General features: G+C 41.2%; 47 protein-coding genes (2 of these 47 running past the window's edge). 29 read left to right on the forward strand and 18 right to left on the reverse strand.

The window, feature by feature from the left end; translation table 11 throughout:
- Window positions 1-441 carry the 3' portion of a L,D-transpeptidase gene (locus N6B01_RS10305; protein WP_262078630.1) on the forward strand. The gene continues 180 nt to the left of window position 1, outside the view, so only the last 441 of its 621 coding nucleotides appear in the window; its start codon lies off the left edge, out of view; the stop codon is at window positions 439-441.
- Window positions 442-823: 382 nt separating this feature from the next.
- On the forward strand, window positions 824-1429 hold the full coding sequence (recR, locus tag N6B01_RS10310; RefSeq protein WP_262078631.1) for a recombination mediator RecR: 606 nt from the start codon (window positions 824-826) through the stop codon (window positions 1427-1429).
- Window positions 1430-1519: 90 nt separating this feature from the next.
- Here the strand turns inward: recR and N6B01_RS10315 are convergent, their stop codons facing one another.
- On the reverse strand, window positions 1520-3589 hold the full coding sequence (locus N6B01_RS10315; protein ID WP_262078632.1) for a TonB-dependent receptor domain-containing protein: 2070 nt from the start codon (window positions 3587-3589) through the stop codon (window positions 1520-1522).
- Window positions 3590-4254: 665 nt separating this feature from the next.
- On the opposite strand from N6B01_RS10315, the gene N6B01_RS10320 reads away from it, so the two are divergent.
- A complete protein-coding gene (locus N6B01_RS10320) occupies window positions 4255-5088 on the forward strand; it encodes an aldo/keto reductase (RefSeq protein WP_262078633.1) in 834 nt (277 codons plus the stop codon).
- 99 nt (window positions 5089-5187) lie between these two features.
- Here N6B01_RS10320 and N6B01_RS10325 read toward each other — a convergent pair whose 3' ends face one another.
- The 4 genes from N6B01_RS10325 to ileS all read right to left on the reverse strand — a co-directional run bounded on the left by N6B01_RS10325 (window position 5188) and on the right by ileS (window position 14861).
- Complete coding sequence (locus N6B01_RS10325) at window positions 5188-6648, reverse strand: sensor histidine kinase (RefSeq protein WP_262078634.1); 1461 nt, start codon at window positions 6646-6648, stop codon at window positions 5188-5190.
- 686 nt (window positions 6649-7334) lie between these two features.
- Window positions 7335-10289: a hypothetical protein gene (locus N6B01_RS10330; RefSeq protein WP_262078635.1), complete on the reverse strand. Its 2955-nt coding sequence runs from the start codon at window positions 10287-10289 to the stop codon at window positions 7335-7337.
- Window positions 10290-10787: 498 nt separating this feature from the next.
- Entirely contained in the window at window positions 10788-11444 is a 657-nt protein-coding gene (locus N6B01_RS10335; protein ID WP_262078636.1) for a hypothetical protein, read from the reverse strand.
- Between the two features lie 495 nt (window positions 11445-11939).
- Complete coding sequence (gene ileS / locus N6B01_RS10340) at window positions 11940-14861, reverse strand: isoleucine--tRNA ligase (protein WP_262078637.1); 2922 nt, start codon at window positions 14859-14861, stop codon at window positions 11940-11942.
- A gap of 521 nt (window positions 14862-15382) precedes the next feature.
- Here ileS and N6B01_RS10345 point away from each other — a divergent pair.
- Entirely contained in the window at window positions 15383-16006 is a 624-nt protein-coding gene (locus N6B01_RS10345) for a hypothetical protein (RefSeq protein WP_262078638.1), read from the forward strand.
- Between the two features lie 79 nt (window positions 16007-16085).
- Here N6B01_RS10345 and N6B01_RS10350 read toward each other — a convergent pair whose 3' ends face one another.
- On the reverse strand, window positions 16086-16694 hold the full coding sequence (locus N6B01_RS10350; RefSeq protein WP_182417693.1) for a YceI family protein: 609 nt from the start codon (window positions 16692-16694) through the stop codon (window positions 16086-16088).
- 855 nt (window positions 16695-17549) lie between these two features.
- Here N6B01_RS10350 and accD point away from each other — a divergent pair.
- On the forward strand, window positions 17550-18455 hold the full coding sequence (accD, locus tag N6B01_RS10355; RefSeq protein WP_182417694.1) for an acetyl-CoA carboxylase, carboxyltransferase subunit beta: 906 nt from the start codon (window positions 17550-17552) through the stop codon (window positions 18453-18455).
- Between the two features lie 105 nt (window positions 18456-18560).
- On the opposite strand, the gene N6B01_RS10360 is transcribed toward accD, so the two are convergent.
- Window positions 18561-19076 carry an SH3 domain-containing protein gene (locus tag N6B01_RS10360; protein WP_182417695.1) on the reverse strand — a complete coding sequence of 172 codons (516 nt, stop codon included), beginning with the start codon at window positions 19074-19076 and terminating at the stop codon, window positions 18561-18563.
- 344 nt (window positions 19077-19420) lie between these two features.
- Between N6B01_RS10360 and N6B01_RS10365 the strand changes: the two genes are divergently transcribed.
- On the forward strand, window positions 19421-20425 hold the full coding sequence (locus N6B01_RS10365; RefSeq protein ID WP_262078639.1) for a 2-hydroxyacid dehydrogenase: 1005 nt from the start codon (window positions 19421-19423) through the stop codon (window positions 20423-20425).
- Window positions 20426-20503: 78 nt separating this feature from the next.
- Here the strand turns inward: N6B01_RS10365 and N6B01_RS10370 are convergent, their stop codons facing one another.
- Complete coding sequence (locus tag N6B01_RS10370) at window positions 20504-21400, reverse strand: LysR family transcriptional regulator (protein WP_262078640.1); 897 nt, start codon at window positions 21398-21400, stop codon at window positions 20504-20506.
- 92 nt (window positions 21401-21492) lie between these two features.
- Between N6B01_RS10370 and N6B01_RS10375 the strand changes: the two genes are divergently transcribed.
- The 4 genes from N6B01_RS10375 (at window position 21493) to N6B01_RS10390 (ending at window position 25816) form a co-directional block, all read left to right on the forward strand.
- Window positions 21493-22560, forward strand: coding sequence for an NADH:flavin oxidoreductase/NADH oxidase (locus tag N6B01_RS10375; RefSeq protein ID WP_262078641.1), 1068 nt, complete (start codon window positions 21493-21495; stop codon window positions 22558-22560).
- Between the two features lie 274 nt (window positions 22561-22834).
- On the forward strand, window positions 22835-24121 hold the full coding sequence (locus N6B01_RS10380; protein WP_262078642.1) for an RsmB/NOP family class I SAM-dependent RNA methyltransferase: 1287 nt from the start codon (window positions 22835-22837) through the stop codon (window positions 24119-24121).
- 14 nt (window positions 24122-24135) lie between these two features.
- Window positions 24136-24753: a 5'-methylthioadenosine/S-adenosylhomocysteine nucleosidase gene (locus tag N6B01_RS10385; protein ID WP_262080646.1), complete on the forward strand. Its 618-nt coding sequence runs from the start codon at window positions 24136-24138 to the stop codon at window positions 24751-24753.
- 49 nt (window positions 24754-24802) lie between these two features.
- Complete coding sequence (locus N6B01_RS10390; protein ID WP_262078643.1) at window positions 24803-25816, forward strand: small ribosomal subunit Rsm22 family protein; 1014 nt, start codon at window positions 24803-24805, stop codon at window positions 25814-25816.
- 181 nt (window positions 25817-25997) lie between these two features.
- On the opposite strand, the gene N6B01_RS10395 is transcribed toward N6B01_RS10390, so the two are convergent.
- The gene (locus N6B01_RS10395) at window positions 25998-26228 is read right to left on the reverse strand and encodes a hypothetical protein (RefSeq protein ID WP_262078644.1); all 231 of its coding nucleotides are present in this window, start codon (window positions 26226-26228) and stop codon (window positions 25998-26000) included.
- A 334-nt stretch (window positions 26229-26562) separates the two neighbouring features.
- Between N6B01_RS10395 and N6B01_RS10400 the strand changes: the two genes are divergently transcribed.
- The 3 genes from N6B01_RS10400 to N6B01_RS10410 all read left to right on the forward strand — a co-directional run bounded on the left by N6B01_RS10400 (window position 26563) and on the right by N6B01_RS10410 (window position 30671).
- Complete coding sequence (locus N6B01_RS10400; RefSeq protein WP_262078645.1) at window positions 26563-29076, forward strand: FtsK/SpoIIIE family DNA translocase; 2514 nt, start codon at window positions 26563-26565, stop codon at window positions 29074-29076.
- A 175-nt stretch (window positions 29077-29251) separates the two neighbouring features.
- Window positions 29252-29899 (forward strand): LolA family protein, encoded by a 648-nt coding sequence (locus N6B01_RS10405; protein ID WP_262078646.1) that lies wholly within the window; start codon window positions 29252-29254, stop codon window positions 29897-29899.
- Window positions 29900-30104: 205 nt separating this feature from the next.
- The gene (locus N6B01_RS10410; RefSeq protein WP_410007264.1) at window positions 30105-30671 is read left to right on the forward strand and encodes a LolA family protein; all 567 of its coding nucleotides are present in this window, start codon (window positions 30105-30107) and stop codon (window positions 30669-30671) included.
- Window positions 30672-30871: 200 nt separating this feature from the next.
- On the opposite strand, the gene N6B01_RS10415 is transcribed toward N6B01_RS10410, so the two are convergent.
- Complete coding sequence (locus tag N6B01_RS10415; protein WP_182417705.1) at window positions 30872-32071, reverse strand: alpha/beta hydrolase; 1200 nt, start codon at window positions 32069-32071, stop codon at window positions 30872-30874.
- A gap of 165 nt (window positions 32072-32236) precedes the next feature.
- Complete coding sequence (pncA, locus tag N6B01_RS10420) at window positions 32237-32845, reverse strand: bifunctional nicotinamidase/pyrazinamidase (protein WP_262078648.1); 609 nt, start codon at window positions 32843-32845, stop codon at window positions 32237-32239.
- 92 nt (window positions 32846-32937) lie between these two features.
- Here pncA and N6B01_RS10425 point away from each other — a divergent pair, with 92 nt between their 5' ends.
- The 4 genes from N6B01_RS10425 (at window position 32938) to N6B01_RS10440 (ending at window position 35902) form a co-directional block, all read left to right on the forward strand.
- Complete coding sequence (locus N6B01_RS10425; protein ID WP_262078649.1) at window positions 32938-33360, forward strand: hypothetical protein; 423 nt, start codon at window positions 32938-32940, stop codon at window positions 33358-33360.
- Window positions 33361-33822: 462 nt separating this feature from the next.
- The gene (locus N6B01_RS10430; protein WP_262078650.1) at window positions 33823-34530 is read left to right on the forward strand and encodes a YMGG-like glycine zipper-containing protein; all 708 of its coding nucleotides are present in this window, start codon (window positions 33823-33825) and stop codon (window positions 34528-34530) included.
- Window positions 34531-34603: 73 nt separating this feature from the next.
- The gene (locus N6B01_RS10435; protein WP_182417709.1) at window positions 34604-34954 is read left to right on the forward strand and encodes a hypothetical protein; all 351 of its coding nucleotides are present in this window, start codon (window positions 34604-34606) and stop codon (window positions 34952-34954) included.
- Between the two features lie 201 nt (window positions 34955-35155).
- Window positions 35156-35902, forward strand: coding sequence for a hypothetical protein (locus N6B01_RS10440; RefSeq protein WP_262078651.1), 747 nt, complete (start codon window positions 35156-35158; stop codon window positions 35900-35902).
- Window positions 35903-35991: 89 nt separating this feature from the next.
- On the opposite strand, the gene N6B01_RS10445 is transcribed toward N6B01_RS10440, so the two are convergent.
- Entirely contained in the window at window positions 35992-36687 is a 696-nt protein-coding gene (locus N6B01_RS10445) for a DUF1013 domain-containing protein (protein ID WP_182417711.1), read from the reverse strand.
- A 269-nt stretch (window positions 36688-36956) separates the two neighbouring features.
- Between N6B01_RS10445 and N6B01_RS10450 the strand changes: the two genes are divergently transcribed.
- From N6B01_RS10450 to rlmH, 9 genes are all read left to right on the forward strand, one after another.
- The gene (locus tag N6B01_RS10450; protein ID WP_262078652.1) at window positions 36957-37466 is read left to right on the forward strand and encodes an MmcB family DNA repair protein; all 510 of its coding nucleotides are present in this window, start codon (window positions 36957-36959) and stop codon (window positions 37464-37466) included.
- Between the two features lie 244 nt (window positions 37467-37710).
- Complete coding sequence (gene metH / locus N6B01_RS10455) at window positions 37711-41460, forward strand: methionine synthase (RefSeq protein ID WP_262078653.1); 3750 nt, start codon at window positions 37711-37713, stop codon at window positions 41458-41460.
- 259 nt (window positions 41461-41719) lie between these two features.
- Window positions 41720-42733, forward strand: a complete 1014-nt coding sequence (gene obgE, locus N6B01_RS10460) for a GTPase ObgE (protein ID WP_182417714.1) — start codon at window positions 41720-41722, stop codon at window positions 42731-42733.
- Between the two features lie 6 nt (window positions 42734-42739).
- A complete protein-coding gene (gene proB, locus N6B01_RS10465; protein WP_262078654.1) occupies window positions 42740-43864 on the forward strand; it encodes a glutamate 5-kinase in 1125 nt (374 codons plus the stop codon).
- A 6-nt stretch (window positions 43865-43870) separates the two neighbouring features.
- On the forward strand, window positions 43871-45154 hold the full coding sequence (locus N6B01_RS10470; protein WP_410007265.1) for a glutamate-5-semialdehyde dehydrogenase: 1284 nt from the start codon (window positions 43871-43873) through the stop codon (window positions 45152-45154).
- Window positions 45155-45183: 29 nt separating this feature from the next.
- Complete coding sequence (locus N6B01_RS10475; RefSeq protein ID WP_262080648.1) at window positions 45184-45762, forward strand: nicotinate-nucleotide adenylyltransferase; 579 nt, start codon at window positions 45184-45186, stop codon at window positions 45760-45762.
- Between the two features lie 198 nt (window positions 45763-45960).
- Window positions 45961-46296 carry a ribosome silencing factor gene (gene rsfS, locus N6B01_RS10480; protein WP_262080650.1) on the forward strand — a complete coding sequence of 112 codons (336 nt, stop codon included), beginning with the start codon at window positions 45961-45963 and terminating at the stop codon, window positions 46294-46296.
- Between the two features lie 339 nt (window positions 46297-46635).
- Entirely contained in the window at window positions 46636-47280 is a 645-nt protein-coding gene (locus N6B01_RS10485; RefSeq protein WP_262078656.1) for a DUF7822 domain-containing protein, read from the forward strand.
- Between the two features lie 173 nt (window positions 47281-47453).
- Window positions 47454-47936 carry a 23S rRNA (pseudouridine(1915)-N(3))-methyltransferase RlmH gene (rlmH, locus tag N6B01_RS10490; protein ID WP_262078657.1) on the forward strand — a complete coding sequence of 161 codons (483 nt, stop codon included), beginning with the start codon at window positions 47454-47456 and terminating at the stop codon, window positions 47934-47936.
- A 697-nt stretch (window positions 47937-48633) separates the two neighbouring features.
- Here rlmH and N6B01_RS10495 read toward each other — a convergent pair.
- The 6 genes from N6B01_RS10495 to exbB all read right to left on the reverse strand — a co-directional run bounded on the left by N6B01_RS10495 (window position 48634) and on the right by exbB (window position 53837).
- On the reverse strand, window positions 48634-49740 hold the full coding sequence (locus N6B01_RS10495; protein WP_262078658.1) for a quinone-dependent dihydroorotate dehydrogenase: 1107 nt from the start codon (window positions 49738-49740) through the stop codon (window positions 48634-48636).
- Between the two features lie 12 nt (window positions 49741-49752).
- Window positions 49753-50082 (reverse strand): DUF952 domain-containing protein, encoded by a 330-nt coding sequence (locus tag N6B01_RS10500; RefSeq protein WP_262078659.1) that lies wholly within the window; start codon window positions 50080-50082, stop codon window positions 49753-49755.
- A gap of 249 nt (window positions 50083-50331) precedes the next feature.
- Complete coding sequence (locus N6B01_RS10505; RefSeq protein WP_262078660.1) at window positions 50332-51249, reverse strand: cell envelope integrity protein TolA; 918 nt, start codon at window positions 51247-51249, stop codon at window positions 50332-50334.
- 264 nt (window positions 51250-51513) lie between these two features.
- Window positions 51514-52083: an energy transducer TonB family protein gene (locus N6B01_RS10510; RefSeq protein ID WP_262078661.1), complete on the reverse strand. Its 570-nt coding sequence runs from the start codon at window positions 52081-52083 to the stop codon at window positions 51514-51516.
- Between the two features lie 85 nt (window positions 52084-52168).
- The gene (exbD, locus tag N6B01_RS10515; protein WP_262078662.1) at window positions 52169-52609 is read right to left on the reverse strand and encodes a TonB system transport protein ExbD; all 441 of its coding nucleotides are present in this window, start codon (window positions 52607-52609) and stop codon (window positions 52169-52171) included.
- A gap of 4 nt (window positions 52610-52613) precedes the next feature.
- Window positions 52614-53837, reverse strand: a complete 1224-nt coding sequence (gene exbB, locus N6B01_RS10520; protein ID WP_262078663.1) for a tonB-system energizer ExbB — start codon at window positions 53835-53837, stop codon at window positions 52614-52616.
- Window positions 53838-54423: 586 nt separating this feature from the next.
- Between exbB and N6B01_RS10525 the strand changes: the two genes are divergently transcribed.
- The 3 genes from N6B01_RS10525 to N6B01_RS10535 all read left to right on the forward strand — a co-directional run.
- Complete coding sequence (locus tag N6B01_RS10525; RefSeq protein ID WP_182417723.1) at window positions 54424-55404, forward strand: ABC transporter ATP-binding protein; 981 nt, start codon at window positions 54424-54426, stop codon at window positions 55402-55404.
- Between the two features lie 112 nt (window positions 55405-55516).
- On the forward strand, window positions 55517-56794 hold the full coding sequence (locus N6B01_RS10530; RefSeq protein WP_262078664.1) for an ABC transporter substrate-binding protein: 1278 nt from the start codon (window positions 55517-55519) through the stop codon (window positions 56792-56794).
- A gap of 94 nt (window positions 56795-56888) precedes the next feature.
- On the forward strand, window positions 56889-57671 hold the 5' portion of the coding sequence (locus N6B01_RS10535; RefSeq protein ID WP_182417725.1) for a carbohydrate ABC transporter permease. The gene runs 108 nt beyond the window's last position; only the first 783 of its 891 coding nucleotides appear in the window; its start codon is at window positions 56889-56891; its stop codon lies off the right edge, out of view.

The following is a 57671-nucleotide window of genomic DNA, read 5'->3' on the forward strand; positions in this document are numbered from 1 at the left end:
GTTAGTTACCCAACCACAGAAAAAGCTGGCACTTTGATCGTTGATACTAAGAGTAAATTTTTATTCCGCGTTATGCCAAATGGCAAAGCCATGCGTTATGGTATCGGCGTTGGACGTGATGGTTTTCGCTGGTCTGGCACTGCTTATATTGGGCAAAAAAAGGAATGGCCAACCTGGACACCACCTGCATCAATGGTACGCCGACAGCCGCAACTAAGACAATATGCTGGCGGTATGAAGCCGGGGCTTAATAATCCACTTGGGGCGCGGGCACTTTATTTATATAAAAATGGGCGCGACACTATTTACCGCTTACATGGCACACCAGAATGGTGGACAATTGGTAGCAATATATCATCAGGTTGTATTCGCTTAAACAATCAGGATGTGATCGACCTTTACAGCCACACTCCAACTGGCACCAAGGTTATTGTACAATAGGCAAATTTTGGTCTTTTATGATAATTTTTTATGATAAAAGACCAAATATTATAACCTTACCAAAGGCTAGCCAATACAAATTATCAACCACTTAGCAAATTTCTGTCTTTGATGCGATGCTTAACAACACTTGATAAAATTAATGCTGCCAATAGCTATAACTGCTTTTCCACCCCCATTATGCTAAATTTATAGCGAACTTATTTTTAAAAAGCCTAAAAACAAGTCTTTATAGATCTTTACGATTTCTTGAAAATTAAACACCCCGATTTATCTTTGCAAAACACGCGATGGATAATTTTAAGTTAATTTTAGCCAAGCGTTCTTGATATGCTTCGCTCCATCCTCTATTTGAGTTACACCTGATGGAGAATAAATATCTATGTCGAAAACAATAGCTGGCCCTGAAATTGAGCGCCTTATCCAATTATTGGCGCGGGTGCCTGGGCTTGGGCCCCGTTCTGCGCGGCGAGCTGCATTGCAATTGGTTAAAAAGAAAGAAGCATTGTTAGCACCGCTTGCAAAAGCGATGCAAGATGCTGCCGATAATGTTAAGGTTTGTTCAGTTTGCGGTAATATTGATACAATAGATCCCTGCTCTATTTGCTGTGACCCAAAACGCGATGACGCTATTTTAATTGTTGTTGAAGATGTATCAGACCTTTGGGCACTGGAGCGAGCTGGTACCATGGCAGTAAAATATCACGTCCTTGGCGGCAGATTATCGCCCCTTGATGGTATTGGTCCCGATCAACTCAATATAAAATCATTGGTGAGCCGCGTTGCACAAGGTAATATAAGGGAAGTTATTTTAGCGGTAAATGCCACAGTAGAAGGCCAAACTACTGCCCATTATATCACAGACCTAATTGAAGAGTTCAACGTCAAGGTAACACGCCTTGCCCACGGTGTCCCTGTGGGTGGTGAGTTAGACTATCTTGATGATGGCACTCTTGCTGCGGCTCTTAAAGCTCGCACTAGCCTATAGTATGATTTTCATCACAAAAGCTTTATCATAAAAATTTATAAGCACTTTATGAGGCGAGCCGATAGTAAATACCGGCTCGCTTTAATATTTTTAAAATTTAGCGGTTAAAGATACAAAATAGCTTCTGCCATTTTCAGCATAATTTGATTCAGCTTTTGGCTGGTTATCAAAAATATTATTAATGCCTGCTCTTACCGTAAAGTTTTTGGTTGGATCATATTTTACCGAGAAATTGGTAATATTATAAGCGGAAACATTTTGCGCTGATAAAGTTTCTGCAATAGTATAATCAACCTGCTTGCCATAAAAATCCATCGATGCGGTCATAGCAAGATTTTCTAGGGCTTGCCATGTTAACTCGGTATGGATTGAATATTCTGGATCTGCTGAAAGCGGCTGACCCGTTTCAAGGTTTTTTGACTCAATAAGATAGGTTGCCGTATTATTCCATGTCCAGTTAGGATGGAAATAAAGGGTAAAATTACCTTCAAGACCTTGCGTTCTTGCTCTATCGACATTCACCTGTTGCACATATTTCGTGCCATTAGGCATGATAAGAGTTGCGACGCGAGCTGAGGTAATCTTATCATCAATCTCATTATAGAAATAGGTAAGCCCGGCATCAAACATGGAATGCATGTAATAGCCGCCGACTTCGAAACTATTGCTTGTTTCAGGCTTCAAATTTGGGTTACCAACCATTTCGCATGGGCCGCCCACAGCACCGCAGCCGCGACCGCGTGATGTTTGCACCCAATGAGGGTTGAGCTGACGTAGATTTGGCGCTTTAAACGCCTGCGCCCAACCTGCCTTCAATGTTAAAGCGTCATTAACATTATAGTTGAAATAGACGCGTGGGCTGGTATGGGTACCAAATTTTTCATGGCGATCAACACGTAAGCCAAGGGTCATTTTCAATGCATCAGTTAAATGAACCTGATCTTCAGCAAAAATAGCAGCCGTCCACATTGTTGTTTCTGGTGAGCCTTTTGTACCAAGCCACGTATTTAACTTGCCGGTGTTTTCATCATCGACCATTTTTTCGTGACGATAATCGCCACCAATAGTCAAATCCTGCTTAAAGCCCATCAGTGTAAGCGGCATTGAAAGCTTACCATCAAGAGTTGCGGTAGTCACGGAAATAGCGGTTGAACCAGTGACTGCACCGGCACGGTTTGTAGTATTATGAAGATTTTTGGCTTCTTCAATTTGTCCCGTAACGGTTGATGTTCCAAAGCCCCAATCCCCAATGTGGCGAATAGAACCGTGAACACGACGAATTTCAGTTTCGCTATTATCGACTTCGTTAGGTTCAAGCCAAGGCTTGTATTTCTGCCTTGCTCCGCCACCTTCAAATTCAAAACGATGATCCTTATTTGGTGTCCAAGTGAAGCGACCATTAAGATCATAATCATCAACGCCGCGTGGCACTTGTAGGCCATCATGGTCATTAGGATTTGCTGGCTTTTGACGACCAATGCTACCAAAACCCATGAAGTCCAACTGGCCGGGAACGATTGCACCACCAATAAAGCCCTTTGCTTTACGAGTTGTGCCTGTGCCGCTGCTTGATGGCGCAATATATTCGGTTGTTAATGAGCCAGTCCATTTACCTTCTGGACGTTTGGTGATGATATTGACAACACCACCCAAGGCATCCGAACCATAAAGGGTTGACATTGGTCCGCGAACAACTTCAATGCGATCAATTGCGTCAATTGGCACCCAATCAAGATCACCATTATAGTGACGCATCGTGGTAAGACCAGCATTAACACGCTTTCCATCAATTAAAATAAGCGTATAGCCTGACCCCATGCCGCGCATACTAATGCCGCGTGTACCATCGCTACCAAAACCGACATTAACGCCCGGTACAGTACGCAAAATCTCAGTAATATCAGGCACTGCACGTTGTTGTAACTGCTCTTGCCCAACAACGGAAACACTAGCAGGCGCATCAACCAAATTTGTAGCCACAGATGTACCAGTAACTACAACCGTATCTAATAGCACAGTATTGCCGTTGCGACTTTGCCCTTCTTCTTCAGTGCTATCTGTTTGCTCGGCTGAAGTTTGAGCAAAAGATTGCGGTACTAACGATAACAGGCTTACCCCTACAATAAGCGCTCCTATCGTTGCTGATAGTTTCGTTTTCATTCCACTCTCCAAATATGATAATCGATGTCATATTAAAAGACTGATGAAATTAATTTTTTTTAATGTCAACAACTGGCAAGGCATAAAATACAGTTATTTAAGCGTCTTTAGACATATTATAAAAACGACAATGAAATATGGTTAAAATTTTATAAATTGAGCTAATATATTTGCAGCTTCAGCCCCCAAATTGTCCTGCATTTTTTCCAACATATAGTCAATCGAATCACAAATTAGGCTGAAAATCGACTATATTTTATATATTGCTATCATTACAGCGCTCTAATTTTCAACCACTGCATATTATGTCATTTTAGTTTTTTCCCGCTTAATAATTAATGAAAAAACAGAATTTTTAAGACATTTTAGCAATTTGACATGTAAAGACTACAATTTTTAAAAATAGCTTATCAAGTTAAATAAAATCGCCATTTTTAATGCAAAACCATCCCCCTTTGATTGACCAACGCCAACACATAAGCTTTTAGGGCAAAAGACCTAGCTTTTAAGTAAAACATAATTTTATGTCTGCTTATAAATAATATATTCATATTTTTAAATATATTTAACAAATAGCCCCCCTAGAAATAGTTGGGAGAGCGGCAATATAAGACGGCTAAAGGTCTTGTGCTAATTTATGCACTAGTTTGTAATTCGAGGTTTTAATGAAAACTGCAACACTACCTAACGGTATTTCTATACCGGCTCTTGGCCAAGGAACATGGGGCATGGGGCAAGGCCGTCTGCCAGCGGGCGAAGAGGCCGATGCTCTACGTCATGGTATTCAAAGGGGCATGACCCTTATCGATACTGCCGAAATGTATGGTGATGGCGGTGCAGAGCAAGTGGTAGGCGAAGCCATGCAAGGGTTTCGTGATGATGTTTTTCTTGTCGACAAGGTATTACCATCCAATGCCTGCCGCCTACGCATACAGCATGCATGTGAGCGTAGTTTACGCAACCTCGATACGGAGTATATAGACCTATATCTGTTACATTGGCGAGGGGCTTTTGCACTGGAAGAGGTCGTTGAGAGTTTTGAAGCCTTGAAAGAACAAGGCAAGATAAAACATTGGGGCGTGAGTAACTTTGATATTGCAGATATGGAAGAACTCCAAAAAATAGCGCCATCAAACTCTATTATTACGGATCAAGTGCTTTACAATCTTTTACGACGTGGGATAGAGTTTGATCTTATGCCTTGGTGTAAAAGCCATGCCATTCCAATCATGGCTTATTCCCCAATTGAGCAAGCGCGTATTTTAAAATATCCACAATTACATCAAATAGCCCAAAAATATCGGGCAACGCCTGCAGCGATTGCACTTGCCTTTGTGTTACGCATTGAAAATATCATTGCTATTCCCAAAGCGTCAGATCCAATCCACATAGATGAGAATCTCATGGCATTAACTATTCATTTGACTGAAGAGGATTTGTTACTATTAGATAAAGTTTTTTCAGCACCGACGTCCAAAACACGCTTAGAAATGCTGTAGAAACTTTTAGAATGCCAGCGTTAAATAAAATAGCTTCATTACTTTAAAATGTGCGGTCACAAAATTTTAAAGCCGCACATGCTAAAAAATTTAAATAGCCTATCTCAAGCGAAAATTTCCACGGGATACTAGTTTCAAATTTTCAAGTTCAAGAATAATCCTTGCTCCGCCATCTGGTTTATTTTCAAATATTGGTTTTGCATCAAATTGCATGCTCAATTTGGAAATGATAAGGTGACCTAAGCCTTTACCACTAAGACTTTTATTTTTAGCCATGTCATCTGGGAAGCCTTTGCCATTATCCTCAACAATGAGCTTCAATGTGCCGTCGTCATGTCCTTTTAATGTAACAGCAATAATTCCTGGTTCTTGAGGTATAAACGCATGCTTGACTGCATTGGTTACCAGCTCACCTGCAATAATTGCCAAAGTTGTCGCATCACGGGCGCTAATACGAAGACTTTCAATATTGGTCTTTATCGTAATCCTTGCCCGCTTCGGTTGCGGTAAAGACAGCTCAATATCATTTATAACTGTTTCAAAAAAATCTTTAGTATCAGCTGTATCCATGTCTTCCGACAGGCGCAACCGCCTATGAGCTGTAGCAATAGTCTGTATATGATCGCGCGCGACTATAAGGGCTGATTTCACCTCATCTTTATTAGATTGATTGATCTGAATGGATAATAAGGACGAAACCGTTGCTAAAGAATTGCCAATGCGGTGACTTGCATCTTGCAATAAAAATTCAACACGCTGGCGCTCTTTTTCAGCATATTGTGTTGCAGTTTCCAACTCATTGGTGCGCTCCTTTACACGCTGCTCCAATAGAGCATTTTTTAATCCCAAACGATTTTGATAATTTTTTAATTGCTTCACGTCACGATTTAACTGCTGATTTACAAAATAAGCTAAAACAAAGGTGGTTATAATTGCGGTTAAAGCGATATAGTTAAGAATTGAGCGTAAAAGTCTAAGTCGATCATAATTGGAAATTAGTAAATGTTCTTCTTGCTCAATGAAATTGACAATCAGCTTAGTAATAGGACCTGTTGTTAATCTTTCTTCTACACGCGGCTTCAAGGCAGCATCAACTTTATTAGGTAGCAGGCGAGTGATAGACATCAATTGTTTTAAATATTCCCGCCTTAACAGAACATTTATAGCAACGTCTTGGTACCATGCCTGCCACACTGCATTGCCTCGGGTAATGCTATTAAGTTGGCCAAGATTAACGTCAATCTCCTCAGTACTATGCGTGAATTTTTTATCATATTCAGGATTTCTTGTTAGGTAATAAGCACGCTCGGCTTCTGTTTGCGCAATAAGATTAAGTAAAAGATGATCGCATAAATGTCTAAGCTCTGTGGTCGATGATACGGCTAAAAGATGGCGATCAATCGCTTTAGACAATGGAAAAACGGCTGCAGCTGCCGCAATGACAAGAAATAATGTCAACGCAATGGCTTTTTGCCTTAACCTATTCGTGGCCGTAGTACTTGGTGCAACCTTTATATCTGGATTGATTGGGGGTAAATTTGATAATGAACTATTGGACATACAATTTCCCCAAATGTAATTATAATAATAATGGTATTATATTTTATAATATTAGTATTTTATTATAAGTAATTCTTTCCTCACTTATATGTAGCGAATATAAAATATTAAAAGGGGTATCTTTTATTTTTTTCATACAATCTATATTGTAAAGTTGAATGATTTTTATCGAATTTTGTATTTTGAAAATATCAAGATCTTCTCGCAGTCACTAAGACGCCTATTAATTTTAGCAAATAATATAAGAATCTTTCGTAATAACGAGAAGAAGAGAAGCAGAGAATGTCAATTTTTAAAGACTCATCGACACATTTATCGGGAAACTTATTTCCTGCAAAATACACAAATGTAGCTGTAATCAACGCGTCCCGAACTCAACCGAGTATATACCAACTCTTCGTTTCCATTCTTGTATATTTTTGCAGTCTATTGGGCTTTGTTCTTAAATAAAATTATGCAGCTAGCGTTTCACTTATTGCATTTTAATTGATAACTCTGCTTCGTATCGTACCATAAAATTGCTGAGACTAATGATTTCGTTATATTTTCAAGGGCAAACAGCTCCTAGAAAAGCACCAATTATATAAAAACAAACAAATAGGCGCTTTATGCATTAAAGCATAAAGCGCCTATTTTGTAGTTTGAGTAATTCAATTAATATACTATCAAATTATTGTTCTGGCATTTTACTGTTCAGGTGGTGCAGATGGAACTGGAACAGAGCTCGGCGTAGGAACATTTGCTGGGGTACTTGGTACCGGCACATTATTTGGCATAGGTGTTGGAACAGGAACTTGATTAACCGCGGGCTGCTCAATTTGTGCTGGTTGGCGTACAGATGGAACGGAAACTGGAGCTGAACCATTTGCTATGTTTCCATTTTGTGCCCACTGACCTTTGGCAATCCAATCATCAATAACCTGTTTAAAGATATTGTCACCAAAATCACCTTTATCAATGACAAACTCACCTACACGACCATTTTCATAAATAACAGGCATGGCAATCCAGCGAAACTGACGCATCACGTCAAGATTAAGATTGCGGTTACTCCCGCTTGCATTTGAAGATACTGCAATAATAAAGAAATTTTGATCAACCTTGACTGGCAACATGCCAGATAATTCCTGCCCTGTTGAATTTTCTGCAGCTTTAAATAAAACTCTTCCAATATCTGCAACAGATCCACCATCAAAATTTTCAGGAACAATGAAAATCATATCGATCAAAAAATCTGCTCTAATTGAAGGATCATCATTGCGGCGAATTGTAATTCTTGCTGACAAGTCCTTTTCAGGAATGATAATATCGCCACGTATTGCAAGCTCATCAGGACCGTTGTCCTTACCCTTATTACGAATAAGCTTCCAATCAACCATACCGGGACTGGCAGTGGCAGGCAAAATTGAAGTTGAACGTTCATAAAACTTTGCCACTGAACTACGTTGAGCAATTGATGTTGCTTGGCTTAATGATGTACCTTCACTGCCTGTGTCAGCGCCTGATTGTGAAAGTCCGGCGGTAACTTCGCGTCCGTCAGGCAATAATCTTGTTGTAATTTTGTCCGGCTCAGAAGCAGTAGGATCGCTTTGTGTCGCCTGATCGGCGGGCTTTGGTGGATGGACAAGTGGGACTTCTCCATTTGAGTCACTCTCCCCTTCCACAGGCGCTATGGTATCAGGTGTTGTTATTCCTGCCTGTGCATTACCATCGACATTTTCGCTTACCGCAGGCTTTGGCTCTACGACTGCACTATTTTTTTGCCCTTCTAAATAAAAATAAACACCAGCTGCCAAAGCTGCAATTATAATGGCAAAAACAAATATAATGATGACAATATGGCTGCGTGTGCGATTTTGCTCACGTCTTGAAGATTGACTGAAGATATCAGAAACAAGGTCAAAATTATCATCCATCTTGCGTATTGATGCATCGCCCTTTTCCAGTGAACGATCATTTGAGGTTAGTAGATCATCATTTAATGATGATGCCACCTTTACCTCTTTAGCTTGGCTGCTAGCATCAACTTTTGTAGCTGAACCGCGCACCAAAGGTGGCATCGGCATGATATCATCAGTTTGACCGCGTGCCACATCTTTGCGGGCACCAGCAATATCACGCTCCGCAGCAATATCAAGATTACCATCGAAAGCTCGATAAGCAGATGGATCAAAATTACTGTTTTCAGTTTTGCGTGGCGAGATGGTTTTAGCACCTTCAATACTCAAACGAGCATCGACTTCAAGTACGGCCTTTTCTTTTGCATCAAGATGTTGTTCACTCGCTTGCCTTGCCAATTCCTCATCGCGCGCTTTTGACTTAGCTTCGATTATTGCAGCTTCTTGGGCTGCCGCATGATCCAATGCTGCCAAACGTGCGCCTTCATCTTCGCTAGCGCTTGCCTCAGCTGCTATCTTTTCTTCTTCCTCAATCTTGGCTTTTTCTTCCGCTTCAAGTCGCGCTTTTTGTGCAATTTCTACCTCTTCTTGTGCAAGACGAAGTTGCTCAGCCTCATATTTTGCGCGTTCTTCTGCTTGTTTTAAAGCTTGCTCTTCAGCAATTCGGCGTTCTTCTTCGCGCTTACGCTCATTTTCTTCAAATTTTGCACGTTCTTCTGCTTGTTTTAAAGCCTGCTCTTCAGCAATTCGGCGTTCTTCTTCGCGCTTACGCTCATTTTCTTCAAATTTTGCGCGTTCTTCCGCCTGCCTTAAAACTTGCTCTTCAGCAATTCGGCGCTCTTCTTCGCGTTTACGCTCATTTTCTTCAAATTTTGCACGTTCTTCCGCCTGCCTTAAAACTTGTTCTTCAGCAATTCGGCGTTCTTCTTCGCGTTTACGCTCATTCTCTTCAAAACGTGCGCGATCCTCAGCTTGCTTTAAGGCTTGCTCTGCAGCAATTCTGCGCTCTTCTTCACGTTGACGCTCATTCTCTTCAAAGCGTGCGCGATCCTCAGCTAGCTTTAAAGCTTGCTCTGCAGCAATACGACGTTCTTCTTCACGTTCACGCTCAATTAGCTCTAATCGTGCTTGCTCGGTTGCTACTGTTTCATCTTTGAAAGTTTCAGTAGCTTCTACGCTATTTTCATTGCTTAAGCGATGTTGATCGGCAATCGGCAATATGAATGTATCAGATAGTGGCTCCACATGAGCAGGTTCGTTAACGCCATCAAGACTATGCTCCTCGGACTTAAAGACCTCAGAACTTTGAGACACCATATCAATGTTTGCATTAACGCTATCATGTGCAGGCAATATGCTTGGCTCAGTCGTTAACTCCTGATCGTTTGTGTCTGTTTCATTAGCTGAATGATCAACGACAACTTCAGAACTATATTGTTGAGTTTTAAGCGTGCCAAGCCGTTGGCTTTCGGCTAAGGTTTCCTCTTGATATTTGTCTTCATCAAAAGAAAAATCCAAAAGCTCATCAAGCCCTTCTTGTGCAAGATAATAAGCCTCAACTTCATCAATTGCACGCTGCAATATTGCACGCTGCTCATCGACAACCTCTTGCGCAAGCGGACTTTCGGAAAGTTTACGCTCAACTGCGGCCTTTGCACGTTCATATATACGCTGCCGCAACTGCGGCGTCATATTACTTTGTGCGTCTATGGTTTTTTTTAAAAGTCCTACAAAGTCTGCCATAAAGCGATAAATCTCTTACATTTAGTACTTGTTTTCATATATATAAGCTTCTAATGCATTTATGGAAGAGTGTGAAGCCGTTTTGTATAAGAATCCGATTAAGGGTTAATAAAACCACATTTTAGCTTAAAAATAACCGCCTATTAGCCATGCATAGCATTGGCGCAATATACTAAATTAGTTAAACAGCTTAATTATGCGAAATTAAATATTATAAACTAGTGTAAATTAAGGTGAGTCGCATTCTACAGCGGCAGCTAATATTTTTTAGTTTTTAATAACACCGGCAATTGTTGACTGTATTTAAAACTTTTAACGTCAAACTCTAAGGCTTAACTGATTTTAAACAAGCTTCTACCCATTTTATTTAATATTTAAAAATATCAAACGCATTTGCTACGATCACAAGCATATTTTATTTTAATTAATTTGGTATATAACAAAAAGCCAACTTGAACTAACAAGCTGGCTTTGAATTCAATCATTATATACTCTAGTTTAAAATGGCCAAATGCTGCTTTTCTTACCTGATTTAGCCTTACGTTCACGCTCTTTTTGCGCTTCGTCAGGACCTTGCTCATTAACTGGTGCGGTGGCAGCAGGTTGGCGATAAGCAATAGGCGGCTCACTTAAATATTTACGCTCTGTTGCGGTGCCGCCGCTAGCTTCTTTTTTACGACGCAAATATTCTTCGCGTTGCTTTTTCGCAACAGCCTGAGTAGGCATTCTATCAGCACGATCAGCAGCAGCATCAATACCAGATGATAAATAACGCTCGGCATTACCTGGAGAACTGGTGATTGGCGATACATAATCAGGATTATTTTGATTAGCTGTCGCCTCAGCACGCAACCGATTGCGTCTTTGTTCAGGTGATTCTGGCCAATCTGGCGAACCTGCACTTGCAACACTTTGCTGAGGGGTTGGCAAATTGGTTTTTGTTGCCTCATTAGGGCGCACAAGTTCAGGTCGTGGCTTTACTTCAATGCCGGAATTTTTATTTGTCCTAAATGAGAAAAGGTTTGAAAAATCATCGACCATTTGTTGGCCGGATGATTTATCCGTACCATAGGTTGGGCCGCTGACACAGCCAGACACACTAATGCTCAATACTAGAGTTCCAGTAATGATAATACCTGTTTTTAGTTTGCTCACCTTAGTCATCATCCTTTTTAGGATCAATCATCTTGGGCCAGTTTTACAACCAATAAAGACGACTATTCATTTTTCAACCAAATAGTTCGCTTCAAACGATCTATTTCTTCAATTATTATATGGCGATAATATAATACCACATTATGCCGATAACGTAACCTATCAAAATTACGGTAATTTTAGCCATGCTAGCAATTATTTACCGATTAAACTACCATTAAATTTTTCAGAAATCTGTAATCAATGGTATTTTAAATTGCTGACAAATAATGCCTACAGTCAATAAATCACAAGCAGGTGTCGCAAATTTAGACAAAAAATGCAAGATTTTAATATGCTTGCATCCTTAGTCCACTTGAATCCTACTATATATCCTTGCATCATGACACATAATCATAAATCAAGAGCATATGATTAAATTTCGCTTAATGCATAATTCAGGCAGCAGCAAGGCAAAAATACGTTGAAAGCGGTTAAACTTTCAACGTACTTAATTTAGTTAGTCAAAAGACCTAATTCTTTTAACTCCCGCAATGCCAATGCATCGCGCCCTGAGACATCTGGATATTCTGGATCACTACCAACATCCTGCGTATAGCGCCATGAACGCGCGCATTTAACGCCCGTTGCTTTTTGTGGCAACACGGCAACATTGGCAACTTCATCCATACTAAATGCGTCACCAGGTGCTGGCGCATTGGTGATCATAATATCACTAGTGATAGCAATTTCGGCCATATCAAGGCCTTCAACTGCTTTCAACAATTCAACATCATTGATATAAACAATTGGTGCAGCTTCAAGCGAAGAACCAATGCGCTTATCAGCACGTTCAAGTTCTAAGGCGCCAGTAATCGCTTTACGCACATGGCGCACTTTACGCCAACGCTCAGAAACTTCATCATTGCGCCACTCTGCCGGTGTTTGTCTAAATTGCTCAATATGCACAGTTTTTGCATTTGGATAATGGGCAAGCCAAGCTTCTTCACAAGTGAATGGCAACATAGGAGCAAGCCAAGTAACAATACGTTCAAAAATATGGCGCACGGTTTGCAAGGCGGCCTTACGGCGAATGGAGGATGGAGCATCGCAATAAAGCGAATCTTTGCGGATATCAAAATAAAATGCCGATAGATCAACAATACAAAAATCAAGCAAAGCACGACTGATGCGTTTAAAATCAAAAGCATTATATTCTGTGCGTACCAATTCGTCTAATTCATAAAGGCGATGAAGCATAAGTTTTTCAAGTTCTGGCAAATCCGCATAAGCAACATCTTCGCCGCTATCATGGGCAAGAGTACCAAGCATCCACCGCATAACATTGCGCAATTTACGATAAGAATCAACACTGGTTTGGAAAGTATTCTTCCCAAGGCGTTGATCTTCCCAATAATCGGTATTCATCACCCAAAGACGCAAAATATCAGCGCCAGATTGTTTGATGATTTCCTGCGGTGCAATAACATTGCCAACCGCTTTTGACATTTTTCGGCCCTTTTCATCCAAGGTAAAACCATGGGTTAGAACGGCATTATAAGGCGCGCGGCCGCGTGTTGCACAACTTTCTAACATTGATGAGTGGAACCAACCGCGATGCTGATCTGAACCTTCAAGATAAAGATCCGCAGGCCATTTAAGGTCAGGACGGTCTTCCAAGGTGAATGTATGAGTGGAACCAGAATCAAACCACACATCTAAAATGTCACTTACCATCTGCCAAGGTTCACCTGCACGGCTACCAAGGAAACGCTCACGCGCACCTTCTTTAAACCAAGCGTCTGCACCTTCTACTTCAAAGGCTTCTAAAATGCGTGAATTCACCGCTTCATCGAGTAATATCTCGCCGTCTTCATTGGCGAAAATAGCAATTGGTACGCCCCATGTACGTTGGCGCGATAACACCCAATCAGGGCGATCTTTCATCATCGCATGCAAGCGATTTTGCCCAGCTTGCGGCACAAAACGTGTTTCCTCAACCGCTTTTAAGGCACGGCTACGCAATGTTGTGCCATCGCCAAGATCTTTGTCCATATAGACAAACCATTGCGGTGTATTGCGATAAATAACCGGCTTTTTGGACCGCCAACTATGGGGATAATCATGAGTGATCCGGCCACGAGCGAAAAGATGATTGCGGGCAATCAACTCATCCATCACAGATTTATTGGCGTCCCCCATTTTACCATTATCATCGATAACACGGGCCGCGCCACCTTCACGATCAGCGCCAAAGCCCGGTGCGTCACTGGTATAAAAACCACCATCATCAACAGGGAAAGGAATACTTGGATCAATGCCAAGACTTTGCAATTTACGGGTTGATGAAAGCCAGATGTCAAAATCTTCACGACCATGGCTTGGCGCCGTATGCACAAAGCCAGTACCTGCATCATCGGTAACGTGATCGCCATCAAGAAGGGGGACAGTAAATTCATAGCCGCCGCCAAAACCTTGCAATGGGTGGAATAGGAGAGTTGCGTCAAGTTCATCACTATTGACATCGCGCAACTTTTTAAAGCTAAGCTTTGCTTTTTCTGCGCAGGCTTGTGCAAGATTATTAGCAAAAATGACTTTTTCACCAACTTGCGGCCCAAAATCATTTTCAGCCGCTACAATCTCATAAAGTCCATAGGCAATTTTTGACGAAAAAGAAACAGCGCGGTTACCTGGAATTGTCCAAGGTGTCGTTGTCCAAATAACAACAAATGCGTCTTTAATATCTTCTGCCTGTGTATCTTTAACTGGAAATTTAACCCAGATAGCATCAGAAACATGGCTATGGTATTCAACTTCAGCTTCAGCCAAAGTTGTGCGTTCAACCACTGACCACATAACTGGCTTTGAGCCGCGATAAAGCTGGCCACTCATAGCAAATTTCATCAATTCGCCGGCAATACGCGCTTCGGCGTGGAAAGCCATAGTCGTATAAGGCTGTTCAAAATCACCGATAACACCAAGGCGCTTAAATTCTTCTGATTGAAGTCCAATCCACTGAGCTGCAAACTCGCGGCATTCTTGACGAAATTCATTGACTGGAACATCGTCTTTATTTTTACCAGCATTGCGGTATTTTTCTTCAATTTTCCATTCAATTGGCAAGCCATGGCAATCCCAACCGGGGACATAATTGGCATTAAAACCACGCATTTGAAAAGAACGGGTAATAACATCTTTCAAAATTTTATTCAGCGCATGGCCGATATGAATATTGCCATTGGCATAAGGAGGGCCATCATGCAAAACATATAGAGGACGGTCCTTTGCTTCTTCGCGCAACACTTTGTAAAGATTCATTTCTTGCCATTTCGCCAAAATCTCTGGCTCACGCTGCGGCAAGCTTGCGCGCATGGGAAAATCTGTTTTTGGCAAAAATAACGTGGTGGAATAATCAATTGTCTGGTTAGTATCAGTCATTGAAAAATCTTTCTGATTGTCTTTTTGACAATATAATTGGAAATAAGCTTATTATATTGAAATGATCAATATAGGCAAATTGGAATTGGCAACAAAGCGCAATAGCGCTGACTTTAATTAATGGTTACCCACCATTAACGGCATAAAATCCCCGGACCTTTCCATGACCTAATTGGTCAGATAAAAGGCCGGGCGACTAATTCGCCCCTCAATTCGTCTGCTACATATTATAAATATATTTTTGCCATAATGTTTCATAAATGCCTTTTACAACGGACTTTATCGAAATAAAACAAAAATTATCTAAAATTATAGAAAAAAGCCATTTCCTTACAGGCTATAGAGAAATGCAAATGATTTTTATATCGTAACGGTATTTAATTTTCACAAAAATCAACTAAAAAGATATTGCAATATAAAGTCATTATTTTATGATTTTGAGATTAGGAAATATCCATTAAACTAATGGTATAGCACATTATTTTACGCCCATATGGTTATTTAAAACAAGGCTGGACTTCATGAAGAAAATTTTGACCAGTGCTTTTGCACTCTTATCTTTAAGCGTATTGAGTAGCGCAAACGCCCAAACAACTCCTCAATCGGCAGTTGAAGCATTAATGCAATGCGACGGCAATTTTTTTAAGGAAATTAAAAATATACCTAGCCTAAAAGGGATAACAAGCCAACTGAATACAACCAATATTGAAGCGAAGGGAAGTTTATCCATACCTTTAAATTATACATCCCCTGAAGGTATAAAAATCAATAAATTCACGATTGATTATTCTGACTTTGATTCGCTTAAGAAGCTTGGAATTTCTGGACCACAAGGCAAATTTTATTATTGGGGATTTGAAACAAAACAATCATTAAAACAGATTATCTCTTTACTCTCTAAAAATAATCAATTGATTCAAGATAGAGGTATTTATATTTATAATCCGATGATAAAAACGGGAAAGAATGGCAAATGGCAGCCAAATAGAGCTGCATTGCATGGAACCATGCCAAAACCAAAAGTTGCTGAAAAAGTGCTTATTATCGAACAAAGTAAAAAAACAAATGTTGTCAGTATTTCTTGCACTTTACAGGGCAATGTCAGCAAACAAGATCTTATTGCAGCCGGACTGCATAAAAAATAAGTTAAAAACAGAATTTTAAGATGCTCATAAAAATCCGCCCTATGCGCCAAAATGGCAAAGCATAGGGCGGATTAAACTATTATTGCTGATGGAATTCGGTTTCAATAACCAAATTTACATCATCGCTAACCATTGGCACCATAGCGCTTAAACCAAATTCAGAGCGCTTGATAACGCCTTTAGCTGAAAAACCAAGAGCTGCCTTTTTAGTCATTGGATGTGGAGTAAGAGCTGTATTAAAAGTAACATCCAAAGTTACAGGCTTGGTTACACCATGGAATGTCAAGTCACCAGTTACTTTACCAGTTTTTTCGCCAGTTACTTCAATCGCAGTTGATTTGAAAGTAATGGTTTTATACTGAGCAACATCAAAGAACTTTTCCCCAGCCAATTCTTCATTAAACTTATTTGGTTCTGACTGGTGATTGGTATCAACCGAAGCTGGATCAACAGTAACTTCAAGAGTTGATTTTGAAACATCTGATGGATCGAGAACAAGGTTACCCTCAATCTTGTCAAAGCGAGCAATATAATTTGAAAGACCAAAGTGTGAAACACTCCAAAGCAAATTAGTGTGGTTTGGATCCAAAGAATAATTGCCTTGTGGAGCCTCAATTGAAGCAGCATGTGCAAAGCTGCTGCTTACAGCAAGTAGAGCAACAGTAGCAAGGGTCTTGATAAGGCGCATGAAAAATTCCTTTTAGTTTATGATAACTTGTCCTTAAAGTATCTCAATAGAACCATTTGTGAAGTGGATAAATCGTAACGACTTGTTTCCATTTCTTTGACAGTGAAGACATATATTTGCGTTGCCAATATTCTGCATAGAAGTATGACCTATAGCATTATTAAACTAGGCGCCAATTATTACCCCGGAAAACGTCTACAGCTAATTGCACAAAAATTGAGCAATTATTATTTTCGATCGAAAATAAATCTAATTCCGCGTTTTATTTAATCAATTTTTGCTGAGTAATTACGCATAATGCCTAAAATCTATAAGCCATGCAAAAATGCATAGCTGCCTTGCTATAGTGTTAGTTGTATTGTGATGAAAAAAAGAGCAATATTCAGAGGTCTCAAGAATTTGTCTCCTCCCATTGCATTTTCTTGAGTGTTCCCCTCTGAAGGTTTTGCCCTAGATGGCACCTTCATAACTTGCCGGACTTTTGTCCGGCTTTTTTTTTGGCTTTTTATCTTATACTTGTTTTGCATTGAATTATTTTTTACTGATGTAAAATCAATGCGCGCCATACTTTGAATACTCATTGTCGATTACAGCCAATATCAAAACCCAACCCATCTAGACTTTTCAAAACATCAAAATTTTTCAACATATAATCTAAGAAGAGAAAAACTAGTATTTTTTGCTTATTGATCAAGATTGTCGTCAAGGCTTTTCATTTTTGCCATTTTGTGTATTTATAAGAAATATTAATATTGCCATTAAGGCATAGAAAATGCCAAAAATCAGCTGATAAGAATTTATTGATCATTTTAGATTAAGTTGCGCAAAAATGATCTGGAAGGAAAGCCTAAAGAGATGAACTGGATTACAAATTTTGTTAGGCCCAAAATTAATTCAATGTTGGGTCGACGTGATATGCCTGAAAACCTATGGATCAAAGATCCTATCAGCGGTGAAATGGTATTCCATAAGGATCTGGTTGAAAACCAATATGTGATTCCCGCTTCTGGTCATCATATGCGTATTCCGGTCAAGGATCGCTTAAAGCATTTTATGGATGATGGCGTTTATGAAACTTTGGAAAACCCCAAGGTTGTGACCGACCCGTTAAAATTTCGCGATGAAAAGCGTTATATTGACCGCCTTAAGGATTATCGTTCCCGCACGGGCATGGATGATGCTATCGTTAATGCACGCGGCACTATTGAAGGTTTGCCAATCATTGCAACCGTTCAGGATTTTTCCTTTATGGGCGGATCTTTAGGTATGGGAGCTGGCGAAGCAATTGTAAAAGCTTTTGAAACAGCCATCGCCGAACATCGCCCACTTGTTCTATTTACGGCATCGGGCGGCGCACGTATGCAAGAAGGTATTTTATCCTTAATGCAGATGCCACGCACCACCGTTGCGATAGAGCGTATGAAAGAAGCAAAACTCCCCTATATTGTGGTATTAACTAACCCAACAACTGGCGGCGTTTCTGCCTCTTATGCAATGCTTGGCGATATCCATATAGCTGAACCAGGTGCAACAATTGGCTTTGCTGGTGCCCGCGTTATTCAGCAAACAATCCGTGAAACTTTGCCTGAAGGCTTCCAAAGCGCTGAATATCTTAAAGACCACGGCATGGTTGATATGGTGGTTTCCCGCCTTGACTTAAAAGAAACCATTGCCCGTCTTTTGCGCTTGATGATGAAAATGCCTGCACCGCAGCCAGTCGAATCAATTATTGATGAAGCTGTCAACCAACCTGCAGCATAATTGCTTAATTTATCCCCCTATCAATATTAATAGGGGGATAGAGAAAAATATATAAGGCACTTTTATTTAAAAATTTTAGTTTTTATCAAAAGCACTTTTATTCCTTTATTTTTTGATTTCTTCACCAGGATACACCCCCCAAAGGTCCATTTGCTTTAAATAGCCACGGTAACCATGGATTTCCATCTCGCACCACATGCCATCGCAAGCACGTACATTGCCTATAACGCCTGATTGCACTTCTGCGACCAAGGCGCCTTCGTTATCAGGTGTTTTTCGCATAACAAATAATTGGTCATCCTTAACCCAAGGCGCAGTCATGGCCGTACGCCTTCCATCAAGCTGCCCACCATTTACCCAGCCTGTTTCACCATTTGCATCACGAATACGGCGCCATTGATCATACTCAGCTATAATTTCAACAGGCAACCCTTTTTTCTTGTAAACCCAGGCAATTTTATATTTATTTGAGTCGGGACCAACACGAACATTGATTTTGTCAAATTTCAAACTAACAAAGCGCGGAATTGGTAATTGGCTATTTTTGCCAAGATTTGTCGGCGCAACTTGCGCGGTTTCGTTTACCACCCCATTATCTTGGCTTTCAGAATCTTGGGCCATAGCCAATTCGCCCCCAGCCAATAGGGTCGCAAATATCAAAAGCGATGTTCTCAAAATAGCAGAAAATTGCACAACCAACCTCATTGTCATTCCAATTAAATTTTTATTGCATTTAAACTGGCAAATGCTAAACATTTGAATAGAATATGCAGTCAGCATATCTCATTATCCGCATAGCTATATGCCAAGCTGGTTAATGAGCAGTCAATAGAATGCAAAATATATGATCTTTGTTTATTGTTAGTTTTTATTAACAGGCATCTTTAAAATATACGGACGTTCTTTTCAACTTAACAGGTTGATTAAATTGTATAATTTTTTAATTTAAACATTTGGGATACGGAATGAGCGATCAAAAAAAGCCACTTGTTGTTTTAACTCGTAAATTACCTGATCCGATTGAGACGCGAATGGGAGAGCTTTTTGACGTCCGTCTTGCGCCAGACCAAGCAATGACTAAAAGCCAATTGATTGAAGCAATAAAAATTGCGGAAATTTTGGTTCCAACGATTCATGATCGCATTGACGCTGAATTAATTACAAAAGCAGGACCACAATTAAAACTTATCGCAAGTTTTGGTAATGGCACTGATCATATTGACGTTGCTGCAGCCACTAGCCGTGGTATTATTGTTACCAATACCCCCAATGTTTTAACGGAAGACACCGCAGATATGACTATGGCACTTATTCTTTCAGTGCCAAGGCGTTTGGTTGAGGGTGCTAATGTTTTAAACAGTAAATCTGGAAATTTTTGGCCCGGTTGGTCACCAAATTGGATGCTAGGCCGGCGAATTTGGGGTAAAAAACTCGGTATAATTGGCATGGGACGCATTGGTACAGCCGTTGCAAGACGCGCACGCGCCTTTGGGCTTTCCATTCATTATCATAATCGCCGTCGCGCCAATAACGCTATTGAAGATGCTTTAGGTGCAACCTATTGGGAAAATCTCGACGAGATGCTCAAAAATATGGATATTGTATCCATCAATTGTCCATCAACACCTGCAACATTCCATTTACTTTCAGCCGAGCGACTTAAAGCAATGCAAAAAAGTGCTTATATTGTTAATACCGCGCGTGGTGAGTTAATTGATGAAGAAGCACTTATCACCGCAATTGAAAATGATCACTTAGCTGGTGCTGGTCTTGATGTATTTGAAAATGAGCCCACCATTAATCCACGCTTGCTTGAGCTTGCCAAAGGTGGTCGGGTGGTTTTACTACCCCATATGGGTTCAGCAACCATTGAAAGCCGGATTGATATGGGCGAAAAAGTCATTATCAATATCCGCGCATTTGTCGATCATCATCGCCCACCAGACCGCATTCTCCCAACCCGCGCTTAACGCCAATTTCAATCAAAACAGGCGATTTGGATATTTGAAAAGCCAGAAAATCACGTTCACTAAAAAACGCATTAGCTATTACGAAAATGACTGTAGCATTAATTGGCGCAGCCATTTTTGTATCTGATCGTGATGATTACGTTCATGCCATGCCATAATTTTTGTATAGCCGCTAATCTCCAAAGGTGGCGGTAGCAATGCTAAATTGGTAAAGCTTTTAGCCAGTCGCTCGGGCGCAACGGTTATAAAATCACTTTTTTGCAAAATACTAGGTAACATTAAAAAGCTGGTTACGGATAATGACACTCGGCGCTTACGACCAATTTTTGCCAATGCTTCATCGCTAACGCCATAAAATTGCCCACCATCATTCGACACCAAAACATGTTCAAGTGAACAAAACTCATCAAGCGTCAATTTTTGTTTGTGCGCCATAGGGTGATCTTTACGCAGCAAACAAACATAACGCTCATGATAAATAATACGACTACGTAATAATGGTGGTGAATTTTTTGGGTCGGTTAAAATAAGATCTAGTTCACCGCGCGCCAACATCGATTGCACATCAACATGGTGGTAAGAAATAAAAGAAAGATTTACCCGTGGTGCAATTTTTTTTAATGCAAGAATAAAGGGAAGCCCAATCACCTGCATATCATTATCATTGGCGGCAATTTTGAAGGTTACATCTAAAAATGCTGGATCAAAAACCACCGGTTGAATGAGCTTATTAATGTCAGACAAAATTTGCTTAACCGGCGCTGCCAAGCTTAAGGCGCGGTCGGTCGGCACGATGCCATGCGAACTTCTCACAAATAATGGGTCATTAAATTTGTCACGCAATCGATTTAACATGCTGCTCACCGCAGGTTGCGTCAGTGATAATTTATTAGCTGCTTTTGTAACATTACACTCTTCTAAAAGTGCATTTAAAGCTTTTAATAAATTAAGATCAAGCGTCTTGATATTATCCATATTTATACCAATTATACAAATCATTTATTTTACTGATAACAGCAGCTGGGATAGGCTTCAAGCAGATTTATTTTTAGTTAGGATTAATTCAAATGGCAAAATTGCGTTATCTCAATACAGCATATAATATTAAAAACCTTGATTTAAAAAACCGCGTTGTTATGCCGCCAATGTGTCAATATCAAGCACAGGATGGAATGCCTAATGAATGGCATCATATTCATTATGCATCGCGCGCTGTTGGCGGTGTTGGACTTATCATTGTTGAAATGACCAATGTTGCCGCCAATGGGCGTATTTCACCTAATTGCCTAGGCTTATGGAATGATGAACAAAGAGATGCATTTAAACCAATTGTTGATGCTGCCCATCAACAAGGCGCAAAAATAGCCATCCAAATTGCCCATGCAGGACGCAAAGCGCTTGGCACAACCAATGTTGTTTCATCTTCAGCCATGATATATGATGGAAGTGCTGACGCAGGGGATGGCAAATGGTCTTATCAAATGCCCCACACATTGAGTATTGATGAAATTGATGAAATAGTGGTAGCATTTCGCAATAGCGTTAAACGCGCTGTTGAAGCTGGCTTTGATGCCATTGAATTGCATGGCGCCCATGGCTATCTCATTCATCAATTCTATTCGCCTAAAATGAATCTTCGCGATGATGAATATGGCAAAGACAAAATGCTATTTGGTGAGCGGGTTATTAAAGCTGCAAAAGAGGTTATGCCGGCTGAAATGCCCCTTTTTGTACGAATATCAGCACAAGAATATGGCGAAAATGGATTTGATGTTGATTATGGATGCCAAGTTGCCAAACGTTTTGTTGCAGCCGGCGCAGATGTTCTTCATGTGAGCGGTGGCGGAGACGGTAAATTAGACCCCAACCATACACCAACTTTTCATGCTGGTTATCAGGTATATCTTGCAGATGCGGTTAAACAAGCAACGGGCGTTCCGGTTATTGCGGTTGGCATGTTAGATGATCCGCAGGTTGCTGATTTTGTGTTAAGTAGCAATGCAGCTGATCTTATTGCGGTCGGCAGAGGCTTATTACGCGATCCCTATTGGCTATTAAACGCCCAATATAATCAAAAAGGTGCAGATTTTAGCCCTATAGATTTCGTGCCAAAATCCTATAATCGCGCTTTTTAATATATTTTTTGAAACCTACGCCTCCATGAATGCCATGAATACTTGACTATATTGTAACAAAAAGCACTTATGGAGGTATTATTTACTCAACCCTTTACACAGCAAAAAGGATATCCATAACCAATTTCTCAGCCCTTGCCCTTATTCCATTTTTTCATTATAGCAAACATGAATAAAAATTATAAACTGCAATGCTTTATAAATGCGTAGTTTGTAAGTCGTAAAGCAGTGATACGAGTAACATCACATCATTGATAAAGGTAGGAATAAAAAAATGCGATTGGGCGGCCGTCTTCAAGCAGCGATTGAAGTTTTAAAAGATATTGAGACACGCAAACGTCCTGCAGCTGACGCATTAAAAGATTGGGGACTTTCCCACCGCTTTGCAGGATCTGGCGACAGGGCTGCAATAGGTAATATCGTTTATGATGCTTTGCGTCGCCGTCTATCCATTGCTTATCGCATGGGCGATAATAGTATTGAAAAATTAGCTTTTGGCGCTTTAATGAGCGAAGGCGGTATGAATTTTGCAACCCTTGATGCTGCATTGCATGATGACCGTTTTGCGCCAGAACAATTGGATGGAGACACACGCAACCATTGGCAAAATGCCAATCTTGCTGATGCTGCCGATTATATACAAGCTGATATTCCACAATGGTCTATAACTTATTTCCGAGACCTATTTGGCGATAGTTGGATTAAAGAGGCCGCGGCCCTTGGCGAGCGCCCGCCACTTGATTTGCGCGTTAATAGTTTAAAATCTAATCGCGAACGCGTGTTGAAAGAGCTAGCAGAAACACATGCTCAGCCAGTTGACTGGTATGATGAAGCAATTCGCATTGCCCCCATTGAAGGACTAGGCCGCCACCCAAATGTGCAAGCTGAACCGGCTTTCCAAAAAGGTTGGTTTGAAGTGCAAGACCTTGGCTCGCAAATTGCAGCTCACTTGGTTGATGCTAACGGCCATGAACAAATTCTTGATTATTGCGCTGGCGCTGGTGGTAAAACCATGGCCCTTGCCGCCCAAATGGATAATCGTGGCCAAATTCACGCATATGACGCGGAAAAAAGCCGTCTTGCGCCAATTTTTGACCGCTTGCGCCGTGCCGGCGTGCGCAATAGCCAAGCCCATGCTAATCTAAAAGAATTAACCCCATTAAAAGGCCAAATGGATTGTGTATTGGTTGATGCACCATGCACAGGTACTGGCACATGGCGCCGCCGACCAGACGCGAAATGGCGCCTTACTGAAACACAGCTAGAACGCCGCGTTGAAGAGCAACGCCAAGTGCTTGATAATGCCCTTGAGTTTGTCAAAGATAATGGCCGCCTTGTTTATATTACTTGCTCACTTTTTGCGCCTGAAAATGATGAGCAAATAACCAGTCTTTTGGCACGTGAACCCAATTTGCAAAAAATCGATATGCAAGACCTATGGCAAAAGCGCATGTCGGCCAAAAGCCCAGCACCACATTTTTCAAAGCATGGTATTGTTTTGTCACCTAAAAGCACGCAGACAGATGGGTTTTATATCAGCGTCCTTGAAAAGAAAGCATAATGGCAATAAAGGCAATTTTAACTGAAAAAGCGGGTAAAAAATTTCTGTTTCTCATGGCAGCTCAAGCTGAATATGGGGAAAAGCTAAAACAGATTTTTACCCCGCTTTTTATAGGTGTTGGGCCAGTTGAAGCGGCCGTAAATACCGCCATTGCATTATCAAACTTAAGCGCACAAAATTGCCTACCCGATTATGTCATTTCTCTTGGCTCTGCCGGCGCACAAAATTTGCATCAAACGGGCGTTTATCAAGTAGCGTCGGTTTCTTGGCGCGATATTGATGCGAGCGCATTTGGCGTTGAAAAAGGCTTAACGCCATTTTTAGACCTGCCAAAAGAAATAGAATTGCCATGCTTTTTAAACAACCTGCCAAAAGCTCGGCTATCAACCGGCGGTAATGTTGTTTCAGGCAGTGCCTATAATGAGATTGATGCAGATATGGTTGACATGGAAACCTATGCAGTATTGCGGGCATGCCAACAATTTAATCTGCCGCTTATTGGTTTGCGCGGTATTTCTGATGGCAAACATGAAATCAACCATATTGACGATTGGCAGCTATATCTCCATATAATTGATGAAAAGCTAGCCAATTGCGTCAATGAATTATTGAATGTGCTTGCAAAAACTTAAGCTATTTCATTTTAAACCATTTCATTTTTAAAATTGAGTTTGAATCCAAATGGAACTACCTGCAGACTTGCGGCAAGCTGGTGAAGAGCTTTTAGCCAATGTTTCAATCAACGAGTTGAGCAATGCCTCAAAACGATTGAGCCAGCGTTATCGTACTGAAACACGCGATGGCCGCATGCATCTTGATAGTTCCATGGCGGCAAAAGCCTATATTGCTGCACGGCTACCGGCAACCTTTGCCGCCACCTATAAGGCGCTTGATGAAGCTTATGCTGTGCTCGGAGATTTTGCTCCTAAAACTATGCTTGACGCGGGCTCTGGACCCGGAACAGTATTTTTTGCGGCGCGCGAAGTTTTTGAAACCCTTGAAAATATAAGCCTTTTTGAGCAAAGTGGTGACATCCAAAAAATTGGCGAGCAATTATGCCAAAAAACCAGCCATACCAATCAAACGGTTACATGGTGCCATGAGGATTTAAGCAAACAAGCAGCTCTTGACGCTCTGCCAATTGCTGACCTTGTCACCTTGGGTTTTGTTCTTGATGAATTGCACGATGAACAGCAAGATAGGTTGATAAGCAGCCTTTGGCAAAAATGTGCAGGTGCATTGGTGATTATTGAACCCGGCACGCCCGCAGGTTGGAAACGCATTTTACGCCAGCGGCAAAACCTTGAAAAGCTTGGTGCCTTTATTGCTGCCCCTTGCGCACATTTAGCCCCCTGCCCTTTAACTCAATTAAATGCAAAAATTGACAGCAAAACCCAAGAGGATTGGTGTCATTTTTCGGTGCGCCTCGCACGCTCAAAACTTCATCGCCTTACCAAGCAAGCAGAAGTCCCTTATGAAGATGAAAAATTTTGCTATCTTGTTGCGTCGCGTTTTGCACCACAACCGATTGAAGCGCGTATTTTAAGCAATCCACAAAAAAGCAGTGGCCGCTTTGCTTTTAAGCTTTGCACTGATAAAGGCAATGTTGAAATACGCCAAATTACGCGCCGTGACGGTGATTTATTTAAACAGGCGCGCCGCCTTGAATGGGGCGATGCCTTAAAGAGCGGTTGATTACATTCAACAATATCGGCTGCGGATTTGATCTTAAAAAACACAATAATTTTTGTGAGACCATCAATAATTATTAATTTATATTCCTAAGGGAACTCATCAGAAAATATAAATTTTCCATTTTTGCGACTTTCTTCTGAAGTATTTATATGGTGCAAAAAAGAAGAAATGACGGTATCGATTAAATATCTACATGCATCATCTTCATTAGCGAATTCTTTAACGTCATATCGATTTCCTCTCTCACTATAAAAACAGCCCAATCTTCTTTCGGTAAATAATTATAAGTGATACAATGACACACTCTATTTCCAAGAGAGTTAAATGCAAAAAGATGGCTAGATAATCCTAATTTCGAAAAATAGTTTTTTGTTCGGGAGATATTTAAAGGTTTTTCTTTTGAAACCATCATTCTTATTTCCTTATTGGCTAATTGTTACGGCGTATGTGTTCAAACCGTTTCACCAAAAAACCATTTAAACGCATTATTTCACGAACAAAAAAACTAAAATTTTCTCGTGAAATCCAATGGATAGATATGGTTGTGCCATTTATTTTACCCCAAAGCCACGAATAATAAAAGATTAAGCTGCATAAAATTATTCGTTGCAAAGGACAATTCTTGTCTTTTCTAATCCAATTTAATTGTTGGTCCGCAACTTTAGGTTAATTTGCCCTTAACTCTCGCTTGCTATAATTTCCAAAATTAAAACCGTTTTAGGTTGGATCGCATTTAGGATTTTAAAATGAGACAAGGGCACTCTGCTTATAATTTACCAGATGAAGACGACTATCAAGCACCACGCTTTAGCCATGTGCTTTTTCGTCAGCTTGGTACATTTTTAGGTCTTGGCCTACTTATTTTAATTGGTCTTGCTGGCACCGCTCTTGCTACTTGGAATTTTGCCGACCCATCATTAAGCTTTGCCAATAATAACCCCGTTACCAACCAGCTTGGTTTTTGGGGCGCAGCCTATGCGGATATTGCCTTGCAGTTTTTTGGCCTTGCAGCTCCGGTTAATTTATTGCCACCATTTTTTTGGGCAATTTTATTACTGATGCAACGCGATATTCCAAAGCCCATAACCCGCATCATTCTATGGGGACTTTCAGGCATTTTCTTTGCAACCGCTATTGCAACTATTCCTCCTATTGCAGGTTGGCCTATGCCAATGGGCCTCGGCGGCGTTGTTGGTGATAAGTTTTTAGGCTTTTTTGACCAATTACTGTCCTTCATGCCCAAAACATTACGCGATATTGTTATTGCTATTGTTTTTACCCCCCTTGCTTTGATAACCGCTGCCTATGCTGGCGCAGTAATTGGGCGCAATAAAGCTAAAAAGCGCCAAAAATTAGCAGAAGTTAAACGATCCAACCGCGTTGAAGATTATGAAGATGCGCCGCGTGCCGGCATCTTTGTGACGATGTTTGGTTTAACCATGCATCTATTCATGCGCGTATCAGCATTTTTTGCACGGATCAAAGCAAAGCGCGCCGAAAAATTTGCCTTAAAAGAACAGCGTAAGCCATCAAACAAGCAAACGGACATACGCACAGCAAGACAAACCACAACATCGAACCAACGTGTTGAGCCAAACTTTAGCCAAGACATTGACGAGCGTGGCGATCATAATGCAATGCCCAACAATAATGAGCGCGTGGCGATAGAAACGCGGCAAAGCCTTACCACAGATCGCAAGCAAGATACAGGTCGGCAAAGTAACATTACCAAAAAAACCACTAGCAATGGCTTTGAATTGCCTCATCAAGAGTTCTTAGCTGAACCAAAAGAAACCTTTAAAGATGCTTCGCTTTCCAAAGATCAATTGGCGCAAAATGCCGAACTTCTTGCCCGCGTTTTAGAAGATTTTGGGGTAAAGGGCGCAATCATTGATGTAAGGCCGGGGCCAGTGGTTACACTTTACGAGTTTGAGCCGGCGCCGGGGGTGAAATCATCACGTATTATCAGCCTTGCCGATGATATTGCTCGCAATATGAGTGCTATATCTGCTCGTATTGCTGTGGTGTCAGGTCGCAATGCTATTGGTATTGAATTACCGAATAAACATCGTGAAACGGTTTATTTGCGTGAAATTTTTGAAACCCGTGATTATCGCGATAGTAAAGCAAAGCTTGGCCTTGCCTTAGGTAAAACGATTGGTGGCAATGCGGTTATTGCAGATCTTGCCAAAATGCCCCATGTGCTCGTTGCAGGTACCACTGGCTCGGGTAAATCTGTCGCTATTAACACCATGATTATGTCACTTCTTTATAAGCATACACCACAAGAATGCCGCCTTATCATGGTAGACCCTAAAATGCTGGAACTGTCAGTCTATGACGGTATTCCGCATTTGTTAACGCCGGTTGTAACCGACCCCAAAAAAGCTGTTGTGGCATTAAAATGGGCGGTGCGCGAAATGGAAGAGCGTTATCGCAACATGTCCAAACTTGGTGTGCGCAATATTGACGGCTTTAATGAGCGTTTGCAAAAGGCAAAAGAAAATGGCGAAAGCCTATCACGCACCGTGCAAACTGGCTTTGATAATAAAACAGGCAAGCCGGTTTTTGAAACCGAACATTTTGATATGACAACCATGCCCTATATTGTGGTTATCATTGACGAAATGGCCGACTTGATGATGGTTGCCGGCAAAGAAATTGAAGGCGCGGTACAACGTTTAGCACAAATGGCACGTGCTGCAGGTATCCATGTAGTTATGGCAACCCAGCGCCCGTCCGTTGATGTTATTACCGGTACGATTAAAGCCAACTTCCCAACCCGCATTTCCTTTTCGGTTACTTCTAAAATTGACAGTCGCACAATACTTGGCGAACAAGGCGCAGAGCAATTATTGGGCCAAGGCGATATGCTGTTTATGATGGGCGGCGGCCGCATTCAACGCGTACATGGACCATTTATCGGCGATCATGAAGTAGAAACCATTGTAAATCACCTTAAAACCCAAGGCACACCAGAATATCTTGATGCTGTCATGGAAGACCAAGGCGATGACGAAAGTGATAATTCAAGCAATAATAGTGGAATGGCCAATAGTGAAGATCCCTATGATCAAGCAGTTGCTATTGTTCTTCGCGATAAGAAAGCCTCAACATCCTACATTCAGCGCCGCCTTGGCATTGGCTACAACCGTGCGGCCTCTATCATTGAACGCATGGAAGAGGAAGGCATTATTAGCCCTGCCAACCATGCCGGCAAACGAGAAATATTGTTAGAAGACGGCAATGAAAATTATTAAAAAGATGATTTCATAAAACACCATAAAGACGGCAATCACACGGTTTTTATGTTTAAATGAAATGGAAAAATCGCGAAGTCAACAGATTTGCGCCATGAAACAGCCATAGCCAATAGTTAGAGTTTTGATTAATTGGCAATATGAGATACTTGCCTTAAAACAATGAGGTAATTCTATGCGTGGTTTCCAACTCATAAAAACAAGTTTAATCGCCGTCTTATTCAGCAGCTTTGCCACATCGCCATTATTGGCGCAAAATAATGCTGCAAACGTAAGCCAAGCAGGTAATAAACAAGCTGCAGCACAAAAAATTGCTGATCATTTTGCTGCCATAACCACAATGACTGGCGATTTCGTTCAATTTAGCCCCAAAGGCGAAATGAGCGAAGGCACATTCTACTTAGAACGCCCCGGAAAAATTCGTTTTGCCTATAAAAATTCCCCAATCCGTGTCATTTCTGATGGCAAGTCAGTAGTCATCAATAATAAAAAATTAGATACTTGGGATCTATATCAGCTTAGCCAAACACCGATGAAACTTCTGCTCGACAGCAAAATAGATTTAAGCGGCGGCAAATTATTAAATTTCGTAAGCGATAAAAATGCATCCACTTTGGAAATTACTGATAAAACCATGGGTGGTGGTAAACTGCGTTTAATATTTGATGCAAAAACCAACGAGCTTAAACAATGGACTATGATAGACCGTCAAAATCTTGAAACCACTGTGCAAATTACCAATTTACGTAGTAATGTACGTTTTGCTGACGGAATGTTTAGAATTAATTATCAAAATATTGCTATGAAAAAACCAGAAAAATAAAATCTAAGCCTAGTTTATAATCGGTTTTGCGATTTTTTTTGACATTGAACATTTGCAAATAGCCAAAGCATTTCATTGCTCAAACTCGACAACACTCAAAAAGGCTTTAGCAAGAATTTAGAGGATGAAGATGAAATTATTGAAAAAATTACGCCTTGCTTTTATTGCTTTGCCATTAGCTTTTAGCGCTGTTTCAATTACGCCAATGCTGGCGCAAGCTCAAAGTCAGCCCAAAAGCCAACAAGTAACAGCCCAAGAAATTGCTAACCACTTTGCTTCAATAAAAACCATGACCGGTGATTTTATTCAAATTGGTCCAAAAGGTGAAATGACCGAAGGCACATTTTACATGGAGCGCCCTGGACAAATCCGCTTCACTTATAAGGGCTCGGATATACGCGTGATTGCTGATGGCAAATCGGTGGTTATTCACAATAAAAAGCTTGATACATGGGATCTTTATCAGCTTAACCAAACGCCAATGAAATTATTGCTTGATAATCAAATTGATTTAAGCGGCGGTAAATTATTAGCATTTTCTACAAATGATAAAGTTGCCGTGATGGAAATTGCCGATAAAACCATGGGCGGCGGCAAGCTAAAGCTAATATTTGACCCCAAAACCTACGAATTAAGACAATGGACCATGATTGATCGACAAAACCAAGAAACAACAGTGCAAATCACAGAATTAAAAACCGGCGTTCGCTTTGCTGATGGCATGTTTAAAATAGATTATCAGCGCATTTCCATGAAGCGAAATAGAAACTAATAAAGCTTAAATATCTTATAATACAAAAGCCTTTGCATTAGATTTGCAAAGGCTTTTTTTTAACTCATTATGCTATCTTTTTTGATTAGAGCGTTTTTGCAAAAAGTGTGAAGCGGTTTTCGGAGAAAAAACGCGGTGCAGAAAATGGATTAGAGCGCCGATCTGATCCAATCAGATCGGCGCTCTAGTTAAATAGCCTATTAATTTGCCACGTTTAAAATACGCGCCGGCGTATAAAGTATCAATGATGCAGCTCCCTGTACAAAAGACCGCGCGCCTTTTATTACCGAATTACCGTCCGCAAGAAATGCTGCATTATCATCATTGTCTTCATCGCCTTTAAGAACCGAATGGGAAAGCGCACCATCTTGCACCAGTGCCATCAGTGTTGGTGATGAAGCAAACACCGCATGCGAGCCACCATCAACATTTGACATGTCAAAAACTGCAATTCCCGCTTTATTTAGCATTGCAATATCCGACCCATCACCAACGCGAGCGTGGCCACCGGTGATTGTTCCTGAAACTGTAAGTGCTTTATCGTTGCTAGAGACTTGAACAGCGGTTGATTTTGGCAATCCATTAATGTCTTTTAGCTGCATTTGAAAAACATCAACATCAATATCAGGTGCGGCAAGCAATAGATTAGAAATACGGTTGATTGGTCCACGTTGCTTTTTAAGCGCAAGAGTACGCAATGCTTCCATAGTCACATAATTACCCATCGAGTGAGCAACAACACTAACCTGCTTAGCATTTGTTTCTGATACTAATTGCAATAATTCAACAAGACCATCACGAGCATAATCGGCGCTGTCTCGATCAAAGACGTAAAGCCCTAAGGCACCACCTGATGGCCATGCATAGTGAACAGTTACAGCATTTAATTGATAATCATAGGCAATTTGCGCGGCTCTAAATGTACTTTCAGCAAAGTTATTATTGTAACCATGAATAAAAACTAGAATTTCTTTATTTTTTTGTGGCAAATTTGCTAAAGCACTATTTAAAGCACTTTTAAAATCTTGCCTATCTTTGTAGGTTTGCATAGAAACGGCAGCAAAATGCTCGCCAGAGTTTGGCTTATTACCATTAGCTTCCACGGCACCTTTTTGGTGGGCTGCAGGTATCCCAACATCAACACGTGCGAAATTTAAATGCGGTGAACGTTTCGAACCAAAAGGCAAATATAAATTATTTTCTTTACCGCGACTTGTAGCAACATAGACCGGCTGAACAGCAATTGGTTTTTTGGGTTGGATAAGTGCAGCTTTAGATGCCGCAATTGACGAAGCTGTCGCCATTTTATCATGCCAAAGAATAGCACGTTCATCGGTGCAGGCACTTAAAACAGCACCAAATACCAGCAATAATAAAAAACGGCTAACAAAAAACTTCATGATTGGTAAATCCATCTATTGAATAAATCAAACGCCAAAGACACAAAAATTTAGACGCTTCTAAGGCAAATGGCCTTAAAATTTCAATATACGTGAAAAGTTGCAATATTAAGAAGGTTTTAAAATCCTAAGGACTGTTGATATATTTATCGCAATATCAACATCCTATATGGTCAATAATAGTTCAACACCATTATTTTGCATTGCTTTAATTGCATGATCAAGCGAGCCATTTAGATCAATAGCACGACAAGCAGTTAAAACTACACTTACCTCAAAACCAGAACGCACACCATCAATTGCTGAATATGCAACACAAAAATCTGTGGCCAAACCGCATAGCAATATTTTTTTTATCTGGCGCTCAGTTAAGTAGCCTGCTAGCCCAGTTGGGGTTTTATGATCATTTTCAAAAAATGCCGAATAGCTATCAATTGCAGAATTGTAGCCTTTGCGCAATAAAAGCTCACTTTTTTGCCAGTGAAGGTCAGGGTGAAAATCGGCACCATAACTGCCTTGAATGCAATGATCTGGCCAAAGCACTTGTTTACCATAGGGCATTTCAATAATTTGGTAAGGGTCGCAGCCATCATGCTGTGACGCAAAACTTGAATGATTGTGAGGATGCCAATCCTGCGTTACAATAATATGATCATGGCAAGCGATAAGCTCATTAACCGGTGCAATAATATCATCGCCTTGGGCAACAGCTAATGCACCACCAGGGCAAAAATCATTTTGTATATCAATAACAATTAATGCCTTGTCACTCATCTATTTTCCCATTTTTAAAATTTAAAAAAAGCTTGTATTTTATGGCCCAATTTATAAGTGTGTTTTATATATTAAAAAAAAGGTAAAACCAAATGCAAAATATTTTGAATTTTATTAAAAAAAATGGAATTTCTGAAAGTTTTGTTACCGGCTTTATTGATGAGACGGATGGAGTAAAAAAATTTCATCCTTATTATTATATTTTTTATATAAAAAGCGGCAATAAACTCTTTAAAGTTTCAATCAATGAAAAAGATCTTTCTATTGTTATTGCTGAAGGAAAAATAGAATGTTGCTTTGATATCGACGAAGATGACGAATTTTGCTTTTCTTCCATCCATGAGCATCTATTTAAATGTGAAGATGCCGTTAGAGTTGACGATATTTATACTAAACGAGAACGTTTTGAAAAATTGGTAATAGAATATTCATATGGTCAAAATTTAAAAGGCATATTAATTGCAGATCCTCTTAATTTTTTCGGCTTCACTTTTCACAATGATGAAGTTCTTTGAAAACCAATAAAGCCTAGCATTGCAAAGCTCTAAGATTATACCAAATCTAGTTTTTTTATATGAAATCAAAATTTATTGTGTAAAGTTAATTATTAGTTAAAAAAGGACTTGTTTTTTACTGCAATATTGTTGTTGATAAACTGCCTTGATTAGAAATACGGCATATTTTGCATGAAACTGGCTGGAAGGGGAATTTTACAGCAGTTTTTGAAATTGCAATTTAAAAGCCAAATGTGGTGAGAGGGATAAGGTTAATTTAAAAAATGCCGGCGGTGGGTTTTTTCATAATCAATTTGAACATATCCAATATTTAGACCAATTGAGCTACTATCCTATAAAGATGGCGACATAAGTTTAAATATAACAGCTATCATTTTAAAATTGGCTTAAAACATATACAGCTCCTGCAATGGCATGAAGCAAGGCAAGTTATAATATAGATCGTCATTACAGGAGAATATAATGTCATTTATTTCCAAGCGGATTGTTGCAGGTCTTTTAGCTGTTTCAGTTTTGGCAAGCGGTTGTACCAATACAACAAGTGCAATTGACCCATCAACGATGACCCCAACGGAAATTGCTTTGCGTCAACAGCAAACTGAACGCACCCGCATTGTACAAGGTGTTGCAACTGGTGCTGTCGTTGGTGCGCTTGCAGGTGCAGCAATTGGTGCAATTGCTGGTGGCGATAGCCGCTCAATCACACGCGGCGCAATTATTGGCGGCGTTGGTGGCGGTGTTATTGGTGGTGCAGATGCAAACCGCGTTAATCAGCAGACCCGCGGCATTGCAGCCGAGCAAAGTGACTTACGCGCGATTATTGCCAATGCTGATAAGAGCATTGCCCATTACAGCAAAATCAATGGGTTGACTGGTCGCCTTATCACTGAAGAAACCGCTCGTCTTGCTAATAGCAAAAAAAGCCTTGCAAGCGGCCAGATGTCAAAAGAAGCCTATCGCAAACAAGTTGAAAGCGCCCGCGGCAATGTCAAGGTTGTTAGCCAATATGTTGATCAGGCAGATCAAGATCTTAATGATTTGAAGCGAGCAACAGCTAATAACAATAATGCTGCCGCTAAGCAACGTGTTGCCCAGTTAACCGCGCAACGCAATCAGCTTAAAAACCAATTGGCTCGTATGCAAACAGCTGTAAGCCGCGCTGATAGCTAATAATTTAACAGCTGCCGATTTGTCGATATTTTCACATATATCGGCAGCTTTTTATTAAAGGATTAAGTAAGAAATGACTGGTTTAAAGAAAAAACTTTTTCCATTGGTTGTCATTGGCATGTTAGGCGCCGTAACAGCCCTTACTGGTTGCCAAAGCTCTTGTACGGGTGACGCTCGTTTTGATGGCTATTATTGTGCACGTTCCAATATTTCAAATGGAACCTATACACAGCAGACCGCCCAATTAAGACAAACTGCGGCAAGCCGTCAAGCTAAGGCAAGCCAATTGCGTCAGCAATATAATCAAGCACAAGCTCGCCTTCGTGCAGCACGAAATAATCGCGCGACACCAGCAGCAGACATTTTACGTCTTGAGCAAGAGGTAAATTCACTACAGCGTGCTCTTAATCAATATGCTGGTTAAGAATAGCAGTTAAGTTTAATTTCTATTATAGAAAAATATCGGCGCTGAGAATATGGGGAAGACAGCAAGCCCCTATTGGCAGCGCCATTTATATTTTTCAGTAGTAGCGCATAATATTTACGCTTTGCGGCAAGCAAAATTTTGCCCCTTTAAAAGCGCATATAATTTGCGGTTAATAATCAATTATATAAGGTAAAAGCTGTGTTTTTTAAAAAGCTAATTTATACCCTTGGTATTATTTCCTGTGGTGTAATCATATCCTCATGCGGCGCTCGTAAAGATTACTCCGTAACCGAAATTACCAATTTTACAAACAGCCAAGCAAGCCGAGCAACTGTTCGCGTATTTGCATATGAGCGAGAATGTTTAGCAGGGAGTATTCGCGTACGACAGTTAATAGACGGAAAAATCGACTATCGCCAATTTACCATTCTCTCTTCAAGCGGTAGACATTATGGTGTTGTGGGCCTTACGGATAAAACAAAGAGAATGGCCACTTTTCCAGATTTTGGCTCAAAAAAAGCTTCTTTAGAAAAATTAAATGCTAAAGACATTATTGATTCATTTACAGTATTAAAGCCGGGGCGCTATGTTATCACCGAAGTAAAATGTTTTACAAACGGTCAACACTCCGAATGGATTGGTGAAACAGAAAAAACATTTTTTGGTACAAAAACTGCAGAGGTCATTAAACCCGTTCTTGGCGCTAATTATTTTGAGCTAAAGGAAAATGAATGGCTAGATCTTGGAAGCATTGAATTAAAGGGGTTTGAAGTTTCTTATCGCCAATATATTGGCATGTCTCTCCCTTATCCAGCCAATGAAAAGCTTAAAGAGATCTTGAATACAAGATTTCCCAACCTTGCAAAAAATATTACCTTTGGAACGGCAAGAGCAATGCCTTTATCTGTTTTAAGTCAACTAGATAATCGAACGACAGGTCACTAATATATAATTATTTTAACAGCTTTTAAAACAAAAGGCTCGGAAGCATTACGCATTCGAGCCTTTTTAAAATAGAAATTTATGATGTCAAATTAGAAAGAATTGTTTTCTTCTTCCTCGTCTTCATCCTTACGCTTCATAGAAGAAAGCTTTGCAAAGATCTTGTCAGCATCAAGCTCTTCTTCTTCATGGCCGCGATCATAGCCATAATTTTCAGTCGCAGATGCTGGCAACAAGGTTTCATCGCGTGGCATATCAGCAGGGCGATTTTTAGCAGCTTTTTCAACTTCAATATCAAGATCAATCTGCGAGCAAAGACCAAGAGTTACAGGGTCACGAGCAACAAGAGTGCCTGAATTCCAGTGGGTACGGGTGCGGATTTGCTCAATAGTTGATTTAGTTGTGCCAATAAGACGTGAAATTTGTGCGTCTTTTAATTCAGGATGGTTTTGCACAAGCCAGAAAATAGCATTTGGACGATCCTGACGCTTTGAAAGCGGTGTATAGCGTGCTGTGCGACGCTTGCTTTCAGGAATACGCACTTTTGGATCAGCTAATTTCAAACGTAAATCAGGATTTTGTTCGGCACGCTTAATGTCATCACGACTTAATTGTCCGGTATTGATTGGATCAAGACCTTTAATGCCTTGCGCGGCTTCACCATCAGCAATTGCTTTTACTTCCAGTGGATGCAATTTGCAAAAAGCAGCAATCTGATCAAAAGATAAAGCAGTATTGTCAACAAGCCATACGGCGGTCGCCTTGGGCATCAGCAGCTGGTTAGCCATAGATATAATCCTTCTGTTCGCCCGCACCGGTTTTGCGGGACGTGGGTAAAAGCCACATTTTTTCCGGGAAATTTGTTATCCTTATATAGTGATTTTTATCTTGCGGCAAGTAGGCAATCAATAAAACCGGCTTGTACCATTAGTTTAGAAAGCATCAATATAAGCTCATAACACCAACCGCTTGAAATTTTATAGCTGTCGTCTTACCTATAAAACATAATATTTATTATAAAAATGCGTTAAATCGGCTTTCAAATCTTTAGAAAATTATGGCAATCATTAATCTTCATAAAAACCATCCACTTGATGACGGGCGACAATCTGAACGCGCACTTTTTGTGCGGCGTGGCGTTATGCGACTATTATTAAGCCTTGGCTTTGCGCCCTTAAGCGAATTATCGCTGGCTGATGGTCGGCGTGCTGACCTTTTAGCGGTGTCATCAAAGGGTGAAATTTGGATTATTGAAGTCAAATCCTCCATTGCTGATTTAAAGGCCGATAATAAATGGCCTGATTATCGGGCATTTTGTGATCGGCTGTTTTTTGCAACCCATAGTGACGTGCCAATGGATTTATTTCCTGAAAATTGTGGATTTATCCTTGCTGATAGTTATGGCGGCCATGTCCTGCGTGAAGCACCAGAGCACAAATTAAATGCTGCACGTCGTAAAGCCGTGATCCAACGGTTTGGTAGAGCTAGCGCCACACGATTAGCACGCGCCGAACTTGATGGATTAATCATTGACCAAAAGCAGCTTGATTGTGAAAATACAGACTGAAAATAAAAACTAGCTAAAGTCTTTGTTTTTTAAGATTTTTATTCCCTTACCTTTTACCACCTCTTTATTGACATAAAGATTTCTTTATGTCATTTAAGTGGAGCGGCAAGGGAGGAGTTTGTCAAAACAATCTTTGTCCGTACCCAAACTGCAAGCTTCGCGCCTTTAAGTTTTAAGCCGAAGATTAAGCAATGAGCCTATTATTTTATAACAATGCGCCGATAACGACCAAGGATCATGTATTATGAGCGAATCTTTCTCTTCACTTTTTGAAAGCAGTAAGGCAGCGGATGATCGCCTTGCAATGCTCAAAAAAGCCGCTAAAGAGCGCATTCTTATCCTTGACGGCGCAATGGGAACACAGATACAAGGTCTAAGCTTTGAGGAAGAACATTTTCGCGGCCACCGCTTTGTAAGTTGTGATTGTTTGCTAAAAGGCAATAATGATCTTTTAACCCTTACCCAGCCAAAAGCCATTGAAGATATTCATTATCGCTATGCCCTTGCTGGCGCAGATATTTTGGAAACCAATACTTTTTCATCAACCTCAATTGCGCAAGCTGATTACGGTATGGAAGCGGAAGTTTACGAGCTTAACCGCGATGGCGCACGCCTTGCTCGACGCGCAGCATTACGCGCGCAAGATTATGATGGCAAAATGCGCTTTGTTGCAGGTGCTATTGGACCAACCAACCGCACTGCATCACTTTCGCCGGATGTTAATAATCCAGGCTATCGCGCTGTCACTTTTGATGATTTACGCATTGCCTATGGCGAGCAGATTAGAGGACTGATCGATGGTGGTTCGGATCTTTTACTTATCGAGACGATTTTTGACACATTAAATGCAAAGGCGGCTGTTTTTGCTGCTGAAGAAGTGTTTCTTGAAAAGAATATCCGTTTGCCGATTATGATTTCAGGTACGATTACCGATTTGTCTGGTCGAACCTTATCTGGGCAAACGCCAACCGCCTTTTGGTATTCACTCGCCCATGCCCAGCCTTTTTCATTTGGGCTAAATTGCGCGCTTGGTGCCCATGCGATGTATCCGCATATAAAAGAATTGTCGCAAGTAGCAGATACGCTTATTTGCGCTTATCCCAATGCTGGTCTTCCCAATGCTTTTGGTGAATATGATGAAAGCCCAGAGGCGATGGCGGAGCAAGTCGCCAATTTTGCAAAGGATGGTCTTATCAATATTATTGGTGGTTGCTGTGGTTCAACGCCTGAACATATTGCCGCTATTGCTGAAAAAGTTAAAGAATTTAAACCAAGACAAATTCCAACAATTGAGCCGCGTTTACGCCTGTCAGGCCTTGAGCCTTTTACTTTAACTGATGATATCCCTTTTGTGAATGTGGGGGAGCGTACCAATGTGACCGGCTCGGCACGGTTTAAAAAGCTTATTACCGCAGGTGATTATAGCGCGGCATTAGAAGTTGCCCGTGCGCAGGTTGAAAATGGTGCGCAAATTATCGACATTAATATGGATGAGGGGCTAATTGATTCTAAAGCCGTTATGCATGAGTTTTTAAATCTGTTAGCAGCTGAACCTGATATTGCCCGCGTGCCGATTATGATCGACTCGTCTAAATGGGAAGTGATTGAAGCAGGCTTAAAATGCGTGCAAGGTAAATCCATCGTCAACTCAATTTCTATGAAAGAGGGCGAGGAAAAATTTATCGAGCAAGCTCGTCTTGCCCGCAGTTATGGCGCCGCCGTTGTTGTTATGGCTTTTGATGAAGTTGGCCAAGCTGATACACGCGAGCGTAAGGTTGAAATTTGTACTCGCGCTTATAATATTTTAACTCAGCAAGTTGGCTTTCCGCCGCAAGATATTATTTTTGACCCCAATATTTTTGCCGTTGCCACTGGTATTGAAGAACATAATAATTATGGTGTCGATTTTATTGAAGCAACCCATGATATTCGTGCCACCTTGCCGCATGTCCATATTTCTGGCGGTGTATCCAATCTTTCTTTCTCATTTCGCGGTAATGAACCGGTGCGTGAAGCCATGCATGCGGTTTTCCTTTATCGCGCCATTGCTGCCGGTATGGATATGGGCATTGTCAATGCTGGCCAATTGGCAGTTTATGATGCCATTGACCCAGATTTGCGCAAGGCTTGTGAAGATGTTGTGCTCAATAGTGATGATGGCGCGACTGAGCGTCTATTAACTCTGGCCGAGAATTATCGCGGCCAAGGTGGGCAAGCAGCTAAAGAAAAAGATATGTCTTGGCGCCAATTGTCGGTTGAAAAGCGGCTTGAACACGCGCTAGTCAACGGTATTTCAGAATTTGTTGAGGCTGACACTGAAGAAGCGCGGCTACAAGCTGAAAAGCCACTTGATGTGATTGAAGGGCCGCTCATGGCGGGTATGAATGTGGTTGGCGATCTTTTTGGCGCTGGCAAAATGTTTTTGCCACAAGTGGTTAAATCTGCCCGCGTGATGAAGCAGGCGGTTGCGGTTTTATTGCCCTATATGGAAGATGATAAATCCGGCAAAACCCGCTCAAGCGCGGGTAAAATTGTTATGGCTACGGTTAAAGGTGACGTGCATGACATTGGCAAAAATATTGTCGGTGTTGTGCTTGCTTGTAATAATTATGAAATTATCGACCTTGGGGTCATGGTGCCGGCAGCTAAAATTTTAGAAACCGCCCGTGAAGTTAAGGCCGATGCCATTGGCCTATCAGGGCTTATCACACCATCGCTTGATGAAATGGTCAATGTTGCCAGTGAGATGGAAAAAGAAGGCTTTGATATTCCATTGCTGATTGGCGGCGCAACCACAAGCCGCGTTCATACAGCGGTAAAAATTCATCCACGTTATCAACGTAGCCAAGCGGTTTATGTGCTTGATGCAAGTCGCGCGGTTGGCGTCGTATCATCACTCTTGTCGCCCGATAGCCGTGACGCAACAATAAGCGATATACGTGAAGAATATGCCAAGGTTGCGAGCGCCCATGAGCGTGGGGAAGCGGCTAAAAAACGCTTACCGCTTGCAGAAGCACGCGCTAACGCTTTTAAGATTGATTGGCAAAATTATTCGCCACCAAAACCAACATTTCTTGGCACCAAGGTTTTTGATGATTGGGATCTTGCTGACCTTGCCCATTATATTGATTGGACACCTTTTTTCCAAAGTTGGGAGTTAAAAGGGCGTTTTCCAGCTATTTTACAAGATGAAAAGCAAGGCGAAACGGCACGCCAACTTTATGATGATGCACGCCATATGTTGGATAAAATTATCAAGGAAAAATGGTTCCACCCAAAAGGGGTTATCGGTTTTTGGCCAGCCAATACAATTGGTGATGATATTGCTTTGTTTACTGATGAAACACGCAATGAACAATTGGCAACCTTTTATACACTTCGCCAGCAATTAAGCCGGCGTGAAAATGTTGCAAATCTTGCCTTGGCTGATTTTGTTGCACCGCAAACTAGTGGCAAAGCTGATTATCTTGGTGGCTTTGTGGTAACTGCTGGTAATGGCGAACAAAGCTTTGCCGAAAATTTTGAACGCGCCAATGATGATTATTCGTCTATTTTAGTGAAAGCTTTGTCGGACCGTTTTGCTGAAAGCTTTGCCGAGCGTATGCATGAAGAAGTGCGCAAAAATTATTGGGGCTATGCAAAGGATGAGGCCTTTACACCAGAGCAATTGGTTGGGGAACCCTATAAAGGAATTCGGCCAGCGCCTGGCTATCCTGCCCAGCCAGACCATACTGAAAAACGAACCTTGTTTGATTTGTTAGATGCCACCAAGACAACAGGGGTGGAGCTTACAGAAAGCTATGCCATGTGGCCAGGATCAAGTGTTTCTGGGCTTTATTTTTCACATCCAGAAAGCTATTATTTTGGCGTTGCCAAAGTTGAGCGTGATCAAGTGGAAGATTATGCTGCGCGCAAAAACATGCCGGTTGGTGAGGTTGAACGTTGGCTTGGGCCCATTTTAAACTATATGCCTAATAAGCTAGATGCGGCTTAATTGAAGTTTTCAATCTATTAAAGCCAAAGTAAGTTATAAAGGGCGCTGTAAAAGTGCCCTTTATTTTTCATCTAAAAAGCAATTTAATTCGAATAGTTGCGCTTTTATGTGGAAAAATGCGCAAAATTCAATTATAGCATTTTATCAATGGCAGATGTTTGCTCCCATCGCTCAAATGCATTCGTCAAACATCTCAAGCATTTTGTTGGTACAAAATTGCTTCATCCTTATTCTCTAAAACTGGTAAACGGCAAAAAGCATGAAATTTCTCGATCAAGCAAAAGTATATATTCGCTCCGGCAATGGTGGCGCTGGTGCGGTCTCTTTCCGCAGGGAGAAGTTTCTTGAATTTGGCGGCCCCGATGGTGGTGATGGCGGACGTGGCGGTGATGTTTGGGCTGAATGTGTTGCAGGTCTTAATACTTTGATTGATTATCGCTTTCAACAGCATTTCAAGGCTAAAACTGGCATGCATGGCATGGGCCGTAACCGCACCGGTGCTAAAGGTGAAGATGTTATTTTAAAAGTACCAGTTGGTACGCAAATTTTTGAAGAAGATGACGAGACCCTAATTTGCGATTTCACTCGTGTTGGCGAGCGTTTTCGCTTAGCAAAAGGCGGCAATGGCGGTTTTGGTAATTTGCATTTTACCACATCTACTAACCGCGCACCAAGGCGTGCCAATCCCGGTCAAGATGCCGAAGAGCGCACCTTATGGTTGCGTTTAAAATTGATTGCTGATGCGGGTCTTGTTGGCTTGCCTAATGCTGGTAAATCAACCTTTTTGTCAAGCGTGACCGCAGCAAAACCCAAAATTGCTGATTATCCTTTTACCACTTTACATCCCGGCCTTGGCGTTGCCCGTATTGATGGCCGTGAATTTGTGATTGCTGATATCCCAGGTCTTATCGAAGGCGCCCATGAAGGCGTTGGCATTGGTGATAAGTTCTTGGGCCATGTCGAGCGTACGCGCGTATTATTGCATCTTGTTTCAGCACGCGAAGAAGATGTTGCCAAAACCTACCGCACCATTCGTGATGAATTGGCAGCCTATGGTAATGGTCTTGATGAAAAGCCAGAAGTTGTTGCGCTGTCGCAAGTTGATATTTTAACCCCTGAAGAACGCGCTGAAAAAATGTCGGAGCTTGCAAAGGCTGTAGGATCTCCCGTCCTTGCCCTATCAGGTGTGACCCGTGAAGGTTTGGAAGGTGCATTGCGCATGTTGATGAAAAACATCGACGAGAGCCGCATTGAGGAAACAAGTGAGGCGTAAAATTTGATGGCGGCGGTCAAACAATCATTAGCAAGCTATAAGCGTATTGTGGTTAAAATTGGCTCTTCCCTTTTGGTTGACCCAAATTCTGGCCTTAAACAAGACTGGCTTGCCGCCATTTGTAATGATATTGCCGCACTCAAAGCCTCTGGCACAGAAATTATGGTTGTTTCCTCTGGCGCTATTGCCTTGGGGCGTACCTTGTTATCTATTCCATCGGGTGCGTTAAAACTGGAAGAAAGTCAAGCTTTTGCGTCGGTTGGGCAGATTGAACTTGCCCGCGCCTATAATGAAGAATTGCAAAAATTCCAGTTGCGCACGGGGCAAATTTTATTAACCCTTGACGATACCGAAGAGCGTCGGCGTTATCTCAATGCACGTGCCACCATGAATACTTTGCTAAAATTGGGCATTGTACCGGTTATCAATGAAAATGACACGGTTGCCACCAGTGAAATCCGCTATGGCGACAATGATCGCCTAGCCGCGCGCGTTGCAACAATGATGGGTGCAGATTTGCTTATTTTGCTATCGGACATTGATGGGCTTTATACTGCACCGCCGCATTTGGATAAAAATGCTAAATTATTACCAGTGATTGATGCCATTACCCCAGATATTGAGGCTATGGCAGGCGTTGCGGCATCGGAATTATCACGCGGCGGCATGAAAACTAAGCTTGATGCTGGTAAGATTGCCACGAGCGCTGGCACGGCAATGATTATCACATCAGGCAAGCGGCTTCATCCACTTAAAGCTTTGGATGAGGGTATTCCTTATAGCCTCTTTAAACCATCAGAGCGCCCAGTCAATGCGTGGAAAACATGGATAGCCGGTCAGATTGAACCAATGGGTATTTTACAGGTTGATGAAGGCGCAGTGCGCGCCTTGCTTGCTGGCAAATCACTTTTACCCGCTGGTGTTGTTTCAGTATCGGGTCAATTCCATCGTGGTGATACGGTTGCGATTGTGCGCCCAGATGGCGGCGAAATTGCTCGCGGGTTAATTGCCTATGATAGTGATGAAGCACGTCGCATTGCTGGCCATAAAAGCACGGAGATTGCTGATATTTTGGGTTATGATGCGCGTTCTGCCATAATTCATCGCAATGATATGGTTGTGCATAATTAGGGGGATATAATGCCAGATCATCATCAAAATCATAGTATCGCCAGTGCCATGCTTGATATGGGAGTGAAAGCACGGCAAGCCCAGCGCAGGCTAAAATCAGCCTTGCCGGAACAAAAGACCGCTGCGTTAAAAGCCATTGCCGATGAAATTTCTAATAATTGCCAAGCCATTCTTGCTGCCAATCAATTAGATATTGAGCAAGGGACAAAAGCTGGCATGTCGGCAGCATTGCTTGACCGTTTACGCTTAGATGAAAAACGCATTGCGAATATTGCTGACAGCGTGCGCATGATTGCCGATTTGCCGGATCCAGTTGGTAGCGTCATTGATGAATGGGATCGTCCTAATGGTTTGCATATTCAAAGGGTGCGCACGCCGCTTGGAGTTATTGGCGTTATTTATGAAAGTCGCCCCAATGTAACCGCGGATGCGGCTGCCCTTTGCCTTAAGGCTGGCAATTGCGTCATCTTGCGTGGTGGCTCGGATTCTTTTCATTCATCAAGTGCAATTTATCAAGCAATTAAAGCAGGGTTGTTAGCGGCTGGCTTACCACAAAATGCAGTGCAAATGGTTAAGACAACCGACCGTGCTGCGGTTGGCGAAATGCTTAAAGGTCTTAATGGTGCAATTGATGTGATCGTTCCACGTGGTGGCAAAAGCCTTGTTAAGCGCGTGCAAGATGAAGCAAGAGTACCAGTCTTTGCTCATCTTGAAGGTATTTGCCATATTTATATTGATAAATCCGCCGATAAAAATATTGCTAATGAGGTTGTGCTTAATGCAAAAATGCGCCGTACTGGTATTTGTGGCGCAGCTGAAACCTTATTGGTAGATCGCCATTTTGACATGCAAGCATTGATTGCTATTTTGAATAATCTTGTTGCTAAAGGTTGCGAAATTCGCGGCAGCACTGAAATATTGCAAATATTTGATAAGGCAGTTCCAGCAAGTGATGAGGACTGGTCAACCGAATATCTTGATGCGATTTTGTCGGTGCGTTTTGTTGATGGCATTGATGAGGCGATTGACCATATTGAACACTATTCATCACATCATACAGAAGCCATTATTGCTGAAGATCCTCAAATTGTTGAAAGATTTTTTAATGGCATCGACTCAGCCATTCTAATTCACAATGCCTCAACGCAATTTGCCGATGGTGGTGAGTTTGGTTTTGGGGCGGAAATTGGTATTGCTACGGGTAAAATGCATGCACGTGGGCCAATTGGTGTTGAGCAGCTTACCTCGTTTCAATATCATGTATTGGGCAAAGGGCAAATAAGACCTTGAGCGACAAGCTAGCCGATCATTATTTGAAAATGCCCCATGCGGAAAAAGGCAATATTATCGGCCTTTATGGTGGCTCGTTCAATCCGCCGCATAAGGGGCATGTTTTAGTGGCCGATATTGCAATAACACGGCTACGCCTTGACAAACTATGGTGGATGGTAACGCCGGGCAATCCACTAAAAAGCCAAAAGGAATTACGGCCTTTAAGTGAACGGATAGGCTTAAGTGAAGGACTAATCTCCGATCCGCATATTAAAATAACAGCATTTGAACAGGCGATTGAAACACGCTTTTCAGCAGATACCATCAACCACATTTTGCAACGTAATGTCGGTGTGCATTTTGTTTGGATTATGGGAGCAGATAGCCTAAAAAACTTCCATCTTTGGCAGCATTGGCAGGATATAGCTCGTAAAATCCCCATCGCAATTATTGATAGGCCGGGTGCAACCATTGCAGCTCTATCATCAGTGACGGCACGGCGCTTTGCCCAAAACCGTATTGATGAACGCTTAGCGAGCGGCCTTGCTTTAATGAAACCACCTGCATGGACCTTTATCCACGGCCCACGCTCAAGCCTTTCGTCAACCCAATTGCGCCAAAGCTAAATAGTTGATAAGGCATTGGTTAATAATTTATCTTGCCAATTACACTAATTTACGGCACATTTAATAAATGTGATGCGTAACGATATCTTTTTATAGAAAGGGACGGCTCTGAAAACCGCAACACACTTAAACGACACCTTGTCGACAAGCGATCCAATCTTGGCTAATAATCGGTCTGGTCGCAAACCTCATAAAGCTATTCCTCTGCCTGAGCTACAGCTAGAATTTATTATTGAATGCCTAGAAGACGCTAAAGCAGAAGAAATCATCAAAATTGATATTAGGGGCAAGTCTGCACTTGGCGATTTCATGATTATCGCTTCAGGTCGTTCTAGCCGCCATGTCGCATCTGCTGGCGACCAAATTTTACGCAAACTACGCGAAGAAGGCGTGCGTAATGTTAAAGTTGAAGGACTACCTGATGGTGATTGGGTGTTGATCGATACTGGCGATGTTATTATTCATCTCTTCCGTCCAGAAGTGCGTGAATTTTATAATCTTGAAAAAATGTGGCAGCAGCCAGCAAAAGATTAAGAACCACTCTCTATTGCCGTTTTTCCCTATAATAATTTTTCAAAGGGATGCAACTTGATGAATTTGCGCAAATACCTATGCTTTGGCGATTATGGTGTTTGCGCAATTTTTTGGGCTTTGTAATATATTATGTGCAAAGCATTTTTATCGTCAAAGAGCCATTTGCCCCAAGACTGCTTAACATTAAAGCAAAGTATAAGCATAATTTATCGCATGGCTTTAATACAGAAAATTAGGCTTTTATGATTTTTTTGACCAATTTGCTTGAATTAGAAATAGCGTTTATTTTAAAAAACAATATATAATTGAAGAATATTTAAGATATTCAAAGGATGAGTTATGGCAAATAGATCAACTCTTATTGGCATTAATGGCTATTTGCCCGATAGCAATCTAATTCCTGAGGAAAAAATTTATCTCGGTGATCAGCCTTATGCTGTTCCATTGTTTTTTCGCTTATTAGTAAGCGGCAATACAAGATGTATAACAAGCATTGATTATAGCAATGATGAGGACGACGAAGACGAAGGCTTTAATGCGGATCCGATCATTTATGCTACTATGGGTGATGGTGATATTGGATTTAATCGCTTTAAAAAACTAGGCCTATTGATGAGAAACCTAGCCGTTAAAAATAATCCTGAAATAGTTGAATTATTTGACCCTGTATTAGAGCATTTGTCATCGCATCGCTGCCAATTCTATGTTCTTGAATCCTATGAAATTGATGTTTTGGAAAATTATGATCGCGACCCGCCTATGGAAGAGTGGGTAAAAATGCGAGCTCGCCAACATATAAAATTAGGTCAAGCTGTTGATCATTTACGGGGGCCACAATTTTGGCAGCAGCTCAAATTAATGCAAATTATTACGCAAAAGCCAAAAGATAATCCTTTAAGTGATCTTACACTTGGCGATGATTTCGACAATGTAGAGCGTGAAAATGCTATGCTTGGACTTGCCGGACTTTTTGAATGTATTTAATTCTATCAAAAAATTAAGTTTACAAGATTATTTTGTGACAATATCGTATCATGTCTATGAAATACCCTGTTTTTGATAAAAAAGGTTTATCCACTCCATATATTTATCGTAGAGGGTAAATTAGTAAGCCAACCCAAATGGGTGGATTATGCAAATCAAAAAAGGAATATGTTGTGCAAATTGGAATTTTTGCCGTTGGCCGCATGAAAAAAGGCCCAGAGCGTGAGCTTGTTGACCGCTATTTTGACCGTTTTACAAAATCGGCTCCGACCTTAGGCCTAAGCTTTGGCGGCGTTCATGAAATCACCGAAAGCCGCCTTGATAAGGCGCAAGCACGCATGGATGAAGAAAGCAATAAAATGCTTGAACGCCTGCAAGACAATGCGCGACTAATCGTACTTGATGAGCGTGGAAAGTCGATTTCATCGCGGCAATTTGCTGATGACATTGTTCAATTTCGTGATGATGGTGCGCGGCAATTATTAATTGCGATTGGTGGGCCCGATGGTCACGGTGATTTGGCACGCCAAAGGGCAGATAAACTATTGTCTTTCGGCTCGATGACATGGCCACACCAGATTGCTCGTATTTTACTTGCCGAGCAGCTTTATCGGGCGACAACGATTTTGAGTAATCACCCCTACCATCGCGATTAAAAATCGTAACCCTTATAAAAGGTGAATACAAACGGTAAAGCTATCATATGCTAAATGAACTTACTTTATATTGGGGAACGACTTTATACTTTGTCTTTGCATTTTTTTCGTTTTTGGCGTTTATATTGGTAAGTTTCAAGCGCGGTTGGTTAACGCACCTTTTATTGCTACCGACTATACTATTTCGATTTTTTTTTGTATTTTTTTATTTTTCACAAAATTTAGCTAATGGTCATAATGATGGGTGGCTTACTTACTTTGTACGTAGCTATAACAAGCCCAATTTACTCGAAATATAAAATGAGTTTCCAGATCTAACATTTAACCATTCAATATTATTTGCTGCCTACATGCCGGGATTTATTGTTCTCATCCTCATTTCCGCATGTTTTGCAAACTTTAAGCCCTTAGCGGGAAAAGGCATACCGCGCCGGCAATCAATTAAGGAGTTAAAATTATTTACGTTGGCTTTGCTTGCCACATTTGCCTATCACCTTAACCAATATGATCCTTTAAGCAAATTTTATTTTATTCAAAGATTAACACCAATTGAACAAGCCCTGAATATAGAAAAATAATAGGTATCACTCAAACTATTTAGTAGCGAGTGAAATATTTTAAGTGATACCACAAACCCTCATCAAACATTTTGCCAAAGCATAATATTTTTAATGATATTTAGAGCATTTTAAGAGCTTTAAATATCGATTTGGCGCATTGCCCACGCATCAAGATTAGCATCGCGATAATCACGAACATTGCTAACACCATCTTGCTCACAAGCATTTAAAAGGCCGCGCAAAATATTCCCTGCAAGAAACGGCCCTTCATAAACCATAGAGCTATAAAGCTGCAATAAATCCGCGCCTGCCTTAATTTTTTCTAAAGCGGTTTCACCATTACGAATGCCGCCCGCACCAATAATATTATAATCCTTGCCAAGCCGCTTACGCATTTTCGCAAGTACTATTGTGGAGCGTTCAAAAATTGGCTTACCCGATAAGCCACCCGCTTCTTTAGCTTGAACCTTGTCGTTTAAACCACTACGCGACAAGGTCGTATTGGATATGATGACACCATTAAACGAACTTGCTAATAGTTCTTGCGCAATATCATCTAAGCTTGCCTCGTCAAGATCCGGCGCAATTTTTAAGAAAATTGGAATTTCTTTGGTTGTTTTCGCCATTTGCGAAGTTCGTGCTGCAGTTATTGCACTTATCAGCCCGTTCAAACTGCTTCTTGCTTGCAAGTCACGCAAACCGGGTGTGTTGGGTGAAGAAATATTAACAGTAAAATAGTCCGCAACATCATAAAACCGATTAATGCCTTGAACATAGTCATCAATACGGTCTTGAGAGGTTTTATTGGCACCAATATTAACCCCGACAATACCTTGCCTACGCCTTGCTATAAGCCGTTGATGAGCAGCATCATGACCATCATTGTTAAATCCCATGCGATTTATAACCGCTTGGTCGTCAACCAAGCGAAATAAGCGCGGCTTAGGATTTCCCTCTTGCGGCAATGGCGTTAAGGTACCAATTTCGGTAAAACCAAAACCGAGACGCAAAACCGCATCTGGCACTTCAGCATTTTTATCAAATCCAGCAGCCATACCGAGCGGATTTTTTAAGTTTAATCCAGCGACGTTACATTCAAGGCGCGTGTCTTCGATTGGTATGCCTTTAGTAAGCCCAGTTTTTAAACCAGAAAGCGCCATGCCATGAGCGGCTTCAGGATCAAACTTATAAATAAAAGGCTTGATGAGTGACCAGGCCAAGCTTTGCTTGATTGGAAAGTTCATAATAAATCCTTATCAATCGATAAAAATGCCATTATCATCGGCATTAAAGGGCCAAATATTTTCTATAAGTTGGCAATCTAAAGTAGCATAGAGATGGGGAAATAAAGCACCACCTCTTGATACTTCATAGCGTAAGGCTTGACCAAGCTTTGCTTCATCAACTTGCAATAGCCAAAGATTATCTTGCCCCTTGAAATGCTTATTGGCGGTTTCTGCCACTTGGGCGGCAGTTGAAAAATGAATAAATCCATCTGCAATGTCGATTGGGGCGCCCAAAAAAACCCCATCTTCTTGCGCTTGCTGCCATTGCACTTGGGTCAAAATTTTATAAATAAAGGCCATACCAAATTCGCCATTTCAAAACGGGTTTCATTCTATCATAATGTGTTCACAGCTGCAAAACCGAATTAAGGACAAGGCTTTCCGCTTAAACATCTTTCATATGGCTATAACAGTTAAAATACAATTGGCAAAATACCGCTTAAAAATTTTATGTGATTTATAAAAAAGCGCCGAAGCAAATTACTTTGGCGCTTTTAAATTCCATATATAAAGCCATTTTAAAAATCGTTCGTTTTAAATGCTTTATGATTAACGGATCTGGATTGGTACAGTAAGGCTTCCACCACCTTTTGGTGGCGTTGGTATTGGTGATGCCATTTGAACCACTTTCAAAGCAATTTCATTAACCCGATCATTACCTGATGAGCGACTAATACGAGTTGATGTCACCCTTCCTGATGCATCATAGGAAAATTGAACCATTGCAGTACCGGTTAAACCACCGGCTTGACGCCTTACACGGTTAGCCATACTGCGCAATTTAACCTGCACTTTGCCTTTCCAGTCATCAAAGAGTTTTCCACCTAGACCATCAGTTGTACTGGTGCGTGGTGCCGCAAAAGTTGAACCTTGTTTTGCATCAACTATTGGTGCCGCCGCTTTTTGGTTGCGGTCGGCCCTTTGTGCCTGCCTTTTTGGCGGTGGTGTTTTTTTACGCTCTGGCCTTTCAACCTTTTTAGGCTCCGGCTTTTCAGGCTTTGGTGTTGGTTTTACCTTTTCTTCTTTAGGCTCTTCCTTTGGCTCTTCCTTTTTTATCTCTTCCACCATATCGGATGGCGGCGTCACTACAGGATCAGGCTTCACGTCTTCAACAACGGGCTCAGGTTCGGGAAGTGGCTCTGGTTCAGGCTCTGGCTCCTCTTCGGGCTTTTCCTCAACTTCAGGTTCATTTACCTGTGTTTCGGCCTGTACCTCTTCAGACAAATTTGGACTATCCGGCGCGGTTACTTCTTCTGCAAAAACTAACATCAAAGCAGGAGGCGACCCCGCCAGACGATCTGGCTCATTACCAAAGCGATAAAGTGCAACGGCCGCAGCAACATAAAAAAACGTGACAAAAATCGCCGCACCACCCCATAATAGACATTTATGCCACCATGGGGCTGCTGGTAGAATAAAGGGGGACTGCTTTTGCCCTGAACTGTCCTGTCCTATATTTCCCTGCATTGTATCAACTCCTAATTGGAAAGCCTCAATAAGCCGCGTTCCTATTTTTATTGCTCGTATTTACATAACTCTTGCAATGCTTTTATGCGTAAAGCTTTTATTGCCACATACCTAAATTTCACAAAAAAAAATCATATTTTGCTAAAATCTGCTATTTCTGAAATTTGCAAGAATGTCGTAAATGATATTATCTTCAACAGATGAGGTATTTACCCACTTAACAAATTCTACATATTTTCTTGATGAACAAATGCGTTGATCATTTTAAGACGTTGGATCTGTCTTGATTTTATCATCAATCATCTCATCATCGGTTGGCTTTTTTTCTGATTTTGGAAAACTAATCGGAACGGTGAGAGTTCCGCCGCCACTGATTGGTTTTGGTATAGTAGCCATCTTTTGAAACATGGTTACCGCGTATTGATCAAGTTTTTCATTCCCTGAAGGGCGCTTAACTTCAACGCTAGTGATTGTGCCCTCGTCATCATATTTAAAACTGATAAGAACCACACCACCCTCAGTTCCTTCAATCTCAGGCATGCTTTGGCTAAATCTTTTAATCCTAACCTGTACGCGACCTTTCCAGTCTATATTATTCTTGTCAAAATATCGTTGGGCCGCAAAACCCTCTTTATCGAATGGCTTATCTGGCTTTACCGATATCACTGGCGGTGAAGCTGGCAATGCTTTAGATTGATTAACTTCACTTTGATGGCTTGCGTCATCATTTACAAGATGTTGGTTATCACTTGTTGGGTTTTGTACTTCTGCAAATGCAAAATGTAATGGCAGCAAAAGCAAAAAAGATAAAAACACAGTCAATGACTTTATCATTTTTATACCTATTTTAAATTTTGCATTTTCTGCCATCTTTAAATTTCCAATATATTTTAAGCGCTTTTCATTGCGCCGCAGGTAGTCATTGTGCAGCAGGCGGAGCAGAGGGAGACATTTCAAGCCCAACAAGCCCAATGCTAAAATATCCAGCCGCGCGCAGTGAATTGAATAAATCCATCATTGCACCATAATTAACATTTGTATCACCACGAATGAAAATCTTGGTTTCCTTATTATTTTCGCTCTGCCTATCTAGTTCAGCAGCAAGATTTTCTAGGTTTACCGTAACATCGCCAACAAAAAGCGACTTATCTTGCTGAAGCGATATATAGATTGGCTTATCTTCTGGCGGCTGAGCCTGCGTTGTAGATGCCGGCAATTTTACCGGAATATCGCTAGTTGCCAAAGGTGCAGCCACCATAAAAATAATCAGCAGAACCAAAATAACATCAATGAACGGCGTTACGTTTATGTCATGGTTAAGATCTAGTTCGTCACCAATTTCACCGAGTTTTGCAGCCATTATTTTACTCCGCAGTTAAGGGTTGTATGGGGCGCGGCGATTTTCTTTGGGCTTCACGAAAATCAAGATCACGGCTCACAAGACGTTCAATGCCCGTTGATGCATCGGTTACAATCTGACGATATCCAGTAATAGATTTGGCAAGATAGTTATAAATCACAACAGCAGGAATAGCTGCAACAAGGCCGATTGCCGTTGCAAGCAATGCTTCAGCAATACCTGGTGCCACAACCGCCAAATTGGTTACCTGCGATTTGGAAATGCCGATAAATGCATTCATAATACCCCAAACAGTACCAAATAGACCAACAAAGGGGCTAATTGAACCAATGGTTGCCAAAATAGCTGAGCCACCAGCCATGCGCCGTCCTGCATGGGCTTCAATACGTGATAAAGCGGATGTTACGCGCTCTTTGACACCGCTGCTACCAGCCCCATCCACTGCATTAATGGACATACGCACTTCATTGGCTGCGGCATTAACAAGGCGTCCACTGACATTTTTTTTATTGGCAAATTTTTCAATTGCTTCACTAAGACTATGCGAACTCACAATCTCCCGCACTGCATTACGCACTTTGGCTTTGGCAATACTAAGCTCAATCGTTTTGGCCACAAAAATAATCCAAGTGAGCAATGATGCCATTGCAAGACCAATCATCACGGTTTTAACTACCCAGTCGGCCTGCATAAACATGCCATAAGGAGAAAGGTCATGCGGCAGCGTTGACTTATCAATGCCAACTACGGTCTCGCCTGCATTAATAGGCGGCAGCGGCTGGGCAGGTAGATTACCAGTACCTTGAGCTGTTTCACTATTTTGCGGATTGTTTATAGCTGGTGCCGTGGCATCTTGAGGAGCCGAATTTGCTGGGGCATTATTTGGGCTTGCAGGTACTTGGTTTGCAGGGGCTTGATTAGCACTTGGCGTGTTAGCTGAGCTATTGTCACCATTGGCAGTTGTTGCAGGTACGATCACCGTGCCATTTGTTGATGGAGTACTGGTCGCTTGCACCCCATTTCCAGTTTGTGCAGTTGGTGTTGGCTGCAATACTGGTGCTTGCGGAAGAGGCGCTGTATTGGTTTGAGAATCAATTGCTTGATTAGGTACTGATAAAGCCCCCTCACCTTGAACTGGTTGTGTGGGCGCATTTTGTGCATGGCTATTGCCTGCCATTACCAATAATATGCCTAGTGTGCCCACAACTTGCTTTATTAAGCCACTCATCATCATGCCTCTTACACATCTCAAATATAATAGGAAATTTTTGGCTATTCTTACCCTTTAATAATATGATAAATCAAGTCATGTTTAATAAAAACAGCGAAAAACTCCACCAACAGCTTTATTTTATGGTTTTATGCACTATTTACCACCATTTCTTATGGCTGATATTTAGCATAGGTTGGAAGGATACCAAACAAGGGCTTATTAATGCAGCGATATTTTAATATAATCTAAAATCGTATATTCTTTGGAATCGCTAACCTATCTTAATTATACTAAATCAACGGCGATAAAACTTAAAAATTACGCCGGCTAACTTAATTCAACGTTTTGCCTAATATAATTTGCTTAACACCAACAGAATCGCCGCTTAACCTGAGACGACGATCTTGCCCCAAATAAAAGCGCCATCACCAAAAGGAGGCTCAATATACAGAATTTTGGTGCGGATTATTGTTCATTAAGGCTGAATTTTGACGTTGTGGCTAAAATATGATTAGACTTATACGTCATAATACAGTAACGACTGGCGGCTAAAAATTAAGCGATAATATACGAATATCATAATGTAATTGATTGGGTTTGCATGTCTGAAATTATCTTTGAGCAAATTTCGCGCCAGTGGGGTGGTGTTGGCGGTGTTGATAATGTCAGCTTTAGCGTTGAAAAGGGCGATTTCTTGGTTCTTCTTGGGCCATCAGGTTGCGGTAAGTCAACAACATTGCGTTTGCTTGCTGGTCTTGAAACTAGCGATTCTGGTAAAATTTTCATAGCGGGTCGCGATGTTACGCGTTTACCGCCAAAAGACCGCAAACTTTCAATGGTTTTCCAGTCTTATGCACTTTTTCCTCATCTTAATGTTGCAGAAAATATTGTTTACGGCCTAAAGGTCCGCGGTGTTGGACGCGCTGAACGCGATGAACGTTTGAAAAAAGTTGCACAAATTGTTGGCCTTAGCCATTTGTTGGATCGTAAATCAGGGCAATTATCTGGTGGACAAAAGCAACGTGTAGCATTAGGACGCGCGATTATAGCTGAAGCTGCCGTTTGCTTAATGGATGAACCGCTTTCTAATCTTGATGCAAAATTGCGCCATGAAATGCGCACCGAAATTCGATCCTTGCAACAACGCCTTGGCATGACAATGGTCTATGTTACCCATGACCAAACCGAAGCTATGACGATGGCTGACCAAGTTGTGTTGATGAATAATGGCAAGATTGAGCAAAAGGGCGCGCCCCATGAGCTTTATCAATGCCCAACATCAACCTTTGCCGCGCGTTTTGTTGGCATGCCACCAATGAATCTCATTGAATATGAAAATCATATTATTGGTATTCGCCCTGAAGATGCGCGAATTGATACCAATAATGGTCCTTTAAAAGGTAGCGTTAAATCTGTAGAATATTTGGGTGCAGATAGCATCATTGTTGCAGATATTGCTGGACAAACTGTTTTGGTTCGTGAAGCTGGCTTTTCAAACGTAAAACCCCAAAGTGAGGTTTACATCACTTGGGACAGTGAAGCAGCTCACCATTTTAACTTACAAACTGGTATGCGCCAATAGATATTCTGTTGGCAAAATCCGATTAATCAAGGTTTAGATAACACCGATAAAAGATAATCTTTACACTTGAAGTGCTTAATATCACTTGGATTTATCATCATTGAGGGAAAAAATGAACTTTGTACAAAAAATATGCGCCGCGGCGGTCCTAGGTTGGTCGGCATTTGGCTTTACACCTGCTCAATCCACTGAGCTTACCATGTATTATCCAGTTGCTGTTGGTGGACCACTTACCAACGTTATGGATGATTTTGTAAAGCGCTTTGAAAAAGAAAACCCAGACATTAAAATTAATGCGGTTTATTCAGGCAACTACTTTGAAACCATGACCAAAGTCATGACAGTGGTTAAGGGTGGGCAACCGCCGCAATTATCGGTTCTTTTGTCAACCGACGTATTTACCTTGCTTGAAGAAGATGCAATCGTGCCATTTGATGACATTAGTGGCGAAGATAGCAAGGATTGGTTTGATAAATTCTATCCTGCTTTTATGGCCAATGGCAATATTGATGGCAAAACCTGGAGCATTCCTTTCCAACGTTCAACTATTGTTCTTTATTATAATAAAGACGCTTTCCGTGAAGTTGGTCTTGATCCAGAACAGCCACCAAAAACTTGGGATGAAATGACTGAATATGCCCAAAAGCTAGTTAAAAAAGATAATTCTGGCAATGTAACCCGTTGGGGCGTTAAAATTCCAAGCACATTCGGTTATTGGATGTTACAAGCCTTGGCCATTGAAAATGATCATGAATTGATGAATAAGAATGGCAACGAAGTTTACTTTAACGACAACAAAACCGTTGAAGCTTTAAATTATTGGTTAGACCTTTCAAAGACCTATAATGCTAGCCCTAAAGGCAATATTGAATGGGGAACATTGCGCAGCGATTTTCTTGAGCAAAATACTGCAATGATGTGGCATACAACCGGTAATCTTACCGCAGTGAAAGAAGGCGCAAAGTTTGATTTTGGCGTTGCAATGCTACCTGAAAAAGTAAGACGCGGCTCACCAACTGGTGGCGGCAACTTCTATGTATTTAAAAAAGCTAGCCCAGAACAACAAGCCGCGGCTGTAAAATTCATCAAATGGATGACTACACCAGAGCGTGCTGCCGAATGGAGCATGAAATCTGGTTATGTTGCAACCCGTCCTGATGCTTATGACACAAAAGAGCTAAAGGCCTATAGCGAAGAGTTTCCTGTAACCCTTGTTGCTCGTGATCAACTGGCCTATGCAGTGCCTGAACTTTCAGTTTACGAAAATGGTCGCATTTATAAAATCATTAACGATGCCATTCAGGCGGTGTTAACTGGTAATCAAAGCGGAAAAGACGGGCTTGATAAGGCACAAAGCCAAGCAGAGCGCATCCTTAAACCCTATAAATAAGTCATTTTCAAAATGATCAAATATTATTGATATTCTAACAAAAATGTGGCTGGACATAAGCGCCAGCCGCATTTTTAAAATGAAGTAGAACAATATGTCAGTTTCGCGCAAGCCGATTAGTTGGAAAGAAAACATAAATGCATGGTTGCTTATAACACCAGCGATGCTTTTACTTGTGACCTTTACCTATTATCCAATTATCGCAACATTTATTTCCAGTTTCTTTTCGCAAAGCCGTTCCAAAGGCAGTTATTTTTCGGGTATGGAAAATTATCATACCATGATGAATGACGGTATTTTTTGGCAAGTTTTTGGCAATAATATTGTTTTTGCGCTTGTTACCGTTCCTGCAAGTATTGCGCTAGCAATGATGATGGCAATTTTTGTCAATGGGAAACTAAAGGGTCGCGGTTTTATGCGCCTTGCTTATTTCACACCAACGATTTTGCCAATGATTGCGGTAGCTAATATCTGGTTGTTTTTTTATACGCCGGGCTATGGATTACTAGACCAGTTTTTACAAAGTCTTGGTTTTTCAGGTCATAACTGGTTGGGTGATCCTTCAACTGTAATGGGTTGCCTTATTGTCATGGCAATATGGAAAGAAGCCGGATTTTTTATGATTTTTTATCTGGCTGCCCTCCAAAATTTATCACCAGAACTAAAAGAAGCTAGCGAAGTTGAAGGTGCAAGCCGCTGGTATTTTTTCCGGCGCGTTACTTTTCCATTGCTGATGCCAACCACACTTTTCGTCTCGATTAATGCGATTATCAACGCCTTTAAACTGGTAGATCATCTGGTAATCATGACTAAAGGTGGGCCAGATAATGCTAGCTCCCTTTTATTATACTATATTTATGAAAATGCGTTTTCTTAT

Origin of the sequence: Bartonella sp. HY406, from assembly GCF_025449315.1 — a bacterium.
GTDB lineage: Bacteria > Pseudomonadota > Alphaproteobacteria > Rhizobiales > Rhizobiaceae > HY038.

Coding starts and splice junctions, on each gene's coding strand:
- N6B01_RS10365 (WP_262078639.1), top strand. CDS start 19,421: ATGAGCGATCAAAAAAAGCCACTTGTTGTTTTAACTCGTAAATTACCT.
- N6B01_RS10320 (WP_262078633.1), top strand. CDS start 4,255: ATGAAAACTGCAACACTACCTAACGGTATTTCTATACCGGCTCTTGGC.
- N6B01_RS10485 (WP_262078656.1), top strand. CDS start 46,636: ATGGCAAATAGATCAACTCTTATTGGCATTAATGGCTATTTGCCCGAT.
- N6B01_RS10405 (WP_262078646.1), top strand. CDS start 29,252: ATGCGTGGTTTCCAACTCATAAAAACAAGTTTAATCGCCGTCTTATTC.
- N6B01_RS10350 (WP_182417693.1), bottom strand. CDS start 16,694: ATGCGCCTTATCAAGACCCTTGCTACTGTTGCTCTACTTGCTGTAAGC.
- N6B01_RS10530 (WP_262078664.1), top strand. CDS start 55,517: ATGAACTTTGTACAAAAAATATGCGCCGCGGCGGTCCTAGGTTGGTCG.
- exbB (WP_262078663.1), bottom strand. CDS start 53,837: ATGAGTGGCTTAATAAAGCAAGTTGTGGGCACACTAGGCATATTATTG.
- accD (WP_182417694.1), top strand. CDS start 17,550: ATGAACTGGATTACAAATTTTGTTAGGCCCAAAATTAATTCAATGTTG.
- N6B01_RS10425 (WP_262078649.1), top strand. CDS start 32,938: ATGCAAAATATTTTGAATTTTATTAAAAAAAATGGAATTTCTGAAAGT.
- N6B01_RS10505 (WP_262078660.1), bottom strand. CDS start 51,249: ATGCAGGGAAATATAGGACAGGACAGTTCAGGGCAAAAGCAGTCCCCC.
- N6B01_RS10400 (WP_262078645.1), top strand. CDS start 26,563: ATGAGACAAGGGCACTCTGCTTATAATTTACCAGATGAAGACGACTAT.
- N6B01_RS10430 (WP_262078650.1), top strand. CDS start 33,823: ATGTCATTTATTTCCAAGCGGATTGTTGCAGGTCTTTTAGCTGTTTCA.
- proB (WP_262078654.1), top strand. CDS start 42,740: ATGGCGGCGGTCAAACAATCATTAGCAAGCTATAAGCGTATTGTGGTT.
- N6B01_RS10475 (WP_262080648.1), top strand. CDS start 45,184: ATGCCCCATGCGGAAAAAGGCAATATTATCGGCCTTTATGGTGGCTCG.
- pncA (WP_262078648.1), bottom strand. CDS start 32,845: ATGAGTGACAAGGCATTAATTGTTATTGATATACAAAATGATTTTTGC.
- N6B01_RS10395 (WP_262078644.1), bottom strand. CDS start 26,228: ATGATGGTTTCAAAAGAAAAACCTTTAAATATCTCCCGAACAAAAAAC.
- metH (WP_262078653.1), top strand. CDS start 37,711: ATGAGCGAATCTTTCTCTTCACTTTTTGAAAGCAGTAAGGCAGCGGAT.
- N6B01_RS10445 (WP_182417711.1), bottom strand. CDS start 36,687: ATGGCTAACCAGCTGCTGATGCCCAAGGCGACCGCCGTATGGCTTGTT.
- recR (WP_262078631.1), top strand. CDS start 824: ATGTCGAAAACAATAGCTGGCCCTGAAATTGAGCGCCTTATCCAATTA.
- N6B01_RS10360 (WP_182417695.1), bottom strand. CDS start 19,076: ATGGCCCAAGATTCTGAAAGCCAAGATAATGGGGTGGTAAACGAAACC.
- N6B01_RS10380 (WP_262078642.1), top strand. CDS start 22,835: ATGCGATTGGGCGGCCGTCTTCAAGCAGCGATTGAAGTTTTAAAAGAT.
- N6B01_RS10510 (WP_262078661.1), bottom strand. CDS start 52,083: ATGATAAAGTCATTGACTGTGTTTTTATCTTTTTTGCTTTTGCTGCCA.
- obgE (WP_182417714.1), top strand. CDS start 41,720: ATGAAATTTCTCGATCAAGCAAAAGTATATATTCGCTCCGGCAATGGT.
- N6B01_RS10495 (WP_262078658.1), bottom strand. CDS start 49,740: ATGAACTTTCCAATCAAGCAAAGCTTGGCCTGGTCACTCATCAAGCCT.
- N6B01_RS10390 (WP_262078643.1), top strand. CDS start 24,803: ATGGAACTACCTGCAGACTTGCGGCAAGCTGGTGAAGAGCTTTTAGCC.
- N6B01_RS10315 (WP_262078632.1), bottom strand. CDS start 3,589: ATGAAAACGAAACTATCAGCAACGATAGGAGCGCTTATTGTAGGGGTA.
- N6B01_RS10450 (WP_262078652.1), top strand. CDS start 36,957: ATGGCAATCATTAATCTTCATAAAAACCATCCACTTGATGACGGGCGA.
- ileS (WP_262078637.1), bottom strand. CDS start 14,861: ATGACTGATACTAACCAGACAATTGATTATTCCACCACGTTATTTTTG.
- N6B01_RS10525 (WP_182417723.1), top strand. CDS start 54,424: ATGTCTGAAATTATCTTTGAGCAAATTTCGCGCCAGTGGGGTGGTGTT.
- N6B01_RS10500 (WP_262078659.1), bottom strand. CDS start 50,082: ATGGCCTTTATTTATAAAATTTTGACCCAAGTGCAATGGCAGCAAGCG.
- N6B01_RS10375 (WP_262078641.1), top strand. CDS start 21,493: ATGGCAAAATTGCGTTATCTCAATACAGCATATAATATTAAAAACCTT.
- N6B01_RS10370 (WP_262078640.1), bottom strand. CDS start 21,400: ATGGATAATATCAAGACGCTTGATCTTAATTTATTAAAAGCTTTAAAT.
- N6B01_RS10410 (WP_410007264.1), top strand. CDS start 30,105: ATGCTGGCGCAAGCTCAAAGTCAGCCCAAAAGCCAACAAGTAACAGCC.
- N6B01_RS10435 (WP_182417709.1), top strand. CDS start 34,604: ATGACTGGTTTAAAGAAAAAACTTTTTCCATTGGTTGTCATTGGCATG.
- N6B01_RS10330 (WP_262078635.1), bottom strand. CDS start 10,289: ATGGCAGACTTTGTAGGACTTTTAAAAAAAACCATAGACGCACAAAGT.
- exbD (WP_262078662.1), bottom strand. CDS start 52,609: ATGGCTGCAAAACTCGGTGAAATTGGTGACGAACTAGATCTTAACCAT.
- N6B01_RS10325 (WP_262078634.1), bottom strand. CDS start 6,648: ATGTCCAATAGTTCATTATCAAATTTACCCCCAATCAATCCAGATATA.
- N6B01_RS10415 (WP_182417705.1), bottom strand. CDS start 32,071: ATGAAGTTTTTTGTTAGCCGTTTTTTATTATTGCTGGTATTTGGTGCT.
- N6B01_RS10345 (WP_262078638.1), top strand. CDS start 15,383: ATGAAGAAAATTTTGACCAGTGCTTTTGCACTCTTATCTTTAAGCGTA.